The organism is Actinopolyspora alba (assembly GCF_900112765.1).
Lineage (GTDB): Bacteria > Actinomycetota > Actinomycetes > Mycobacteriales > Pseudonocardiaceae > Actinopolyspora > Actinopolyspora alba.
In genome coordinates this window covers 286,586-329,370 of the sequence record NZ_FOMZ01000005.1, presented here as the reverse complement: position 1 = coordinate 329,370, position 42,785 = coordinate 286,586, and the positions used below count along the sequence as shown (strand labels likewise).

Here is a 42,785-nt window from a genome sequence, read left to right as displayed (position 1 = left end):
ACCACCGAGCCGATCAGGGCGAACGGCACGTTGCGCTGCGGGTTGTCGGTCTCGCCCGCGAACTCGACACCGTTGCGGAAGCCCAGGTAGGAGAACGCCACCCCGGCCGCCGGGATGGCGGTGAAGATGGTTCCGGCGCCCTCCGGCATGAACCCGCCGAACTCGGTGAGGTTGCCGGGATTGAACGACACGGCGAAGAAGACCACGATGACCAGCACGATCACCGCGAGCTTCCACCACACCAGGATGTTGTTCAGCCGGGCGAACACACCGACGCCCAACGCGTTGATCGTGCTGTACAGCGCCATCAGCGCGATCGCGATCAACCAGCCGTAGCCGCTGACCAGGTACTCTCCCTCCACCGGAGTCATCAACCAGCCCGCGTAGGGGTAGGCGTACTGCATGGTGGCCAGCACCTCGATGGGGGTGACCGCGGCGGCGGCCAGCCAGCTGATCCAGCCCGCGCTGTAACTCGCGAAGGAGCCGAAGGAGTAGTGCGGGAAGCGGATGATCCCGCCGACGACCGGGAACATCACCGACAGCTCGGCGTAGACGAAGCCGATGAACAGCACCATGATCGCGCCGATGATCCAGGACAGGATCGCTGCCGGACCGGCGATCTGGGAGGCGTAGAGGGCGCCGAACAGCCATCCGGAACCGATGATCGCGCCGACCCCGGTGAACAGCAGGCTGATTCGGTTCACGTCCCTGCGGACCCCGTGATCGAGCTGCACTGTGGCACGGGTCGGTGAACCAGCCGGTGTGCCCATAATCGGCCCCATTCGAGTGATAGGGATCACTTCGGTGTTCCCATAGCACTCTCAGGCAGACACGGGAGTTCGGCAACACGAACACGCCTGTGGCCCGAACACGGTCCGCGCAGCGAGGGCCGATCGAGTCCCGCCGCCCGGTCCGCCGCATGGCTCGGCGGCGTCGATTTCTCGCGAAATCGCCGCGCCGGTGTGGCCAGGGTGGTGTCGATTTCTCGCGAAATCGCCGGTCCTGCGGCGCTCCCAACGCCGAACTCCCACCACTCCCGCAGGCCGAGCTCCTGCCACTCATGCAGTCGGCACCGCCGCGAGAGGTTCCGCCACCCGCACCGCCACGCAACCCGTGCCGTGCGCAGTAGTCATTCGTGACGCTTGAGCCCCTCGAAGGCGATCGTTGTGACCGCCTCGGCGATCTCCTCCTTGGTCAACCCCTGCCTGGGGCGGTACCACTCGATCACCGAGTTCACCATCCCGAACAGCAGCCTGCTGGTCAGTGCCGGGTCCAGGTCCAGCCGCAGGCTGCCCGCCCGCTCCGCCTCGGCGACGAGCTCGCCCACCAGGTGGTCGAACTCCCGGCGCCGGGCGAGTGCCTGGCGCTCCACCTTGCTGTTGCCGCGCACCCGCAGCAGCAGGGTCACGAACGGCAGCTCGTCGACCAGCACCTCGACGCTGCGCCGCACCACGTGGTGCAGCCGGTCGATGGCGGGCCCTTCCAGCGACTCGGGTTCGTCCAGCACCGCGAACAGCGCGTCCAGCGCCCGGTCCACGCTCATCCGCAGCAGTTCCTGCTTGCTGGAGACGTGGTAGTAGATGGCCGATTTGGTGATGCCGAGCCGCTTGGCCAGGTCCTCCATGCTCGTGCCGTCGTAGCCGCGCTCGTGGAAGACCTTGACGGCGGTGCGCAGCAGCGAATCGAGGTCGTAGCCCGGTCTGCCCCGCCCCGCACCGTTGTTCGTAGCCGCACCCGCCATGGTCCTCAGTCTTGCAGTATCAGCCGGGGAGCGCGGTCACCGGCCCGCGCGGCCCCGGCGAGGGTGTCCACCGGGTATCACCGCCTCCGGTGAGGATTTCCCGGGCGATCCGGTCGGGACGGTTCGATCAGCTCTCGCGCAGGTCGACGATCCGGCGCAGTTTGCCGACCGAACGCGGCAGCGTGTCGGGCTCGACGATCTCCACGCCCGCGCTCACCCCTACCGCGTCCTTGATCGCCGCGGCCAGCGCGCCCGGCGCCTCCGAACGCTGCGCGTCGGTGGTGGTCTCGTCCGCCTCGATCCTGACGCGCATCTCGTCGAGTCGTCCCCGCGTGGTGAGTTCGAGCTGGAAGTGCGGCGAGAGGCCGTCCTGCCGCAGCACGAGCTCCTCGATCTGGCTGGGGAAGACGTTCACGCCGCGCAGGATGATCATGTCGTCGCTGCGTCCGGTGATCTTCTCCATCCTGCGCATCCCCGGTCGTGCGGTGCCGGGCAGCAGCCTGGTTAGGTCCCGGGTGCGGTAGCGGATCACCGGCATGGCCTCCTTGGTCAGCGAGGTGAACACCAGTTCGCCGTGCTCGCCGTCTGGCAGCGGCTCCTCGGTGACCGGGTCGATGATCTCCGGGTAGAAGTGGTCCTCACAGATGTGCGGGCCGTCCTTGGTGGTCACGCACTCGTTCGCCACGCCGGGGCCCATCACCTCGGAGAGCCCGTAGATGTCCACCGCGTCGATCCCGGCCGCTTCCTCGATCTCGCGGCGCATCTCGGCCGTCCAGGGTTCGGCGCCGAAGATGCCGATCCGCAGCGAGCTTTCCCTGGGGTCGAGGCCCTGCCTGCGGAACTCGTCGAGCAGCGTGAGCATGTAGGAGGGCGTGATCATTATGATCTCGGGTTCGAGGTCGTGGATGAGCTTCACCTGCCGCTCGGTCATCCCCCCGGAGGCGGGGATCACGGTGCAGCCGAGCCGTTCGGCGCCGTAGTGCGCGCCGAGCCCGCCGGTGAACAGCCCGTAGCCGTAGGCCACGTGCACCTTCTGGCCGGGGCGGCCGCCCGCCGCTCGGATGGATCGCGCGACCACATCGGCCCAGGTGTCCAGGTCCCGCTGGGTGTAGCCGACCACGGTGGGTGTGCCGGTGGTGCCGCTGGAGGCGTGCACCCGCCGCAGCTGGTCCTGCCCGACCGCGAACATGCCGAACGGGTAGTTCTCCCGCAGGTCGTTCTTGGTGGTGGTGGGGAACTTCGCCAGGTCGGCGAGGCTCTCGCAGTCCTCGGGCCGCACCCCGGCCTCGTCGAACTTCCTCCGGTAGCAGGGCACGTTCTCGTAGGCGTGCCGCAGGGTTTCGCGGAGCCGTCGCAGTTGCAGTTCGGCCAGCTCGGCGCGGCTCGCGTGTTCCGCGGCGTCCGGTTCGGTCGCCGGAGTGTCGTGGGACGGGGTGCCGGAGGGGGCCGGTTCGGTGTGCGCGGCGAGTTCGGTCATGGTCGTGATCCCTTCAGCTCTTGATGCTGCGGCTGTGCCCGCGGAACTCGGCGATGGTTTCCCCACCGGCGTCGTCGCGGAACACCGTGGTGTCGTAGATGCCGCTGCGTCCCCTGGTGTGGCGTTCGACCGCTCTGGCGTGCAGCAGCTCCCCCTCGTGCGCGGGAGCCAGGAACGTGATCTGCGCGCTCGCGGCGACGGTGACCGGCCCGTGGCTGTTGCAGGCACAGGCGAAGGCCGTGTCCGCCAGCAGGAACACGTAACCGCCGTGGGCGATGGCGTGTCCGTTGACCATTTCCGGGGTCACGCGCATCCGCACGTGTGCGTGCCCCTCCGAGGCCTCGAGCAGCTCTATGCCGAGCGCTTTCGAGGCGTGGTCCTCGTCGAACATGGCCGCGGTGGGAGCGGCTATCGGCGGGTGCTCGGCGTCCAAATCGGTTTCACCACCTCGGAATACTGACCGAACAGTCGGTTGCCTAGCCGGGATCGCCGTGGTTGCCTCGCGTGCCGCGCTGCCGGTCTTCGATGGTTTTTTCGTGGGCAACTGTCGGTCAGGTGATTGTGCACGAGCTTGTTCTGCGTCACAATGCTTTACCGACCGATTGGTCAGTAATAAGTGAACTCGGTTGCCTGGCCGTGCCACGACGGGCGGTACGGGAACTCGGACAGCAGGCGGACTACCCCAGGGAGATCGCGACGATGGAGCCATTGCGCAGCTACCTCGCGGGACGGTGGCAGCGACCCGACGCGGCCGGAACGCCGTTGCACGACGCCGCGACCGGGCAGGAGGTCGCGCGGATCTCCACCTCCGGGCTGGACCCCGCCGCCGCACTCGCTCACGGCCGGGAGAGCGTCGGTCCCGCGTTGCGCGAGCTCACCTTCCACCAGCGTGCCGCGCTGCTCAAGACGCTGGCCTCGCACCTGCGCGAACACCGCCACGAGCTCTACTCGCTCTCGGCCCGGACCGGCGCCACCAAGGGCGACTCCAAGTTCGACATCGACGGCGGCATCGGCGTGCTGTTCAGCTACTCCAGCAAGGGCAGGCGCGAGATGCCCGACGACACCGTCTACGTGGACGGTGCCACGGAACCGCTGAGCAAGCAGGGGACCTTCCTCGGCCAGCACATCGCCACCCCGCTGCACGGGGTGGCGGTGCAGATCAACGCGTTCAACTTCCCGGTCTGGGGACCGCTGGAGAAGCTCGCCCCCGCGTTCGTCGCCGGGATGCCGACCCTGATCAAACCCGCTCCGCAGACCGCCTACCTGACCCACCGCCTGGTGGAGCTGATCGTCGAGTCCGGCATCCTGCCGGAGGGATCGGTCCAGCTGCTGTGCGGCGATCCCGGCGATCTGCTCGACCACCTGACGGAGCAGGACACGCTCTCGTTCACCGGATCGGCCGCCACGGCACGGCGCCTCCGCGCGCACGAGAACGTGGTGCGGCGCGGCGTGCGGTTCAACGCCGAGGCCGACTCGCTGAACTGCTCGATACTCGGCCCGGACGCCACCCCGGACACCCCGGAGTTCGAGCTGTTCGTGCGCGAGCTGGTCACCGAGATGACCGTCAAGGCGGGCCAGAAGTGCACCGCCGTTCGCAGGGCGTTCGTCCCGGCGGAGCTCGCCGACGAGGTGACCGAGGCCGTCCGGCGACGACTCGCCGACATCAGGGTCGGCGATCCCTCCTCCGGCGAGGTCGACATGGGGGCGCTGGCGGATCCGGAACAGCGCGAGGAGGTCCGCCGCTCGCTGAAGGCGTTGTTGGAGTCGTGCCGACTGGTGCACGGGGACCCGAACACGCCGTTCGAACTCGTCGACGCCGACTACGAAAAGGGCGCTTTCGTGCCCCCCATGCTGCTGCGCTGCGACGATCCCGAACTGCCGCAGCCGCACGAGGTGGAGGCGTTCGGCCCGGTGAGCACGATCATGCCCTACCGCGACGCCGAGCACGCCGTGGACCTGGCACGCCGTGGTCACGGCAGCCTGGTGGGATCGGTCGTCTCCGCCGACCCCGACTTCGTCCGCACCGTCGTCACCGGTGCCGCTTCGCAGCACGGCCGGATGCTGGTGCTCAACCGCAACGACTCGGCCGAGTCCACCGGTCACGGTTCACCGCTGCCGCAGCTGGCACACGGCGGTCCCGGCCGGGCCGGTGGTGGTGAGGAGATGGCCGGGTTGCGCGGCGTGCTGCACCACATGCAGCGCACCGCCGTGCAGGCGGACCCGGACACCCTCACCTCCCTGACCCGGCAGTGGATGCCGGGCAGCGCCCGCGAGACCACGGCGGTTCACCCGTTCCGCAAGCACCTGGAGCGGCTGCGCGTCGGGGACAGCGTGGTCGGCGGCCCCCGCACCGTCACCCGGGAGGACGTGCGGCGCTTCGCCGAGTTCACCGGGGACGAGTTCTACGCGCACACCGACGAGGAGGCAGCCGCCGCCAACCCGTTCTTCGGGGGACTGGTCGCGCACGGCTACCTCGTCGTCTCGTTCGCCGCCGGGTTGTTCGTCGCCCCCGAGTCCGGGCCGGTGCTGGCCAACTACGGCCTGGAGAACCTGCGCTTCCTGACGCCCACCTATCCGGGCGACGAGATCACGGTCACGCTGACCGCCAAGCGCATCACGCCTCGGTACAACGCCGACTACGGCGAGGTGCGCTGGGACGCGGACGTGACCAACCAGGACGGTGAGTCCGTCGCCAAGTACGACGTCCTCACGCTCGTGGCGAAGGAGAACCCACCGGAATGAGGCGTCGTCCACCGGATGCGGGGCCTGCCGGGGTGAGAGTCCCCGGGAGGTTCCGCCTGGCGAGCGTCCCGGCAGAGCGAAACGGAAGAATTCGGGGAGGAGGTGAGTGGCGTGAGCACCGATGAAGCCACGATCACCGACGAGGAGCGGTTATACGAGCGGTTCGAGGCGACCGTCGAGCACGACCAGCGCGTCGAGCCGAGGGACTGGATGCCCGAGGGCTACCGCAAGACCCTGGTGCGCCAGATCGCCCAGCACGCGCACTCCGAGATCATCGGAATGCAGCCGGAGGGCAACTGGTTGACCCGCGCCCCGAGCCTGCGCCGCAAGGCGATCCTGCTCGCCAAGGTGCAGGACGAGGCCGGGCACGGGCTCTACCTGTACTCGGCGGCCGAGACGCTCGGCGTCGAGCGCTCCGACCTGACCGAGAAACTCGTCGCACGACGCCAAAAGTACTCCTCCATCTTCAACTACCCGGCGCTGACCTTCGCCGACATCGGGGTGATCGGTTGGCTGGTGGACGGAGCCGCGATCGTGAACCAGGTGCCGCTGTGCCGGTGCTCCTACGGGCCCTACGCCCGGGCGATGATCCGCATCTGCAAGGAGGAGTCCTTCCACCAGCGGCAGGGCTACGAACTGCTGCTGACCATGATGAACGGTTCCGAGCGGCAGCGGCGGGACGTGCGGGACGCCGTCGACCGCTGGTGGTGGCCCTCGCTGATGATGTTCGGGCCGCCGGACGGGGACTCGCCCAACACCCAGCAGTCGATGGCTTGGGGAATCAAGCGGCACACCAACGACCAGCTGCGGCAGAAGTTCGTGGACATGACCGTGCCGCAGGCGGAGGCACTGGGAGTAACGCTCCCCGACTCCGGGCTGAGCTACAACGCCGAGCGCGAGCACTACGACTTCTCCGAGCCGGACTGGGAGGAGTTCCACCGGGTGTTGGCGGGCGAGGGGCCGTGCAACACGCAACGCGTCGAACGGCGGCGCGCCGCGCACGAGGGCGGCTCCTGGGTACGCGAGGCCGCGGCTGCGCACGCGGCGAAGCAGGCGGAACGCGGGAGGGCCGCGGTATGAGCACACCATCCGGAACCGGCGAGACCGGCCGGGACGCGACGGGCGGGGTGGAACGGCCCAGCACGGCATGGCCGCTGTTCGAGGTCTTCGTCAGGGGAAAGCGGGGACTCAACCACGTGCACGTGGGGTCGCTGCACGCCGCCGACGAGGAGATGGCGCTGCACAACGCGCGCAACCTCTACACCCGGCGCAACGAGGGAGTGAGCATCTGGGTGGTGCGCGCGGCCGACATCACCGCCTCCAGCCCGGACGAGAAGGACCCGTTCTTCGCGCCGAACGGGGACAAGGTCTATCGGCACCCCACGTTCTACGAGATTCCCGACGATGTCCCCCATATTTAGTGAGATGACGTCGGACAGCTTGCTGGGGTGGTCCGGTGGCGGAACCTCTGGCACGGCTCTCGCTCCGGGAGGCCCGACATCGGGTAGTTACTACACAACGTCGGGCCTTCCTCACGAGAGCCGCACCAGAGAACCCGCGGCGGTACCGACTGCCGGAGCGGTGGGGTTCGGCCCGGCTCTTGCCTCGGTCCCGCACTCGACAAGTCGTGCCGCGGCGGTTCGGCGGCCACATTCGCAACCGGTGAGGTAATTCCCCATGTCGTTCGACAACGCCTACGAGGCAATCGCCGAGACACATCCCGAGGGGGACGCGCGCTGGGCGTTCGGCACCGGATTCGACGATCCGCTGTCCGGAGTGGACACCACAGTGCCCGCCGGTGTCGACACCGCCGACCTCGCGGCCTACTGCCTGATGCTCGGCGACGACGCGCTGATCCTCTCGCAACGGCTCACCGAGTGGGTGACGTGCGCTCACGAGCTGGAGGACGAGGTGGCGCTGGCCAACATCGCCCTGGACCTGCTCGGGCAGGCGAGGATGCTGCTCTCCCGCGCGGGTTCGGTCGAGGGTCTCGACCGCGACGAGGACGCGCTGGCCTACTTCCGCTCCGAACCGGAGTTCCGCAACGTGCGGCTGGTCGAGCTGCCCGGCGGTGACTTCGGCAGGACCATCGCCGCGCTGCTGGTGTTGTCCACCTGGCGGCTGGCGCTGCTCAACCGGCTGGTCACCTCGGCGGATCCGGTGCTCTCCGCGATCGCCGCGAAAGCGGTCAAGGAGGTCACCTACCACCGAGAGTACGCCGCACGCTGGGCCGTCCGGCTCGGTGACGGCACCGACTACTCCGCCGAGCGGCTGCGGAGCGGGTTCGCCGACGTGCTGCCACTGGTCGACGAACTGTTCACCGGGCACGCCGTGGAGCGGCGACTGGTCGCTGCGGGAGTGGCCGTGGACAGCACCGAGCTGCGGGAGGAGTTCGACGACGTGCTGGCCCGAGTCGCCGAGCAGGCGCTGCTGCGGCTGCCCGAGGTGAACCGGGTGGGCTCGGTCGGCGGTCTCGCGGGTCGCGACGGCGTCCACACCGAACACTTCGGCTACCTGCTCGCGGAGATGCAGAGCCTGGCGCGCGCTGATCCGGAGGCGACATGGTGACCCGTACCGAACGCGATCGGACCGTGGCCGCCGAGGTCGCGGAGTCGGTGACCGATCCGGAACTTCCCATGCTCACCCTCGCCGACCTCGGGGTGCTGCGCGAGGTGACCGTCACCGATACCGGCGGCGTGGTCGTCACGATCACGCCCACCTACTCCGGCTGCCCGGCGCTGACCGAGATGCGTACCGATCTGCACCGCGGGCTGACCGAGGCGGGATACACCGATGTGCGGATCCGCACCGAGCTCTCCCCGCCGTGGAGCAGTTCGTGGATCACCGAACGCGGCAGGCGCAAACTCGCCGAACACGGCATACACCCACCGGACGAGCGGTCGAACGCTCCGGCCGCGCGCGATACCGGCGGCGGTCCGGTCCCGCTGACCCTGGAACCGCCGCGACGGGAGATCCGCTGCCCGCGGTGCGATTCCAACGCCACCGAACGGACCTCCGAGTTCAGCGCCACCGCGTGCAAGGCGTTGTATCGCTGCCTGGACTGCCGGGAGCCCTTCGAGTACTTCAAGGAGATCTGACGTGTCCACCCCGACGGCTACCGCGCCGAGGCGCCGCGCGGACAACTCCTTCCACACCCTCCGGGTGGCCGAGGTCGAGCGGCTGTGCGACGACGCGGTCGCGGTGACTCTCGACGTCCCCTCGGAGCTGGCCGCCGAGTTCGACTTCCTGCCCGGCCAGTCGCTGACCCTGCGGCGGCGCGAGGACGACGGTGAGCACCGGCGTTCCTACTCGATCTGTTCCGCGCGGGGAACTCCGCCCCGCATCGGGGTGCGGCTGGTGCCGGAGGGGTTGTTCTCCGGGTGGCTGACCGGGGGGATCGAGGTCGGTGACGAGATCGAGGTGATGCCGCCCACCGGACGGTTCACCCCGGATCTGACGGTCGGGGGCAGGCACGTGCTCGTCGCGGCGGGCTCGGGGATCACCCCGGTGCTGTCCATCGCGGCCACGCTGCTGGCCGAGACGGATTCGGCGGTCACGGTGATCTACGGCAACCGGCGCAGCGACACCGTGATGTTCGCCGACGAGCTCGCCGACCTCAAGGACCGTCATCCGAGCCGCTTCGAACTGGTGCACGTGCTCTCCAGGGAACCCCGCGAGTCCGAACTGGTCAGCGGGCGGTTGGACGCCGAGCGGCTGCGCGGTCTGCTGGGCACGCTGGTGCCGCTCGACGGTTCGGAGCAGTGGTGGCTGTGCGGCCCTTACGGCATGGTCGAGGACGCCGGGGCGGTGCTGACCGAACTCGGTGTGCCGGGTGAGCGGGTGCACCGTGAGCTGTTCTACGTCGACGACGTTCCTCCCGAGCCGGTGCGGCACGAGGAGGGCGACTACGAGGGCGAGGTGACTCGGGGACGGGTGACGCTGGACGGCCGCACCACCGAGGTCGCGCTGCCCACCGACACCCCGGTGCTCGACGCTGCCCAGCGGGTTCGTTCGGATCTGCCGTTCGCCTGCAAGGGCGGGGTCTGCGGCACCTGTCGTGCCAGGATCACCGAGGGGCAGGTGCGGATGCGCCGCAATTTCGCGCTGGAGGACTCCGAGGTGGAGTCCGGGTTCGTGCTCACCTGCCAGTCGATCCCGGTCACCGAGGAGGTCGCGGTGGACTACGACGTCTGAGCTCTCTTCCCTGGTCGTCGATTTCTCGCGAAATGTACGAGAGGGGTGGGCGGGAGAGCCGCCGCCTCCACGGCGAACCCCTTCACGACCGTGACCAACAGCACCTCGCCCGGCCGAGGTGGGGCGGTGTGCGGCCGGGGGGGCGACCGGGTGCATCCCTCCGGCCGCCCCGCGGCAACGATCCGAACCGGTTCGGGCGGTGCGTCCGACCGGTCAGCGCTGTGTGACTGGCCACGAGCTGTGTGGCTGGCCACGAACACCGTCCCCGCGCCACGGTAGTTCTTCGGAACCGGCCCGGGAGTACCGAGTACGCAGCGGGAGGGATCAGCCTTCCTCTTCTTCCTCGCCCTCTTCCTCACCCTCCAGCATCTCGCCGAGCATCATGCCGCCGAGAACGCCTGCCGCGGCGCCCGCCACTCCACCGGCGACGGCACCACCCAGTCCGGAACCGGAGTGCCCCGAGTCGTGACCGTGGTGACCGTGCCCACCGCCGAAGAATCCGCCCGAGGACTGCGACACCGCCTGCAACCAGTTCTGGATCTCTGAGGTCCAGTCGGTGTGCAGCGCTTCCTCGTGGCTGCGGTGGATGCGCCCCAACGCGTCGCCGCCGGAGGTGAACAGACCGCCCCGCTTGTCCGCCTCCAGCACCACGTCCAGGCTGTCGGGACGCGCCACGAAGGTCAGCTCGACCTCGTTGATACCACCCGCGAACTGCGGTGGCGCGAAGAACTCGATCTCCTGGTAGAAGGGGTACTGCTGTGCGATGCCGTGCAGCACGCCGTGCTCGACATCGGCGCTTTTCAGCGGTGCGCCCATGTTCAGCAGCGCCTCGATCACCGGTTGCTGCGACGGCAGTGGTTCGACGTGCAGCGGGTCCATGTCACCGGTGTCCACCGCCTTGGCCACCGCGACCTCGGTGCGAACGCCGAGCCGCATACCGTGCAGTGGCTGGCCGCGCAGTGCCGTGATCGGTAGCTCCCACGGCAGCGGCAGTTCGAACGGGATCGTGGAGTACTGCTCGGCCTCCAGCGTGAACTCCCCGCTCACCGTGTGACGCTGGAACTCCAACGCCCCTTTCTGGTCGTCGGAGGTTTCCACCTCGGCCACCAGGATCAGGTCGATCCGCTGGATCTCGGCGGTCCCGCTCGCTCCTCCGATGCGGACCTCCCCCGAGACCTGACCACCCGGTTGGCAGGCTTCCTCGTGCAGCACCGTGTCCACCGAGGGGCCACCGATTCCCACTGCCTGCAACATGCGTTTGAACACTGCGCGATCCCTTCATCGCCGACCGTTTCCGTGACTCCCGCCGATTCGGGTGTGCCACGTGCTTTCGCCCGTGCGACGATGCTGCCGCCGGTGTGGTTTCCGTGTTGGCGTTGTCCGGTTCGATCGTTACCGCATTTTGACCGGAAAATCCCGGAAGTCCGGAGTCGCCGACGGCGAGCCGAGTGTCGATTTCTCGCGGAATCGTCGCGGGATGGGGGCGAACGCGCTTCGAAGGCCCCGGGGCGAGCCGGTTCCCGGTGGGCATGGCGAGGAGGCAGCTGAACCCCCGAACGGGGCTCCCGGAACGCGCCGGGAGCCCCGTGTCGTCACGACACTGTCCACAGTGTTCGCGGCAGTGGAGTCCGGTGAACTCCGAATCACTCGGCGAGCTGGTTGATCGCCTGCGCCCAGCGGAAGTACTTGTTGTTGCCCAGGTCCTTGATCGTGCGGATGCCGAAGGCCTTCTCCAGCTGTTCGGCGTCGCTTTCGCTGACTCCCTGCAGTGCCGCCACGGGAGCGTCGGGAAGCTCGCTGAGCGGCTTGCCTTCGTAGGCCTTGTCGAGCTTGTCCGCGATGTCGGTCATCCGGTTCCTTTCGGCGCGTCGTGTTGCGTGTGCCAACTCCCCTCAGGGGCGTGCTTATCACGCAGCGAAGCCGGTTGAACACGGCAATGTTGATCTTCTCACTGGTGCTTTCGTCCGATATGGGGTTTTCGCTATGCTCTCCCGGAGGTCGCTGGGATCGTCACTCCGCCACTTCCAGGAAGGTTCGTTCCCCTGGGCTGACGCGGGCGTTGCCGCCCGCCGCTTCGCCGATCCAGTGCTCGAAGGCAGCGGTGTCCGGTTCCGGCACCGCCACGTCGAACTCCACGAAACCCCCGTAACGCGTGTCCGAGGGTTCGTACCCGGCAGCGCGCAGCTCGTTGTCCAGTCTTCCCGCGGTGGAGTGATCCACGGCGATCGAAACCATCCGGGCGGGCTCCCGCCGGACCAGCCCGACCTCTTCCAGCGCTCGGCCGGTGGCCGTGCCGTACGCTCGGATCAGGCCCCCCGACCCCAGCAGCACGCCGCCGAAATAGCGCACCACCACGGCCGCGGTGTTGGTCAGCTCGTTGTGGTGCAGCGCCCGCAGGATCGGCATCCCGGCGGTTCCGGACGGTTCCCCGTCGTCGTTGGACTTCTGCACCTCGGCGTCGTCGCCCACCACGTAGGCGTAGCAGTGGTGCCTGGCGTCCGGGTGCTCCTTGCGGCATCGCGCCACGAACTCGCGCGCCCGCGACTCGGAATCGACGCGTTCCAACACGCACAGAAAGCGGGACTTCTTCTCCACGAGCTCTGCCGAACCCGCCTGTCGGATCGTGCGCATGCCCTCCTTCCTACCGGAGACGGGGTGGCGGGGCCCTCCCGCGCCCGAAGTGCCGTGCGTGCCGTCACCGTGAGCTCCGGCAGTGGCGAACCGACTCCGCACGGTGACCCCGGTCCCGGCGGCAGTGGTGACAACGCTCACCCGAAAACCGGTGTGATCTCGGGCACGCCCGGTAACCGGCGTTGATAGCACCTGCACACGCCTTCGTGGGCGGACACCGGTGGGAGTGATTTTTCGTGCCGCCAGCCGGGCACGTACCGTCCACTCTCATGGAGCAGTCATCGAGTCCGTTGGAACCAGGCACAAGGGTGCGCGCTTCCTTCGGCCGTTTTCAGGATCAGACGGGAACCGTGGTCGAGGCCGCGACCGGTCTGCCGGACGTCTTCGACGGTCCCGTGCTGTGGGTCCGTTTCGACGGAGACGAGGAGCCCGGCCTGGTCGCGGGCCGCTTCCTCGAGCGCGCGGCCTGACCGTGGTGGCGGTCGGCCCGCGCGTTCCGGGGCTTTCGGTCGATGATCGTGCTGGTCAACGGATGATCCCGATGTGAGTAATCGTAAGTCCCGTTCCGGTCGAGTTCCGGATAAAATGCACCCGAGGTGCAGCGTTGTAGCGAGGACGGTTCTGCTGGTCGCGCTCCCGCACGCGGGGCGCCGGTGACGAAACGGACGGAGACATGCGGGTTCTGGTCATCGGGGGAGGCTTGGGAGGACTCGCCGTGGCCAAGGGCCTGCTCGACAACGGTCACCGGGTGAGGATCTACGAGCACGCCGAACGACTTCGGGACGGTGGTGCCGGGGTCACGGTGTGGAGCAACGGAACCGCCGCGTTGCGCGGGCTGGGGATCCCGCTGCAAGGCGTCGGACGTCAGCTGCACAGCCTCCGTGCGATGACCGCGACCGGCAGGCTGCTCTGGGAAGCGGATCTGGACGAGGTGACGGAACGCCTCGGATCTCCCACGGTCGAGATTCCCCGGCGGGAGCTGCTGTATCGCATGGCCGAAGCACTGCCGAGCGACATCTTCCGGTTCGGTAAGCGGTGCGTCGGTGTCCGGGAGTTCGCCGATCACGCCGTGGCCGACTTCGCCGACGGCAGCTCGGAAACCGGTGATGTCGTCGTCGGAGCGGACGGGCAGCGGTCGATGGTGCGCCGCACGGTGCTGGGGGGCGAACCGGCGCGGCCGACCGGCTGGGCGAGCTGGCAGGGGCTGACCCGCAGCGATCTGCCGATCGCCTACGGGTACCAGACGCTCAACATCGCGGGACGTGACGGCCACTGCGGGCTCATACCGGCAGGTGAAGGGCTGCTGCACTGGTGGTTCGACATGCCGTGGCGGGACGACCAGGCCGAGTTGACCGTGGCGGATCTGCGGTCCGTCTTCACCGGCTGGCCGGACCCCGTCGAGGAGCTGCTGGCATCGGTGTCCGATGAGGACCTGGGATTCTTCCCGCACATCCGTCATCAGGTGCCGAAGGTCTGGGGCGGGCCGCGAACCACCCTGATCGGTGACGCGGCGCACGCGATGCCGCCGGCGGTGGCGCAGGCCGCCAACCAGACGATGGAGGATGCCTGGCTGCTCTCCTGCTCACTCGCCCACGACGACGGAAGACACCCCGAAGCGATGTTGCGGGACTACGAACAGCAGCGCAGACCTCGCGTCGCCAAGGTGTCGCGCACCGCGGCGCTGACTTCGGCGCAGCGTCGTACCCCGTTGCAGCGCATCGGCAAGTTCCCGCGCTGGATCGCCACTCGCAGCCAGGTGATCTCGCTGCGCTCCGGCAGCAACATACTACGTGGGCTTACCCCACCCTCGGTCTCCGTCGGAGTCGCCTGATCGTTGTCGGCCGCGTGGGTTGCGTGGACGGTCGATTGGCGGAACCTCCGGCACGGCTCTCGCTGCGGGTGCCCCGACATCGGGTAGGTACTACACAACGTCGGGGCCGTCCTCGCGAGAGCCGCACCGGAGAACCCGCGGCAGCGTGGGCTGCGAGGGCGGTGGGAGGCACACCGGTGCCTCCCACGGCGGCAGCGCCTCAACCAGGGTGAGCGGTGACTCACCGCTCGGTCACGCGCCGAAGACGTCCGGGTCGGGCCCGACCCGGCCACCGTTGTCCAGCTCGCCGATGGACTTCATGTCGTCCTCGCTGAGTTCGAAGTCGAACAGTTCGAGGTTCTCCCGAACGCGCGACGGCGTGGCCGACTTCGGGATGGTCACGTTGCCCAGCTGGATGTGCCAGCGCAGCACCACCTGTGCCGGGGACTTGCCGTACTTCTCGGCCAGTCCCCGCAGCCGGGAGTCCTCCAGCAGTCCCTTGCCCTGCCCGATCGGGCTCCACGCCTCGGTGGCGATGCCGTGCTCGGCGTGGAACGCCCGCAGCTCGGCCTGGGGCAGGTTGGGGTGCAGTTCGATCTGGTTCACCGCGGGGACCACGTTGGTCTCCTCGAACAGCCTGCGCAGGTGCGCGGTGTGGAAGTTCGACACCCCGATGGACTTGGCCCTGCCCTCGGAGTGGAGCTTCTCGAACGCCTGCCAGGTCTGCACGTAGGTGTCCTGGCCGGGCATCGGCCAGTGGATCAGGTAGAGATCCACGTAGTCCAGCCCCAGCTTGTTGAGGCTCTCGTCGAACGCGCGGAACGTCTCGTCGTAGCCCTGCCTGTCGTTCCACAGCTTGGTGGTGACGAACAGTTCCTCACGGGGGATGCCCGACTCCGCGATCGCCTTGCCGACGCCTTCCTCGTTGCCGTACACGGCCGCGGTGTCGATGCTGCGATAGCCCGCTTCCAGGGCGGCCCTGACCGGCGCGACGACCTCCTCGGAGGGGATCTGGAAGACGCCGAAACCCAGCTGCGGCATCTTCGCACCGGTGTTGAGCGTGATGTTCGGAACCTGGCTCATCTGGTGTTCCCTTCACGAATGTCGACTCGTAACACGGCCACCAATCGGACGGCGCTTCATCCCCTGTTCAGGGGAAGCACGCCGTTCCGTGCAACCAGTGGAATCGATCAAGCATTCCCGACCGCGGAGATTGCATCACGAGCGGGGCGGGCTCGCCAGGCGCGGCCTCGGCACCTGGCGAGGTGTCCTCGGATCAGTGCGCGTGCGCGGCCCTCGAGCTCGTCGAGTCCGCCACTCCCGCGGGGGCGGTTTCTCCGGTGGCGGTCCCTGGGTCACCGGAACGATCACTGCCACCGGAACCACGACGGTCGAGCCTGCCGGAGAGCACCGCGAAGCCCAGCCCCACCAGGGCCAGCACCGCTCCGACCCAGCTCGGCGAGATCAGGCCGAATCCGGCGGCGATGACCAGCCCACCCAGGTAGGCGCCCAGGGAGTTGGCGATGTTGAAAGTGGACTGGATGCTGGCCGAGCCCAGCGAGGGCGCCTCCTTGGCCTGATCCAGGATCCTGGCCTGGATGCTCGGGATGGCGGCGAAACCGGTGACGCCGACCAGGAACACGTTGACCGCCACCAGCACCGTGTTGTGCGCGGTGAAGGTGAACATCGTCAGGACCACGGCCAGCGCGGTCAGGAAGACGTAGAGCGTACGCATCGGGGAGCGGTCCGCCAGCCTCCCGCCGATCACGGTGCCCAGGGTCATGCCGGTGCCGAACAGCGCGAGCAGCACGGTGGCGGCCAGCGGCGTGTAGCCGCTCACCTGGACGAGCAGCGGCTTGATGTAGCTGTAGAACGAGAACGTGGCCGCGAAGCCGAACACCACCACCGCGAAGGCCAGCCACACCTGCGGGCGCCGGAAGGCCGACAGCTCGCCCCGCACGCTGACCTCGGTCGGTTTGGCCTGGCGCGGGACCAGCGCGCTCACCGCGGCCAGCGCCACCGCTCCGATCAGCGCCACCAGCCCGAAGGTCCAGCGCCAGTCGATCGCCTGGCCGAGCAGCGTGCCCACCGGAACACCGACGATGTTGGCCACGGTCAGCCCCACGAACATCATCGAGATCGCCCGGCCGCGCTTGTCCCGGCTCACCAGGCTCGCGGCCACGACGGCACCGATGCCGAAGAACGTTCCGTGCGGCAGCCCCGCCACGAACCGGGCCGCCAGCAGCGACTCGTGTGTCGGCGCGATCGCGGACAGCAGGTTGCCCGCGATGAACAACCCCAGCATGCTCAGCAGCATGGTTTTTCTGCGCACGCGCATTCCCGCGATCGTCAGCAGCGGTGCACCGATGACGACCCCCAGTGCGTACAGCGAGATGTAGCCGCCCGCGGCCGAGATCGACACGTTCATGTCGGTGGCGACCTCGGGCAGCAGCCCCATCATCACGAATTCCGTGGTACCGATTCCGAATGCCGCGATGGCGAGTGCCAACAGGGCAACAGGCAACGCTTTCTCCTTGCGGTGTAGCGCGGACACGCCGTCAAGTTTCCGGTGGACGCGAGCCGGTGTTCCGGCTTCGCGGACGGTCAAGAGTTCGGGAACGGTCGATTGATGCGTGGGCTTCGTTGCCCGGTCGGGTGGCGCCTGTTCAAGCGACCCGCACCGCACAACGCTACAGTTCGCGGGGGCTGTTCCTGCATCGATTATGAAAGGCGCCACTTCGGGGCGACGATGGTTCCACCCGGAAAGAGCAGGCGGGCCACCCGGTGTGTCCGCAACCCTCCCGAAACGACGCTCACTTGACCGGTTCGACGGTTCCGCGCGGGCGCGGCGCACGCTGTCCGGGTGCGCCGCCGGGCGGTATAGCCTTGTCCGGGCACGGCGTGTGACACCGATGGAGGAGTCGTTCGATGGATGGTGCGCTGTCTGCCGGCTGGGACGGGTGGATAGCGGTCCCGGCCGAACTGGCTCAGGACAACTCCATGAGCCTGCAGGCCAGAGCGGCCTTCACACTCATCCAGGCCAAGGGACGGGTGCGGTTGAGTGACCTGGCCTCCGCGGGGGCCTCGGATCCCATCGAGATGATCGCCGAGCTGGAGCGCTACGGCTGGTTGACCGGTTCCTCGGCTGAGACCGGGGTGCAGTGGACCCTGCACGCCCGTGCCGTCGCCCCCGCCGAACGGACCGCGTTGGCGAAGGAGGCCACGGCCCCGGTGGCCAGGTCGACGGCCTCGCGGGAAACCGAACGCCCCTCGGGGGCCAACGCGGGGTCCGGCTCCAACAACGGATCGGGGGGCAACAACGGATCGGGCTCCGGCAGCGGGTCCGGTTCGAACAGCGGGTCCGGCAACACCATGAGCACGGAAACCCTGGTTCGGCAGTGGGCCGAGCAGCAGAAGAACCCGATACCCGACCGGATCCTGGAGCGACTGGCAGGCGAGATCAGGGCCAAGCGCGAGATGTCGCCGCTGGCCAACACCGGAGACCTCATCGCGGCGCTCAACATCTGGCGTGACAAGAAGACCTCACCGAGCAGGTTCTCCGAGTGCTACGGGGAAGCGCTGCAGCGTTCGGCGCGGGACGTCTACGACGGTTCCTCGCCGAACACCGCCGTCGCCAAGGAACCACCGGCCGAGCGCGCGAGCCCGCGACCACGGCACCTCTCGCTGCCGGAGTCCAAGGAGAAGGCCGTCGGCGCGTCCACCCGACCCCTGCCGGGGCACTGTGGTAACGCCGGGTGCGACAGCGGTTACGTCGAGCAGAGCGACGGGAAGCTGCGCAAGTGCCCCGACTGTCTGCCGGAACCGGCCTTCGGTCGGCGAGCCTTCGACCTGCCCAGGCAGGCGCACTACGTCGCCGCCCAGAACAAGCGGCGGATGCGCGAGAAGGTCGAGCACGACCAACCCGAGAACGGCTCGGTCATCGACATCGACGGCCCGCAGGACGAGGAGGAAGCCTGATGGAAACCTACGAACTCCCCGAACTGTTCCAACTCGCCGCGAGTTACGACAGGTCGTTCGAGGGGTTCGCCTACCCCAAGACCGAGCAGCAGCAGGGCAAGGCCGATCTGACCGCGGAGTCGTGGGCGGCGGCGCTGGGAGACGTCCCCGCCGACTTCGCCAAGTCCGTCGTGGTGGAGCACTACCGCAGGAACTCGGTGTCGATTTCCACCAGCGTGATCCACCGGGAGTGGGTGGAGTACCGCAACCAGCAGATCCAGAAGGCCGAGAGCGCGGAGATCAAGTCCAAGCCCCGTCCCTCCGCGGCCGAGTCGCTGCGCGGTTGGGAACGGGCCACCGCCGCGCTGCTGGAGGCCAAGGGGCAGGATCCCGACGAGGCGATTCAGGACATCAAGGCCCGGCGGCAGGTGCTGCAGGTCAAGTGCCCGGTGTGCCGGGCCTCGCCCGGTAAGGGCTGTGTCTCCAGCACCGGCAACAAGGTGCAGCCGTTGTCCAACAACAGGTCGCACCCCTCCCGCTTCGAGGAAGCCGGGGTGGAGATGCCGACGCCGAGCGCGGTGGCTGAGGAGCAGGACCCCGAGGGGACGGCACCGGAACGCGGTTGACCACCGGGAGCGGCGGACGCGGAAACGCCTCGTGGTTCGAAGTGTTCACTCCTCGCGGCGCTCGGGCCTGGGGCCGGTGACGTGGGCCTCCAGCTCCATGCGCTCCGACATGTGCGGGTAGTGCAGTTCGAAGGCGGGCCGGTTGGAGCGGATCCGGGGCAGCTCGTAGAAGTTGTGCCGCGGCGGCGGGCAGGAGGTCGCCCACTCCAGCGAGTTGCCGTGCCCCCAGGGGTCGTCCACGTGGACCCGCGCGCCGTACCGGTAGCTCTTGAACACGTTGTACAGGAACGGCAGCATCGAGGCCCCCAGCAGGAACGCCCCGGCGCTGGAGATCACGTTGAGCGTGGTGAAGCCGTCGGTCGGCAGGTAGTCGGCGTAGCGCCGGGGCATCCCCTCGTTGCCCAGCCAGTGCTGCACCAGGAACGTGGTGTGGAAGCCGATGAAGGTCAGCCAGAAGTGCCCCTTCGCCAGCCGTTCGTCCATCATCCGGCCGGTCATCTTGGGGAACCAGAAGTAGATGCCCGCGAACACCGCGAACACGATCGTGCCGAACAGCACGTAGTGGAAGTGCGCCACCACGAAATAGGTGTCCGAGACGTGGAAGTCCAGTGGTGGCGAGGCCAGCAGCACACCGGTCAGCCCGCCGAACAGGAAAGTGATCAGGAAGCCGACGCTGAAAAGCATCGGTGACTCGAAGGTCAGCTGCCCGCGCCACATGGTGCCGATCCAGTTGAAGAACTTGATTCCGGTGGGCACCGCGATCAGGAACGTGGTGAAGGAGAAGAACGGCAGCAGCACCGCGCCGGTGACGAACATGTGGTGGGCCCAGACGACCACGGACAGGAACCCGATGGTCCAGGTGGCGTACACCAGCCCGGTGTAGCCGAACAGCGGCTTGCGGGAGAACACCGGCAGGATCTCGGTGATGATCCCGAAGAACGGCAGCGCGACGATGTAGACCTCGGGGTGACCGAAGAACCAGAACAGGTGCTGCCACAGCACCGCGCCGCCGTTGGCCGGGTCGAACACGTGGGCACCGAGGTGCCGGTCGGCCAGCAGCCCGAACAACGCGGCGGTCAGGATCGGGAACGCCATCAGGATCAGCACGCTGGTGACCAGGATGTTCCACGTGAAGATCGGCATCCGCCACATCGTCATGCCGGGCGCGCGCATGCAGACCACCGAAGTGATCATGTTGACCGCGCCGAGGATCGTTCCCAGGCCGGAGACGATCAGCCCGGTGATCCACAGGTTGCCCCCGATTCCCGCGTTGAACTCCGACAGCGGTGGGTAGCCGGTCCAGCCGAAGTCGGCCGCGCCGTCCGGGGAGACGAATCCGGCGATCACGGTTATCCCGCCGAACAGGAACAACCAGTAGGACAGCGCGTTCAACCTGGGAAAGGCCACGTCGGGCGCGCCGATCTGCAGCGGCAGTATCACGTTGGCGAACCCGAACAGGATCGGTGTGGCGAACAGCAGCAGCATGATCGTGCCGTGCATGGTGAACAGCTGGTTGTACTGCTCCTGCGAGATCACCTGGATACCGGGTGCGGCGAGTTCGGCGCGGATGAACATCGCCATCAGCCCGCCGATCAGGAAGAACGCGAAGGCCGTGGCGAGGTAGAGCACGCCGATTTGTTTCGGATCGGTGGTGTGGGTCAGCGCGACCAGCACCGACCCCTTCCTGGCCCGCTGTCGGCCGGATGCGCGCGTCGGGACGGGTGTGGGCTGTGTCTCGGGCGTAGCCATCCTGCCTGCCTCTCTCGGCTCGGCGGCCGAACCCGTCCAGTCTTGCGCCGCTGTCGTCACCTCGCAAAACGTGTTCTTAACCCGATGGGTTGATGTTGGTGCGCTCCGGGAGCATGCTGCGGGTGGGGAGTGTTGCCACCGGTGCGGGAGACACGGGTTCACGCCGCGGGCCACCGGAAGTGGCGGATCGGCGAACGGGGTCGTGGCTCGACTCGGCGGTGTCCTGCTCCGACGAGGCGATGCTCGTGTGAGGCCGGGTTCCACACGGGTCCGGGTTCAGCACGGGTCCGGGCACCGGTTACGAGAAGAATTCCGAGAAAGGGCGAGGTTATCGCAGTGGCTCTGACCCTGGGCGACGGTCCGCTCACCAGCAGGCCGCCGGAAACGGTGAACTACCGCATCGACGGTCCCGCGCACCGACTGCTCTGGCAGGACTTCCCGCGCCGCGTGCGGGCGCGGTTCGCGGGCGAGACCGTGCTGGACAGCTCGCGGGGCAAGTTGCTGCACGAGAGCAACCTGCTGCCGCGGCTCTACGTGCCGGTCGAGGACGTCCGCGCGGAGCTGCTCGAACCGAGCACGCGGCACACGCACTGCCCGTTCAAGGGCGATGCCGAGTACCACTCGGTGCGGGTGGGCGACCGGGTCGCGGAGAGCGCGGTGTGGCGGTATCCCGATCCCGTAGCGGAGGCGTCCTGGCTGGCCGGGCACCTGTCCGTCAGCTGGGAGGCGATGGACCAGTGGCTGGACGAGGAAGAGGAGGTCCTCGGACACCTCCGCGATCCCTACCACCGGGTGGACGTCCGGGACACCGCACGTCGCGTCCGGGTGAGCAGTGGCGGTGTGGTGCTGGCCGAGAGCGGCCGGGCCAAGCTGCTGTCCGAGACGGGGCTGCCCAACCGGTTCTACCTGCCCGCCGAGGACGTGCGCACCGAGCTGCTGGAGACCAGCGCCACGACCACGGTCTGCCCCTACAAGGGGACCGCCACTTATCGGTCGGTGCGTGGCGAGGGCCTGGAACTGCCGGACGCGGTGTTCCGCTACGAGGATCCGCTGCCGGAGTCGGCCGGGATAGCGGGACGGTACTGCTTCCTGGCGGACGATGTGACGACCACGGTGGACGGTTCCCCGGTGCCCTGAGATCCGATCTCCCGAAGTCCGCTCCCCGAGGCCGGGTCCATCGGGATCCGGTCAACCGGGCTCCGGTCGACCGGGAGCCCGGAGCGCCGCCGTCACGCCCCGTCGGCTTCGTCACCTTCCCGCCGCTCGACCAGCAGCGCGTTCATCGCCATCCGGTGCAGCAGTTCCGACATCCTCGTGGGGTCGAGTCGCGCGCTGTGCGGGGTGGAGTTGATCAGTCCGAGCACCGCGTGGGCGGATGCGCGCGCGGTGTGCTCGGAGAGGTCGGGGCGGCACTGCAGCAGGGTCTCGACCCAGACCTCCACATAGCCGCGCTGCAACTCCCGGACCCGGTGGCGGTCGGGCTCGGCGAGGCTGTCCAGGTCGCGCAGGTGCACCGTGATCAGTGCCGAGTTCGTCAGCGCGAACTCCACGTGCCAGGCGACCAGGGCTTCGAGCGCGGTGATCGGGTCGGGGGTGTTCACCGTTCTGGCCCGCCCGCCGTGGAGCAGCCGTTCGCTGATGCCGGTCAGCATCTCGCCGAGCATCGCGTCCTTGCCCCGGAAGTGCCGGTACAGCGCGGGTCCGGAGATTCCGACAGCCGCGCCGATGTCGTCTATGCCGACCCCGTGGAACCCGTATCTGGCGAACAGTTCCGCGGCCGCGCTCAGGAGCTGTTCGCGTCTGGACGTGGCACCGCCACGTCCGGTTCCGTCGGGGGCCTCGTTCGTCATCGGCTCCGATACTAGACGAATCTGGTTAGTCAGCGTTAACATCGCTACGTTAACGATCATTAACTATATTGGTCGTGCCGGTGGTGCCGATCGGCGCTCCCCGGCGCGGCCGCGCCCGAACGGAAGGTACGGGTAGCGAGATGGATGCACCGGTGCTGTCCACCAACGTGGACCCCGCGGCCGAGTCCTACGAGCGTTACGCCTCGGAACACAACGCACTCGTGGCTGACCTCAACACCCGCCTCGAACAGGTCCGGGCGGGCGGTCCGGAGAAGACCAGGCGCCGCCACGTCGAACGCGGCAAACTGCTGCCGCGCGACCGGGTGGAAACGCTGCTGGACCGCGGCTCCCCGTTGCTGGAGCTGTCCCCGATGGCCGCGCACGGGCTCTACGACGACGAGGCTCCCGCGGCGGGAATCATCACCGGCATCGGAAGAGTATCCGGCCGGGAGTGCGTGATCGTCGCCAACGACGCCACGGTCAAGGGCGGTACCTACTACCCGATCACCGTCAAGAAGCACCTGCGTGCCCAGGAAGTGGCACTGCACAACAACCTGCCCTGCGTCTACCTCGTCGACTCCGGCGGTGCCTTCCTGCCGAAGCAGGACGAGGTCTTCCCGGACCGGGAGCACTTCGGCCGGATCTTCTACAACCAGGCGACCATGTCCGCACGCGGCATCCCCCAGATCGCGGCGGTGCTCGGCTCCTGCACCGCCGGTGGCGCCTACGTTCCCGCCATGAGCGACGAGGCCGTGATCGTCCGCGAGCAGGGAACCATCTTCCTGGGCGGCCCCCCGCTGGTGAAGGCCGCTACCGGTGCCGAGGTGACCGCCGAGGAGCTCGGCGGCGGCAGGCTGCACGCCCAGACCTCCGGCGTCACCGACCACCTCGCGGCCGACGACGCCGACGCGCTGCGCATGGTGCGCTCCATCGTCAGCACCCTGCCGCCCGCGCCCGAACGGCCGTGGCGGGTCGCCGAGGTGGAGGCACCCGCCGCCGATCCCGAGCAGCTCTACGGCGTGGTGCCCACCGACAGCCGCACCCCGTACGACGTGCGCGAGGTCATCGCCCGCGTGGTCGACGGCAGCAGGTTCTCGGAGTTCAAGGCCGAGTACGGCACGACGCTGGTGACCGGCTTCGCCCGGATCCACGGCCACCCCGTGGGGATCGTGGCCAACAACGGCATCCTGTTCGGCGAGTCGGCCCTCAAGGGCGCCCACTTCGTGCAGCTCTGCGACCGGCGCCGGATACCGCTGGTCTTCCTGCAGAACATCTCCGGGTTCATGGTGGGCAAGGAGTACGAGGCCGGTGGCATCGCCAAGCACGGCGCCAAGATGGTCACCGCCGTGGCCTGCGCCCGCGTCCCCAAGCTGACCGTGGTCATCGGTGGGTCGTTCGGTGCGGGCAACTACTCCATGTGCGGCCGGGCCTACTCGCCGCGGTTCCTGTGGATGTGGCCGAACGCCCGGATCTCGGTGATGGGTGGCGAGCAGGCCGCCTCGGTGCTGGCCACCGTCCGCCGCGACCAGTTCGAGGAACGCGGCGAGCACTGGTCGGCGGCCGACGAGGAGGAGTTCAAGCAGCCGGTGCGGGAGCAGTACGAGCATCAGGGGCACCCCTACTACTCCACGGCCAGGCTGTGGGACGACGGCGTGATCGACCCGAAGCAGACCAGGGACGTGCTCGGGCTTTCGCTGTCGGTGGCGGCGAACGCGCCGCTGGAGCAGGTGGACAACGGCGTGTTCCGCATGTGACCGCGAGCACCCGGAAGGCGTGCCGACCGGCGGAGATCCCGCCGACACGACCCCGGCCACCCGAACCCCGGTGGCCCCTCGGAGGCAAGGACATGGCCGACAACCAGCCGTCACCAACCCGGCGGGCAGTGAACTCACAGGCAGCGAACCCACAGGCAGCGACGAACCAGCAGGCAGCGAACCCACCGGTACGGTCCGGGTGGTCGGAGAGCGAGCCGTCGGGGGTGCGGCGCTTCGACACCGTGCTGGTCGCCAACCGGGGCGAGATCGCGGTGCGCGTCATCCGCACCCTGCGCGAACTGGGCATCCGCGCGGTCGCGGTCCACAGCGACGCCGACACCACCGCCAGGCACGTCGCCGAGGCCGACGTCGCCGTGCGCATCGGTCCACGGGCGGCGACCGAGAGCTACCTGAACGTCGACCGCGTCATCGAGGCGGCCGTCTCCTGCGGTGCCCAGGCCGTTCACCCCGGCTACGGGTTCCTGTCCGAGAGCGCGGCCTTCGCCGCCGCCTGCGCCGAGGCGGGACTGGCGTTCATCGGCCCCTCCGCCGGCGCCATCGAGTCCATGGGCGACAAGATCCGTGCCAAGCGCACGGTCGCCGACGCCGGTGTTCCGCTGGTACCGGGCAGCGCCGAAGAAGGGGCCACGGACGAGGAGCTCCGCCGCGCGGCGCTGGAGACCGGGCTGCCGGTGCTGTTCAAGCCCTCGGCCGGGGGCGGCGGCAAGGGGATGCGGCTGGTGCACCACGAGCACGAGCTCGACCAGGCCATCACCGCCGCCCGCAGGGAGTCCCGCGCCGCCTTCGGCGACGACACCATGTTCGTGGAGCGGTTCGTGACGCGCCCCCGCCACATCGAGGTGCAGATCCTGGGGGATTCCCACGGCCACGTGGTGCACCTCGGCGAGCGGGAGTGCAGCCTGCAGCGCCGCCACCAGAAGATCATCGAGGAGGCCCCGTCCCCGCTGCTGGACGCCGCGACCAGAGCGCGCATCGGCGGCGCGGCCGTGGACGCCGCCAAAGCGGTCGGATACGTGGGCGCGGGCACGGTGGAGTTCATCGTCTCCGCCGATCGCCCGGACGAGTTCTTCTTCATGGAGATGAACACCCGGCTGCAGGTGGAGCACCCGGTCACCGAACTGGTCACCGTGCTGCCCGAGCGCTCCGGAATCCGACCGGCCGAGGACGGGGCGGGAATCGACCTGGTGGCGTGGCAGGTCCGCATCGCCGAGGGCGAGCCGTTCCCCTACGACCAGCACGAGCTGGGCATGACCGGGCACGCCGTCGAGGCCCGTGTCTACGCCGAGGACCCGGCACGCGGCTTCCTACCCACCGGTGGCGAGATCCTGCACCTCCGCGAACCGGGCGGCACCGGTGTCCGGGTGGACTCCGGCATCGCCACGGGCAGCGTGGTCGGCTCCGACTACGACCCGATGCTGGCCAAGGTGATAGCCCACGCCTCGAACAGGTCCGAGGCGTTGCGCCGACTCGACGGCGCGCTGGCCGGGACCTCGCTGCTGGGGCCGGTCAGCAACCTGGTCTTCCTGCGCGCCCTGCTGAACCGACCCGAGGTGCGCTCCGGCGAGCTGGACACCGGGCTGGTCGACCGGGAACTGGCGAACCTCGTCGGCACCGAGGGGACGCGCGAACGCCCACCGGAAGACGTGCTGATCGCCGCCGCCGCGGCTCTGCTGCTGGCTGAGGAGACCGCGGCCGAGTCCGGCGACCCCTGGGACACGCTGGCCGGTTGGCGGCTCGGCGGACCGGGCTGGATGAACTGGCGGTTCGCGGTGGACGGTGACCGCACCACGGTGTGGATCCGGGGCGGCTCCGGCGCGGCCGAGGTGGTGGTCGATCCCGGCGGGGAGCTCTCGACCCGCCACCGGCTGCGCGCCGACCGCAACGGGCGGGTCCTCACGGTCACGCTGGACGACCGAACCCGCCGCTACGACCACGTGGTGCACGAGGACACCGTGCACCTGGCCGAGGGCGGCGCCTACTGGGCGCTGACCGAGCACACCCTGCTGGCCGACGCGGCCCGCGACACCGGCGCCGCCGACGGCGCGGTGGTCAGCCCGATGCCGGGAACCGTGCTGGTCAGCAACGTCGAACCGGAGCAGCGGGTGGCGAGCGGGCAGCCGCTGTTCGTGGTCGAGGCGATGAAGATGGAGCACACCGTCGTTTCCCCGGTCGACGGCACCGTCACCGAGGTGCGCGTCACGGCCGGACAGACCGTCGATCTGGAACAGTCGCTCGCGGTGGTGACCGCGGACGAGGACACCTCGCGCGGGGAGTGATCCTCCCCCGCGAGTCGAATCGACACGGCACTACCTGCCGTGTCCCGCCCTCAGGAGGTCGGCATGGTGGACTATCGACTCAACGACGAGCACGAACAGCTGCGGCTGGCCGCGCGCTCCTTCGCCCAGAAGGAAGTGGCACCGGTCATCGGTGAGCACTACGAACGCGAGGAGTTCCCCTACTCCATCGTGGCCGGTATGGGGCAAATGGGGCTGTTCGGGCTGCCCGTGCCCGAGGAGTACGGCGGCATGGGCGGCGACTACCTCGCGCTGTGCGTCGTGCTGGAGGAACTGGCCCGCGTGGACTCCTCGGTGGCGGTGACCCTGGAAGCCGGGGTCTCGCTCGGGGTGATGCCGATCTACCGGTTCGGCGACCAGCGGCAGCGGGAGCGGTGGTTGCCCCGGCTGGCCTCCGGCGAGATCCTCGGCGCGTTCGGGCTCACCGAACCGGGCGGCGGTTCCGACGCGGGGGCCACCCGCACCACCGCCGAACTGCGGGACTCGGAATGGGTGATCAACGGCTCCAAGGCGTTCATCACCAACTCGGGCACCGACATAACCGGACTCATCACCGTCACCGCCGTCACCGGCACCAAACCCGACGGCCGCAACGAGATCTCCACCATCATCGTCCCCGCCGGAACCCCGGGACTGACCGTGGCGCCCAAGTACTCCAAGGTGGGCTGGAACGCCTCGGACACCCACGAGCTCGCGTTCGACGACTGCCGGGTCCCGGCGGAGAACCTGCTGGGGGAGCGCGGTCGCGGCTACGCGCAGTTCCTGGCCACGCTGACCGAGGGGCGCGTCGCCATCGCCGCGCTCGGCGTGGGGCTGGCGCAGGGCTGCGTGGACGAGTGCCTGCGCTACGTCGAGGAGCGCAGCGCCTTCGGCCGCAAGATCGGTGAGAACCAGGCGATCCAGTTCAAGCTCGCCGACATGGAGCTGCGCGCCCACACCGCCAGGCTGGCCTACTACGACGCCGCCGCCCGGATGCTGCGCGGCGAGCCGTACCAGAAACAGGCGGCGATCGCGAAGCTCGCCTCGTCCAACGCGGCCATGGACAACTCCCGCGACGCGACTCAGATCTTCGGCGGGTACGGCTTCATGAACGAGAGCCCGGTCGGCCGGTTCTACCGGGACGCCAAGATCCTGGAGATCGGGGAGGGAACCAGCGAGGTGCAGCGGATGCTGATCGCGCGGGAACTCGGGCTGCCCGCCGAGTGAGCCCGGCATGGTGGGAAACCAGACGCCACGACCCCCGGTCGTCGGAGCCGTCCGCTGTTTTCGGGTAGACCCGCCGCGTCCGACAGACAGGGACCCCCGGCGCGTACCACTCGGGTGCTGCCTGATCGGAGACTCCGCCTAGCTGTACTGCCTCGGCAGGTTGTCCACGGTGGCATCTCGTGTGATGTCTCCGGCACTGTGCTTTTGGTACGGGCAGTTGTGTGGCGCGGCCGATCGCGATGACGGACCTGTCCGGTGATGTTGTCGTCCGGACGGGATCTGACTAGCGGCCGAACGGGAACCGGGGTTTGAAGAATCGTCGGAACGACAGGTCACGGGCCTGCCGGTGTCTTCGGCGATGTGGGGTCGTGGGCGGGTGGTAGCCGGGGTCGCCGCCGCTGAGCACGACCAGCGGGTCGTGCGCCGCGCGCTAGGCGCGCACCGATTCGGACACGTCCAGCGGTCGAACGTGGCACTCGACGTGTGAACTCCGCCGCGAGTGGGTATCACCGGAGCAATACCGGGTGTGCGATGCCAGGACCCGCTTCGTCCCTCGGCCTCGGCGGCAGTACGCGAAGCACACCCCGAAACGACCCTGTCGCCGGGTTCGAGTTCGGACGTTCCAATGCCACCAGGACACCCGTGCGATGTGAGGGGGGGAGCTGTCATCTTTCGGCCTCACGGCGTCGACGACCTCGGCAACACGAGCGGGGAGACCACAACAGGGCCCCGTGCTTCTGCGGCGTGTCGGCCTGACACGAGCACACCTGCTGTTGTGAGTCGGGCCGATACCAGCGGCGCGATGGCGTTCACCTCGGTGCTCGGGCGGGCCGCGTTGGTCGTCCCGAGTCCGCTCAGTCCTTGTGCGACAGCAGTCCAACAACCTCATCGGCTAGTTCCCAACAGCGGCGTAGCCGCACCGGAGTGACACCGGCCGCCGGGACCGACCGGCCCGCTATCACGAAAGAGCTTTTCTCACCATGACCGCATCCCCAGCACACCCTTCGGACGACAAACTCGGCAGCGACTTCGCGAAACTGGCCCGGTCGGCCAAACGTGCCGGGCTGCTCCAACGGCGCTACACCTACTACGCGGTGCGCATCACGGTCAACGTTCTGCTGCTCGCCGCGGGAGCCGTCGCATTCGTGCTCCTCGGCGACTCCTGGTGGCAGCTGTTCACCGCCGTGTTCCTCGCCGTGATGTTCACCCAGTTCGCGTTCATCGGTCACGACGCCGGACACCGGCAGATCCTCAACAGTCGGCGTGGCAACAATCTCGTCGGGCAGGCGCACAGCGCCATCACCGGGATCAGCTACGAGTGGTGGGTCGGCAAGCACAACCGGCACCACGCCAACCCCAACCACGAGGAGGAGGACCCCGACATCGAGATCGCCGCGCTCGCGTTCAGTCACGAGCAGTCCCACACCAAGCGCGGACTGTTCCGGTACGTGGCCAAGTATCAGGCGTTCCTGTTCTTCCCGATGCTGCTGGTCGAGGGGGTGCTGCTGCGTGTCCGCAGCGTCCAGGCCGTACTGCGACGCGAGATCGATTCCGTCAAGCTGGAAGCGGGGCTGCTCACCGCCCACATCCTCGGATACCTGATCGCGGTCTTCCTCGTGCTCTCCCCGGGCAAAGCGGTGGTGTTCATCGTCGTGCACCAGGGGCTGATGGGCGTGTACCTGGGATGTTCCTTCGCGCCCAATCACAAGGGCATGCCCATTCTGGCGGAGGGCGAAAAACTGGACTACCTGCGCAAACAGGTGCTCACCTCCCGCAACGTGACCGGAGGACGCGGGGTGGACTTCCTGCTCGGAGGCCTGAACTACCAGATCGAACACCACCTGTTCCCCGGTATGCCGCGTCCCAACCTGCGCCGCGCCCAACCGCTCATCCGCGAGTTCTGCACCCAACGAGGCATCTCCTACAGCCAGTGCGGCCTGCTGCACTCCTACGCCGAGGTCCTGCGCCACCTGCACGCCGTCGGCGCACCACTTCGACACTCCCGCTGAACGGGTATCGGCGCTCCTGACACCCACGTGGGCGAGTGAGGGGCGAGGGGCGACCGCCGCTCTACCCCGAGCGCGTCATGGAGCGCCACAGTGCGGATATCCGCGAAGCGCTGGGTTTCCGTGAGTGCTCGGTGGGCCGATGCCGACGAACTCACCGAGCGGTTCGTCCCGACCTCACGGGACGGAACAGCCGGCAGGCCTATCGTTTCCGATACGTCAGGTGCAGCACGCCGCTGTCGTAGCGTTGCGTTTCCGACAGCGTGAATCGCCGCGGGGAGAACTCACCGTCGAACAGGGGAATCCCCGCTCCGGCCACCACGGGGTGGAGCTTCACGATCAGTTCGTCGATTTCCGGACGCAGGGTGGCGGCGAGTCGCGCTCCACCGCACAGCCAGATCCTCTTCCCGTCCTCGCGTTTGAGTTCGCGGACCGTCTCGACCGGATCGGTCGAGACGATCTCCACGCCCGGGTCGGGAGCTTGGGTCATGGTGCGGGAGAAGACGTAGTGCCGCAGGTGGGGATAGGCATTCGTGACTCCGGCTCGCAGACCGACCTCGTAGGAGCCGCGGCCTTCGACGACGGTATCGAACACCTTGTTCGCGGGATGCGTGTTCAGGGCGGTGCGGACAGGTGCCGGGATGATGTCCGGGTAGTCGGCGAAGATCGCCTCCATGTGGCCGCCCTCGGCCACGAAGAAGCCGTCCGGGCCCGACGGATCCGACCCGTCCGGGCCGGCGATGAACCCGTCGATCGTTGCCGCCACGAAATAGGTCAGCTGACGCAACCGCACCTTCCCCGGAACATCGTGGACTCGGGCCGACCCTGCGATCACGGCCGCTGCGATCGCCTGTCGCACCCGGCCACCACGAGGCGACCCTACACCCCACAGCCACGTGCGAAAGTGCTTTTTACCGCCGGTGGGTTTTTGGATTCAGCTGTTGGAGGATGGTGGTTACGTTGGGCGCAAGCCATTCCGGCGTCGCCGTTATCACGATGCGCCACTGTGGCGGCCGGCGCTGCGCCATGCGTTCCCGAAATCGACGGGCATCCGTGGCGACGTGCATGCGGTCGCGCAACGAATCTAAGCGTTGCGCGACCGAGTCTCGCATCGCGGCCCATTATTGGTGGAGTACGCGTGCCGGAAAACATCATGCCGAAAAGATTCGAAATGTGATAATATCATTCCTGAATTGACTTGGAAATAATCCTCGAACGGTGAACAGTGAACGGGATGCCGCGCGGCGAGTCATCGGCGATATGAGGAACGCGTTGGAAGGAATGTGATATTGATTTCGCGGCTGTGGGCCGAACTGCCCGGTATCAGCCCCGAGCTGGCCGCCGCGGACAGGGCGGCCGTGGACGCCTGGCACGCGGATGAAGCGGACGGTGCTTCGGATGAGGCCGAGGCGGGGGACGACTACCCGGTGCTGTTGCGGCTGGCGGAGTTGGGGTCCTCGTTCGCCGCTCGGGTGGACCGGATGAGCGCCTGGCAGCGGGAGCGGTTGCTCGGTTTTCTGGAGGAGGTGCTCGTTTCCGGCACCGAAGACGAGCAGGACGCTGTGGCCACCGGTTTTCTCGAAGCCCTTGTCACTGCCTACGATCACGGTGACTTCGACCTGGCGCCCGTCTGGCACGAGCTCGGCGAGGAGTCGCGGCACTACATCAAGATCTGGAACACGCGAACGAGAGCGGCGGTCCCCTACTGGATGACGTTACGGGATCCTCCCGAGCCACAACCCGCGGGTGCCGCCGTGGCGCTGCTGCGGGAATCCTGCGATCGCCTGGCGAACGCCGACGACAGGCTGCTGGGCACATCAACGGAAACGAGGAGTGCCGAACCCGACTACGACCTGCAGCACCGGGTCGAGAACATGGCCGCCGAGTTCGTCCGCGACTTCCGCGAGATCGACCGATCGAGCCGGGCGAAGGTCTTCGAGGCGCTGGAGAAAGTCGTCCTCGGCGCTCCGGAGGACGACGTCACGGCCGTCGCGGAGCGGTTCGTTCCCGCGCTCGTCACGGGCTGCCGATTGGGAGTTTTCCACCCCATGCTGATCCTGAGTGGGCTGGGGGCGCACACGGCTCACTACTTCAACAAAGTCAATGAAGAAATGGAATGGGAGCTGGAGTGACCAGCTGATTTCCACGCAGTGGCCCTTGTTGGTTTCACTGCTCGGGGGCGTCCTCGCGAGAGCACGGCGCGGGAGAGCCCGCGTGCGCTCGTGCGGGGGACGTGGAGTCGACGCTTCCAGTGCCGGAAGCCCCGGCCGAAAACCCCCGCAGCGGTCCCCGCTGCCGGTTCCGAACCTGACGGGCGGGACCGGACGGCGGCTCGCGTCCGGGGGCGGCAGCGGCTGTCGGGGGTTGCCGTCCGGAGCTCAGTAGTAGCGGTACTGTCCGTGCGGGATGGTGATCTCGGTCTCGGTTTCCGAGGTGTTGCCGTCCCCGCCACCGTGCTTCGGGCCTTCGGAGAAGGCCGTGGTGGGGTACTCGTCCGGCGTGGGTGGGCCGTCCTGGAACTCGGTGGGAAAGCCCTCGTCGCCGTACTCGGTGCCGTACAGCTCACCCCCGTAGAGCCCCGGGTCCCGCACGTCGTCGGTCTCCTCCTCGGGGCGGGCGTGCGCGGGCCGTTGTTCCTCGCCGCTCGGCCACTCCGGCCGCGGTGATTCCGCGGGTCGCGGCGGTTCCTCCGGGATCTCCTGCAGGTGTTGCAGCACCCAGTCCCGCGCCAGCGCGCTCGGCGACGTGCCCTGCTCGGCCGCCAGCTCCTTGAGCCGTTCGTTGGCCATCAGCGGCAGCCGCAGTTGATGGACCTCGGAACCGCCGAAGCTGCGTCCGGTGCCCGTCGTCTCCGGATCCGCGTCCGGTGAGAGCGCCGCCAGGTAGGAGTCCAGTTCCTGGTCCGACTCGGCCGACCGCTGTTCCGCGTCGTCCGTACGTTGCCTGCGTCCGCTCTTCGCCCGTCCTAGCACCACCCGGACACGATAACGGTTCCATGCCGCCGTGGCGGTGGATGTGGGGGCGATCACGGCGTGCCGGAGCCGGTCGGGGAGCGACGGGCCCCGTCGCACGGCTGGTGGAGAGTTCGTGGCGCCTCGGCGGTTTCCCTTCGCGGGGCCGGTTCTCGGCGGGCCGAACGAACACCGCGACGGACTCCGGGGGAGGGATTCCAAGAGTCGGCCCCCGCGTCGGGGGAAGAGCGCGGGGGCCAACGCAATGCCGATCTCCACAGCTGCTGACCGGGGGTGTGTCAGCGATTCGATTGTGGCACGCCGAGGTGCCCGTTGGGGAGTGTCGCGAGGATTTTTCGTTTTTGTCCGTTAGGTCCGGGACCACTCGGCCACGGTGTAGCCTGCCTCCTGCACGGCGGCGTCGGCGGCTTCCTTGCTGATCCCGTTCTCCGAGGTGACGGTCACGTCCCCGCTGTCCAGGGATACCTCGACGTTCGTCACCTCGGGCAGCTCCCCCAGCTCCTCCTGAACCGAGGCGACGCAGTGCTGGCAGGTCATTCCGGCGACCTTGAAGGTTTGCGTGGACATCGCGGCTCCTTCGTGGCGAGTGTCGTTGTCCTCGACCCCGAAAATACCCCAGGGGGGTAAGTGCTCGGGGATGAGCCGGGTCACTGTTGCCCGATTTCGGGTTGCCGCTGTCCGCGATCGGGAATCCGGCGGGTGTGTCCGGAGTTGTGTCGGATGTGTTTTCCCTCGGTTGTATAGCAAACACTCTTCGTGTTCGCGAATCACTCCGCAGGGGGCTATGTTTGAAGCCGATGGGTGGATAACCTGCGGCGACACCCTAGTCGGGGAGGGGTTATGGACGGGTCACTCGACGTACGCAAGTTCCTGGCGTTGCAGGACAGAGCTTCCCCCAGGTCCGCGGCCGCCGCGGTTCCGGCGCAGCGCGACGGCGACTCCGGCAGGCTCTCTCCCGAGCAGCTGCACCGGGCGCGTCTCGCGGTCGCACGTGGCGCGCGGGATCGTGAGGACTGCCGGATGCTGCTGGCGATGCTCGGACTCACCGACGACAACGAGGAATCCACGCGGGAGGACTGACCACCGCGCTGATCCACTCGGACACGATCGGAACGCGCTGCTCGTTCCGGTGAGGAGCGTGCGTTCCGGCGCGCGGAGATCACGCCGTTCTCTCTCCCCGGAATTCCGCCGAACGTGCCCCGGCTCTCGTGAACCCGACCCCGCGAGACGCACACCCCCCGGTGGAGCGTCTCGCGGGGCATCGGCGGGCGGCCGTGCGGCCACACCGAAAACCTACCCGCGAGTCTCTTTTGGGTGTTCACCAGGTCTCCCCTGTCGTTCGGCCGGCCACCGGGTTCGGTGCGGGTTGGGCCGATGGGATGAAATTTGCCCACGCGCGGTAACTTCAACTCGCAAAGTTGATCATCCGTTCGTGGGTGGCAGCTGTTCGCTCTGTTACTGAGCGTGCTGACTGTTCGTCCGCCGGCACCCGTTGGAGCCGCGTACACATGCCTCAGCAACGTCGTGCCCAACTGACTCGTCACGCGATCGTGGTCGCGGCAGCCGAGGAGTTCGACAGAACGGGTTATGACGCCACCCCGTTGAGCGCGATCCTGCGTCGCGGCGGAATCACCAAGGGGGCGTTCTACTTCCACTTCGCATCCAAGGAGGAGCTGGCCCTGGCGCTCGTCGAATCGCAGGCGCGGCGCTGGCCCAGGGTGCGTGGCGACTGGCTGCGGCGCGAGCTCGACCCGCTGTCGATCGCGGTGGGGATGCTCAACGAGGCGGCGCGGCTGCTCGAGCACGACGTCGTGCTCCGCGCCGGGACGGGGCTCGCTCGGCACCGGATCGCCAAGGGCGAGCACATCGATTCCGAACCGGACTGGGAGTCCCTGCTGCTCGATCTGCTCCGCAGGGCCTCGGCGGGCGGGATGCTGCGGCCCGGAGTGGATCCGGAGGCGGTCGCCCGCGTCGCCTACGCCGCGCTGGTCGGTGCGCGGGTGCTCGGTTCCGGGGCGGGGCCGGGGGCTGCCGTGCGGATGGAGGAGACCTGGCGGATCACCTTGCAGGGGGTCGCCAGTCCCGAGTGGTTGAGCAACCGAAAGGCTCGCTGAGCCTTTCGGGATTCCCCGCGGAGTGGCACGCCCGATTTCCGGTCGATGTTGAGACCGGCGTCACAAAATCACCTCGGGTGGGTGATCGGGGGTTCGATGGGGGTGTTCGGCACTGGTGCGGGGTGGCCCCGGCGTGTCGGACGTCGTGACTTCGTCGGTCGAAGCAGCAGCTCAGCGGTGTAACGTCGGTGTGGGTGGCCGGGTTCGCCCGGCCGCGTGGGGAGGGTTCGTGTCGATAGGGGACCCCCCGTTTACAACTCCCCGAAGGCATGACGTAAGCTTTTAATCGTTCCCAACGGGGCATCCGACAACGGAAAGCCGGTTGGAGGCAAGGCCGAGCAGGCATCTGGTCGACCAAGCCCCCATCGTCTAGAGGCCTAGGACGCCGCCCTTTCAAGGCGGTAACGCGGGTTCGAATCCCGTTGGGGGTACCACCGGACTCGTCCGGTGACAACAACACATGGCCCAGTGGCGCAGTTGGTTAGCGCGCCGCCCTGTCACGGCGGAGGTCGCGGGTTCGAGTCCCGTCTGGGTCGCCAGCGCGATCGGCCATGAGCCGGGTTGCACGGCCAGGTAGCTCAGTTGGTACGAGCGTCCGCCTGAAAAGCGGAAGGTCGGCGGTTCGACCCCGCCCCTGGCCACGCGGAACGACCAGCGAGAACGGCCCTCACCGGAAACGGTGGGGGCCGTTCTCGTGCGTGGTTAGTCTCAGTTCTAGTCTCGGTTGTTGGTCCGGTGGCTTCCGGCTCCGCCTCGCTGTGGGGGTGATCACTGAGACGGTCGTGGGCCAAGCAAGTCCCAGCGGTTGCCCGCGACGTCGAGGAAGACCGCGACCTCGCCGTAGGGTTCCCGGCGCGGCTCGGTGACGAACTCGACCCCCGCCGCACGCATCCGGTCGTAGGACGCCTGGAAGTCGTCGACGCGCAGGAACAGGCCGACCCGAGCCGCGAACTGTTCGCCCACCACTCGCTCCTGCCGCTCACCGTCAGCTCGTGCGAGCAGTAGGCCCGTGGCGACGCCGGGCGGTCGTACGACGACCCACCGCTTCTCGCGCCCGTCGTTGGTCAAGGACGGCGAATCCTCGACGAGTTCGAACTCCAGTGCGTCCAGGAAGAACCGGATCGCCTCGTCGTAGTCGTCGACGATCAGAGTCAGCTGCTCAAGACGCACAACGCCAGGCAACCATGAGGACCAGCGTTTGTCTGGAAGTGCGGTCGCTTCGGAATCCCCAGCTCATGTGTGATCTCCTCGATCGACGCACCGTGCGGCCCCCGATTCGCGCAGCCATAGCCGCTAAGTTGCTGGTTACAAACTGGATACCGTGGGGCGATGGATGGGAACACGTGGGAAGGCACCGACCTGGCCGACCACTATGCCGAAGATGCCTTCGCCTCGGCGAAGGGCTACGTGCGTAGTTACGTGCTGCATCAGCAACTGCTGGATCACCTACCACCGGCTCCGGCGACGGTTCTCGACGTCAGCGGTGGTGCGGGGCATCACTCGTTCCCGCTGGTCCGAGCCGGTTACGAAGTTACGTTGCTCGAGCCTTCGCAGGCGATGTTGGACAAGGCGGAGCAGCGACTCGAGCGGTTGACCGAGCAGGAGCGGCGGCGGGTGACGTTCGTGCGGGCCGATGGTGAGCGCGCGCACGAGGCGGTGAACGGCGGACGATTCGCCGCTGTGTTGTGCCACGGCGTACTCGGATACCTGGAGCGGCCGGAGCCGCTCGTCGATCAGCTGTGCCGGTGCACTGCCGCCGACGGCGTGCTTTCGATCATGACCGGCAACGCCGGGGCTATGGCGGTACGCCCCGCGTTGGAACGTCGGTGGGATGACGCCCTGGCGGCGTTCGACGACCGGACCGAGACGAACGTGCTGGGAGTGCGGAGCCGAGCAGACACAGTGGAGGAGCTCAGCGAGCTCGTGCGGAACCGCAGCTTGGAACCACTGTGCTGGTACGGGGTGTGGCTGTTCGTCGATTGGTTGGAATTCAGTGGAGTCGAGCTGGATCCCAACGACTCGCGGGAGATGGCAAAGGCGGTTGCGGTCGAACTCGAAGCCAGTCGACGAGACCCCTACTGTCAACTCAGTCGCGCCTTTCATCTCGTGGCGCACAAAGATCCGAGCTGACGGGAAAGCAGCAGTAATGGTCGCGCGGTGAAAAGTACGGTCGACTTTCCGCGATGTCCTGGATATCGACTCGCACCGCTCGTACTCTCCGGAGCCGTAACGACCATGTTTGCCTCGGTGCGGGCAGCAGAACCGGGAAGGGAGCGATCTCTTGGGGTACCGCCATCGTCTCGCCACGCGTGCGGATCTGCCCGCTATTGTGGACATCTACAACGCCGCGATCCTGGAGAAGGCGAGCACCTGCGACCTGGAACCCGTCAGCGTCGCTTCCCGCGAGGGGTGGTTCGAGTCCTCGGGGCCGGATTTTCGCCCGATCTGGGTCGGCTACGAGGCGGACGAGCCGCGTGCCGTGACCGGCTATCTGAGCTTCGACCCCTTTCTGAACGGTCGGCCGGGATACGACGTGACCTCGGACGTGGCGCTGTACCTGCATCCCGAGCACCGTGGTCGGGGGCAGGGAACTTACCTGCTGGGTGAGGCCGTGGCCCATGCTCCGAAGCTCGGCGTGCGCACGCTGGCCACCACGATCTTCGGCAGCAACCGGGCCAGTCTGCGCCTGTTCCGCTCGCACGGCTTCCAGGAGTGGGGTCGGTTGCCCGCCGTGGCCGATCTGGGTGGCGGCGTGGTTCAGGACGTGGTGTTCGTCGGGCGCAAAGTGGACGGTTCCGCGGGGTAGGGATGCCCGGTTCTCCGGGCTCCGAGAAGTGGTCGTTCGGCCGTGTGGGGCGAAGGGTGTCGGTGACGTGCTGTTGGTGTCGTTTCATGGGGGTCCGGGGTCGCCTCACGATCTTCGGACGGCGCTCGGATGCGGTACCGGCGAGCAGAACCGCGACTTGAAATCCGGTGTGTTCCGAGTGCGGAGTCCACGTTCAGAGGACGAGGTATCCCTGCTGCCACCGCACGGTGGTGGGGCGTGTGCCGGTCTCGGCGTATTCGCACAGGGCACGGCGTATCCGTTCGAGTGGAAGGGACGCGGAGTTGGGGAGGTAGCTGGGCTCGTCGGCGGCGAACACCAGGGCGGGGCGGTCGTCCGGCCCGGCCGGGTCGAAGGTGTCGAGCACCCCGCCCGCAGTGAGGTCGATCCAGGTCATCGCGCCCCAACCCGTGTCGGGATCGACGGCGACGCGGAGGTAGGCGGGTGGGTACTCGGGTTGACCATCGTCGTGATGGGAGTGGGCCGGTCGGTCCCACACGGTGACCAGCGTGGTGCGGTTTCCCTCGGTGGATTCGGTGACCACGTGGTCGAGAAGAGTAGCGATTTCCTCAGCTGTGTAGGCGTGATGTGACCGGCGGTACTGGTCGAACATGATCGTGAGCACGGTCGTGGTGTCGATCGTTGTCATGCCTGTCCCTCGATTCGTACTGGTCGTGTTTCCGCCGGTTCCCAAACCTCGAGCACGTAACTTTTCGGAAGAATCACGGCTACAGCGGTCCGGCAGCCGAGTGGGCCGTCACAAACGTGGTTGTTGATGGTGATCGCCGCATAGGTGATCCCGGACTCGCGCATCCGCATCGCCACCTTCGTTTCCACGTGGGTCGAGGTCTCCGGCATCGCCAGATCTGGACGTGGGATGGGGAACCGCTGACCAACCGTGACGAGGAGGGTGTCGATTCTGTCGATCAGCTGACGTTCCTGCCTGGCTTTGGGCGTCTCGTCCTGCTCACTCTCGGGCTGACGTTCCCATCTTTCGGTGCCAGGCTTCCACACTCGGCGGCCGGAACCACCGCTTGTTACCTCCACATCACCGGATCCGGCGAATCCACGCACGATTCCTGTGGTTGAGCCCTTGCCCGCGGGACGTTCGGGTAGCTTGTCGCGGGCTTGGCTGACCCATTGATCGACCGTGGCTGGGTTATCGCTGACCGGAGGTCGATAGGTCGACGGGTGTGGCAGAGCAGGAGGGGACGCATCGTTCGTCCCGAGTCCGGCGAGGTAGTCGACCAGACGTGTGTGGCTGTTGTCGCACAGAGCGAGTGCGTCTTCGACCAACTCACGTGTGTGTTGGAACAACTCTATGGCTTCGGACAGCTGTGCGTTGTTGGTTCCCTCGGTGGTCTCGTTCAACGTGGGCAGGGCGTATTCCTCCAGCCACACTTTGATTCGACGCAGCCGATTGGTGGGGGAACGTCGGATGATGCCGGTAATGCTGTTGGCCAGCTCTTCTACCTCGGACATCACAGACTCCTACAGCGCGGCAGCGTATTCACGGACGTGCTCGCTGGCACGCATCGCCGTCTGTGTGGCTTCATCCGTTTTCTCGTGAGCTGCGCCGAACAATCGTATCGCTTGTTGTACGTCGTTGTCATTGCTGGTTCCGGCCACTTGGTTCAGTTTCCCGCGTAGCTCGTCAAGTTCGGTTCGCACGATCTGTAGTTCATCGGTGGGTGCGGTGTCGGTGATCTGCTGTAGTTGGGCACGTATTTCGTCGAGCATTGGGAGCTCTCTTTATTGGACAAACGGAAGTGGATGGATACCGCCCGGACGAACGAGTGGGATAGGTGCTCAGCCGGACAGCGGACGGCCCGACGCCGAGTGTCGGGAGTTCGACGGTGCACCTGTTACGAGGAAGAACAATGGTAGCGGTCCTCACCGAAGCGGTGGAGGTTTGACTGGGTACCAGTTGCCTATCCGATAACTACCGTGTCTGGCCCTGGTGAAGGAGAAGTGAGAGCGATCAGAGGCAGCCGTGGCGGAGATCGGGTGCGACTCTGTGGCAGTTCTTAAAGCGAGTAGACGAGGGTGAGGACCTCTCGCTGAACCTCCTCCGCGTGGCCCGAGATGTTCGTGAGCTCTCCGGTGCCGGAAGTCGGGACGATATTGCCGTAGCTGTTCTGGTCGGCTCCTTCGGCCAGGCCGCCGTGTTGAATGACGAAGGTGCCCTGGCGGCCGTCGATCGTGCCTTCGACCCGCTCGGAAGCGACGTAACCCGCACCGGCGGCTCCTTGCGCGGTGAGCACCTCGACTACCCCGGAGCCTTCGATCGCGCCGTGGTAGCGCTTCCGGATCGTGATCCGGGTCAGCTTGGGGCCTTCGGTCGGCTCACCGTAGACAGTCTCGTTCCAATCCGTGATCTCGAAAGGGGCTTCGAGTTCGTGGGCAACCTGTTGCTCGGTCATGCCGGGAAAACTAGCGCTCACGTCCGACATCGAGCGTGGAAATCGTTCCGCCCCGAGTGGTGCCACTCGTCCTCGGCGTCTTGGCGGTGCCGTAGAGCAGGGTGGTGATCGTGCGCAGTGCGTGGGTGGTGCGAGCTTCGTGCGTGCCGGGTTTCTGGTGGTGCATCTCGTCGCGGGCGGTGGCTATGGCGTTTCCGCCTTCGGCGAGTAGTTTTTCCAGCACCATCTCGTGGACGAGGTGTTCGTCGTCCAGTGCGGAGAGTTCGAGCCCGTCGCGTAGCGCGAGCCAGAGGGCGGCTGTGGCGTCTTCGAGGCTGATTTCCAGTCGCATCGACAGGTCCGTGGTGGCTGGTTGTTCGGCGTCCTCACGCAGCGTCGGGATGAACTCCACGGGACCGGAATCGCCGATCTCGCCGGTGGCGGTGACTGTGGGAGTGAGCATGATCAAACCACCCCTTCTGGAGTGTCGTCCCCGATCGGGGAGGTGTTTCCGGTCACGTATGTCTTCCACCTCAGCCGGATCCGGGGCTCCGCGTGGGACTCGGTTTCTCTCATACCTCAATGCCATCAAGCGAGCGGTGTTCTAACGACGACATCGAATGACCGAAGATGAGCCATTCCGGGGACATTGAGGGGACATTCCAGTCCGAATGGGGATTGAGTACCTAGGGTTGGGGACATGGCCAGGGCTTCCGCACCACGTACCCAGAACTCCGCTCTGATCGGGCTTCGCGAGGACGCTGGGCTCTCGCAGGACGATCTGGCTGAAGCGCTCAACGCGTTGGCCGCGAAGAGACACGGGAAGTACCCGAACGTGACCAAGAAGACCGTGGGTCGTTGGGAGCGTGGCGAAGTCGCGTGGCCGCAGCCGTTCTACCGCCGGTTGTTGGCGGAGTTCTTCGACTGCGCTTCCGATGAGTTGGGGTTCCAACGACCGCGTAGGACTACCGACAACGCTCCCACCAGTGACGGGGAACTGCTGCCCCTGGTGGCCTCACCTGGCACGGTCGATCCGCGCGTGGACAAGGACCAGCAGGAGTGGAAGGACACTCGTGCGGTGCTGGGCACGTTCCGGCGGGGTTTGGCCGTCGTCGCCGAGCGGCTCTATCCGGATTCGACGGTGCCCGGCTCCGAGGGGAGCGGCGTGATTGCCGGAACGGATTGGCTCCCGAGCGTCCCGGTGCCGTTGTCGGAGCTGGGGCTCGAACTCGACACGGACGACTCCGCGGTTCCGGCTGTCGATGGTTCGGAGCGGCAGAGCGCGGGCGTACGCCCATTGGCGTCAGCCGAGCAGCGCTACCACCGCTACAGCCACGCGGTGCGGGATCTGGCCGCGCCACGCCTGTTCGAGAACCGGCTGTGCTTCCGCCTGACCGCCCTGGACCTGTCGCAGCCGAACCCGCGATTGCGGTTCGGCACGATGGGGTTTTTCGACTCGATCGACACGAACGAAGCCCTGGGGCACGAGATGGCCGCGCATCATCTCGTCCGCGACCGGCACGGTGACCTCGGTGTCGGTCGTGCGTCGTGGCGGCGGCTGGCGTTTCGCAAGCACGTCGGTGATCCGTTCGACCTGTCCCGGCGGCCGTTGCTGGGCGCGATCGGCACGTTGACGATTCGGGCGGGGGAGAGCCCGAGCATGGTGCTGCACCAGCGGGACGGCGGTCGGGTGGCCGGTGGTGGCGGGATGGCGCACCTGTTGCCCGCGGGCATCTTCCAGCCGTCGAGCGTCATTCCCGACGCGGTGCGCAACGACTTCTCGATCTGGCGGAACACGCAGCGCGAGTTCGCCGAGGAGCTGCTCGGGCACGTCGAGTACGACGGCAGCGGCAGGCCGATCGACTACGCGAACCGCGAACCGTTCGCGGGGATGGATCGCGCTCGTGGCGAGGGGCGGATTCGGGTCTACTACCTCGGCGTCACGCTCGACGCGCTCACGCTGTCCGGTGACATCCTCACCGTGGCGGTGATCGAGCCCGACACCTACGACGAGCTGTTCGGTGCGGCCGTCACCACCAACGACGAGGGCCGCATTCCCGCCCGGCACCTGCCGTTCGAGGCCAACACCATCAGCCGTCTTCACGAGCTGGGCCAACTCTCGCCCGGAGCCTCGGCCGCGATGAACCTGGCCTGGCAGCACCGAAGGGCATTGCTCGACCGGAACTGAATTGTTCGCCTCGTCGAGGTGTTCGGACGGGTTCGTCGTGGTTTCATGGCAGGCTGGGGTTGACGCGGTGTGGCTGCGTCTTTATCACGGTGGCCCTGTCGTCTCCACGGTTCCTCCCGGCTCGGTCATACGCGAGCGTTCAAACGCGCTTTTTTCGTGAATCACCCGGTTGGACAGTGGTAGCGAGATTCATATTGAATGGCGGGGTGGTTTCGTGCTAAATGTCG

At 67.6% G+C, this 42,785-nt stretch carries 42 protein-coding genes and 3 tRNA genes (1 of these 45 cut by a window edge); 25 read left to right on the top strand and 20 right to left on the bottom strand.

Translation table 11 applies throughout. The features are described from left to right. The 4 genes from BM150_RS09740 to paaI form a co-directional block, all read right to left on the bottom strand. Positions 1-704, bottom strand: a 704-nt coding sequence (locus tag BM150_RS09740) for an APC family permease (RefSeq protein WP_245755390.1), incomplete at its 3' end; no start/stop codon positions are given. A 425-nt stretch (positions 705-1,129) separates the two neighbouring features. Continuing rightward, entirely contained in the window at positions 1,130-1,741 is a 612-nt protein-coding gene (locus BM150_RS09735; RefSeq protein WP_092926213.1) for a TetR/AcrR family transcriptional regulator, read from the bottom strand. A gap of 127 nt (positions 1,742-1,868) precedes the next feature. Next, on the bottom strand, positions 1,869-3,218 hold the full coding sequence (gene paaK / locus BM150_RS09730) for a phenylacetate--CoA ligase PaaK (protein ID WP_092926211.1): 1,350 nt from the start codon (positions 3,216-3,218) through the stop codon (positions 1,869-1,871). 13 nt (positions 3,219-3,231) lie between these two features. Further along, the gene (paaI, locus tag BM150_RS09725; protein WP_092926339.1) at positions 3,232-3,609 is read right to left on the bottom strand and encodes a hydroxyphenylacetyl-CoA thioesterase PaaI; all 378 of its coding nucleotides are present in this window, start codon (positions 3,607-3,609) and stop codon (positions 3,232-3,234) included. Between the two features lie 308 nt (positions 3,610-3,917). Between paaI and paaZ the strand changes: the two genes are divergently transcribed. The 6 genes from paaZ (at position 3,918) to paaE (ending at position 10,154) form a co-directional block, all read left to right on the top strand. After that, positions 3,918-5,960: a phenylacetic acid degradation bifunctional protein PaaZ gene (gene paaZ / locus BM150_RS09720; protein WP_092926337.1), complete on the top strand. Its 2,043-nt coding sequence runs from the start codon at positions 3,918-3,920 to the stop codon at positions 5,958-5,960. Between the two features lie 111 nt (positions 5,961-6,071). Beyond that, the gene (paaA, locus tag BM150_RS09715; protein ID WP_175496755.1) at positions 6,072-7,040 is read left to right on the top strand and encodes a 1,2-phenylacetyl-CoA epoxidase subunit PaaA; all 969 of its coding nucleotides are present in this window, start codon (positions 6,072-6,074) and stop codon (positions 7,038-7,040) included. Further along, positions 7,037-7,381: a 1,2-phenylacetyl-CoA epoxidase subunit PaaB gene (gene paaB / locus BM150_RS09710; RefSeq protein WP_245755388.1), complete on the top strand. Its 345-nt coding sequence runs from the start codon at positions 7,037-7,039 to the stop codon at positions 7,379-7,381. Before paaA ends, paaB begins: the two co-directional genes overlap by 4 nt. A 256-nt stretch (positions 7,382-7,637) precedes the next feature. After that, positions 7,638-8,528: a 1,2-phenylacetyl-CoA epoxidase subunit PaaC gene (gene paaC, locus BM150_RS09705; protein ID WP_092926209.1), complete on the top strand. Its 891-nt coding sequence runs from the start codon at positions 7,638-7,640 to the stop codon at positions 8,526-8,528. Continuing rightward, complete coding sequence (paaD, locus tag BM150_RS09700) at positions 8,522-9,058, top strand: 1,2-phenylacetyl-CoA epoxidase subunit PaaD (RefSeq protein ID WP_092926207.1); 537 nt, start codon at positions 8,522-8,524, stop codon at positions 9,056-9,058. The genes paaC and paaD overlap by 7 nt, the downstream gene beginning before the upstream one ends. A 1-nt stretch (position 9,059) precedes the next feature. After that, positions 9,060-10,154, top strand: coding sequence for a 1,2-phenylacetyl-CoA epoxidase subunit PaaE (gene paaE, locus BM150_RS09695; RefSeq protein ID WP_092926205.1), 1,095 nt, complete (start codon positions 9,060-9,062; stop codon positions 10,152-10,154). Positions 10,155-10,478: 324 nt separating this feature from the next. On the opposite strand, the gene BM150_RS09690 is transcribed toward paaE, so the two are convergent. The 3 genes from BM150_RS09690 to BM150_RS09680 form a co-directional block, all read right to left on the bottom strand. Next, a complete protein-coding gene (locus tag BM150_RS09690; protein ID WP_092926203.1) occupies positions 10,479-11,420 on the bottom strand; it encodes a sporulation protein in 942 nt (313 codons plus the stop codon). A gap of 377 nt (positions 11,421-11,797) precedes the next feature. After that, positions 11,798-12,004: a hypothetical protein gene (locus BM150_RS09685; RefSeq protein ID WP_092926201.1), complete on the bottom strand. Its 207-nt coding sequence runs from the start codon at positions 12,002-12,004 to the stop codon at positions 11,798-11,800. Positions 12,005-12,164: 160 nt separating this feature from the next. Further along, complete coding sequence (locus BM150_RS09680; RefSeq protein WP_092926199.1) at positions 12,165-12,785, bottom strand: YigZ family protein; 621 nt, start codon at positions 12,783-12,785, stop codon at positions 12,165-12,167. Positions 12,786-13,054: 269 nt separating this feature from the next. Between BM150_RS09680 and BM150_RS09675 the strand changes: the two genes are divergently transcribed. Together BM150_RS09675 and BM150_RS09670 are read left to right on the top strand one after the other, a co-directional pair. Next, entirely contained in the window at positions 13,055-13,255 is a 201-nt protein-coding gene (locus tag BM150_RS09675) for a hypothetical protein (RefSeq protein WP_092602537.1), read from the top strand. Positions 13,256-13,458: 203 nt separating this feature from the next. Beyond that, complete coding sequence (locus tag BM150_RS09670; protein WP_092926197.1) at positions 13,459-14,616, top strand: FAD-dependent oxidoreductase; 1,158 nt, start codon at positions 13,459-13,461, stop codon at positions 14,614-14,616. Positions 14,617-14,847: 231 nt separating this feature from the next. Here the strand turns inward: BM150_RS09670 and BM150_RS09665 are convergent, their stop codons facing one another. Then, entirely contained in the window at positions 14,848-15,678 is an 831-nt protein-coding gene (locus BM150_RS09665) for an aldo/keto reductase (protein ID WP_092926195.1), read from the bottom strand. 193 nt (positions 15,679-15,871) lie between these two features. After that, positions 15,872-17,119 carry an MFS transporter gene (locus BM150_RS09660; RefSeq protein ID WP_092926333.1) on the bottom strand — a complete coding sequence of 416 codons (1,248 nt, stop codon included), beginning with the start codon at positions 17,117-17,119 and terminating at the stop codon, positions 15,872-15,874. A 404-nt stretch (positions 17,120-17,523) separates the two neighbouring features. Here BM150_RS09660 and BM150_RS09655 point away from each other — a divergent pair, with 404 nt between their 5' ends. Beyond that, positions 17,524-18,573 carry a hypothetical protein gene (locus tag BM150_RS09655; protein WP_092926193.1) on the top strand — a complete coding sequence of 350 codons (1,050 nt, stop codon included), beginning with the start codon at positions 17,524-17,526 and terminating at the stop codon, positions 18,571-18,573. Then, the gene (locus BM150_RS09650) at positions 18,573-19,178 is read left to right on the top strand and encodes a zinc finger domain-containing protein (protein WP_245755386.1); all 606 of its coding nucleotides are present in this window, start codon (positions 18,573-18,575) and stop codon (positions 19,176-19,178) included. The genes BM150_RS09655 and BM150_RS09650 overlap by 1 nt, the downstream gene beginning before the upstream one ends. A 45-nt stretch (positions 19,179-19,223) precedes the next feature. On the opposite strand, the gene ctaD is transcribed toward BM150_RS09650, so the two are convergent. Beyond that, positions 19,224-20,927: an aa3-type cytochrome oxidase subunit I gene (gene ctaD / locus BM150_RS09645; RefSeq protein ID WP_092926191.1), complete on the bottom strand. Its 1,704-nt coding sequence runs from the start codon at positions 20,925-20,927 to the stop codon at positions 19,224-19,226. A gap of 336 nt (positions 20,928-21,263) precedes the next feature. On the opposite strand from ctaD, the gene BM150_RS09640 reads away from it, so the two are divergent. Next, entirely contained in the window at positions 21,264-22,064 is an 801-nt protein-coding gene (locus BM150_RS09640; RefSeq protein WP_092926189.1) for a DUF427 domain-containing protein, read from the top strand. Between the two features lie 92 nt (positions 22,065-22,156). Here BM150_RS09640 and BM150_RS09635 read toward each other — a convergent pair whose 3' ends face one another. Next, entirely contained in the window at positions 22,157-22,777 is a 621-nt protein-coding gene (locus BM150_RS09635; RefSeq protein WP_092926187.1) for an SACE_7040 family transcriptional regulator, read from the bottom strand. Positions 22,778-22,917: 140 nt separating this feature from the next. On the opposite strand from BM150_RS09635, the gene BM150_RS09630 reads away from it, so the two are divergent. The 4 genes from BM150_RS09630 to BM150_RS09615 all read left to right on the top strand — a co-directional run bounded on the left by BM150_RS09630 (position 22,918) and on the right by BM150_RS09615 (position 30,061). Next, positions 22,918-24,531 carry a carboxyl transferase domain-containing protein gene (locus tag BM150_RS09630; protein ID WP_092926331.1) on the top strand — a complete coding sequence of 538 codons (1,614 nt, stop codon included), beginning with the start codon at positions 22,918-22,920 and terminating at the stop codon, positions 24,529-24,531. 92 nt (positions 24,532-24,623) lie between these two features. After that, entirely contained in the window at positions 24,624-26,828 is a 2,205-nt protein-coding gene (locus BM150_RS09625) for an ATP-binding protein (protein ID WP_092926185.1), read from the top strand. A gap of 63 nt (positions 26,829-26,891) precedes the next feature. Then, on the top strand, positions 26,892-28,052 hold the full coding sequence (locus BM150_RS09620) for an acyl-CoA dehydrogenase family protein (protein ID WP_092926183.1): 1,161 nt from the start codon (positions 26,892-26,894) through the stop codon (positions 28,050-28,052). Between the two features lie 980 nt (positions 28,053-29,032). Beyond that, positions 29,033-30,061, top strand: coding sequence for a fatty acid desaturase family protein (locus BM150_RS09615; RefSeq protein ID WP_092926181.1), 1,029 nt, complete (start codon positions 29,033-29,035; stop codon positions 30,059-30,061). A gap of 199 nt (positions 30,062-30,260) precedes the next feature. Here BM150_RS09615 and BM150_RS09610 read toward each other — a convergent pair whose 3' ends face one another. Then, on the bottom strand, positions 30,261-30,845 hold the full coding sequence (locus tag BM150_RS09610) for a dihydrofolate reductase family protein (RefSeq protein WP_092926329.1): 585 nt from the start codon (positions 30,843-30,845) through the stop codon (positions 30,261-30,263). A 502-nt stretch (positions 30,846-31,347) separates the two neighbouring features. Here BM150_RS09610 and BM150_RS09605 point away from each other — a divergent pair. Then, positions 31,348-32,190, top strand: coding sequence for a hypothetical protein (locus BM150_RS09605; protein WP_092926179.1), 843 nt, complete (start codon positions 31,348-31,350; stop codon positions 32,188-32,190). A gap of 246 nt (positions 32,191-32,436) precedes the next feature. Here BM150_RS09605 and BM150_RS09600 read toward each other — a convergent pair whose 3' ends face one another. Then, positions 32,437-33,033 carry a hypothetical protein gene (locus tag BM150_RS09600; protein WP_092926327.1) on the bottom strand — a complete coding sequence of 199 codons (597 nt, stop codon included), beginning with the start codon at positions 33,031-33,033 and terminating at the stop codon, positions 32,437-32,439. A gap of 345 nt (positions 33,034-33,378) precedes the next feature. Beyond that, complete coding sequence (locus tag BM150_RS09595) at positions 33,379-33,597, bottom strand: heavy-metal-associated domain-containing protein (protein WP_092926325.1); 219 nt, start codon at positions 33,595-33,597, stop codon at positions 33,379-33,381. A 273-nt stretch (positions 33,598-33,870) separates the two neighbouring features. On the opposite strand from BM150_RS09595, the gene BM150_RS09590 reads away from it, so the two are divergent. The 5 genes from BM150_RS09590 (at position 33,871) to BM150_RS09570 (ending at position 35,785) form a co-directional block, all read left to right on the top strand. After that, positions 33,871-34,110 carry a hypothetical protein gene (locus tag BM150_RS09590; protein ID WP_092926177.1) on the top strand — a complete coding sequence of 80 codons (240 nt, stop codon included), beginning with the start codon at positions 33,871-33,873 and terminating at the stop codon, positions 34,108-34,110. A 428-nt stretch (positions 34,111-34,538) separates the two neighbouring features. Beyond that, entirely contained in the window at positions 34,539-35,144 is a 606-nt protein-coding gene (locus tag BM150_RS09585) for a ScbR family autoregulator-binding transcription factor (protein WP_092926175.1), read from the top strand. 358 nt (positions 35,145-35,502) lie between these two features. Continuing rightward, positions 35,503-35,578 (top strand) — tRNA-Glu (locus BM150_RS09580). Between the two features lie 28 nt (positions 35,579-35,606). Continuing rightward, positions 35,607-35,683, top strand: a tRNA-Asp gene (locus BM150_RS09575). Positions 35,684-35,711: 28 nt separating this feature from the next. After that, positions 35,712-35,785, top strand: a tRNA-Phe gene (locus BM150_RS09570). 127 nt (positions 35,786-35,912) lie between these two features. Here the strand turns inward: BM150_RS09570 and BM150_RS09565 are convergent. Further along, positions 35,913-36,314: a VOC family protein gene (locus BM150_RS09565; RefSeq protein ID WP_092926173.1), complete on the bottom strand. Its 402-nt coding sequence runs from the start codon at positions 36,312-36,314 to the stop codon at positions 35,913-35,915. A gap of 159 nt (positions 36,315-36,473) precedes the next feature. Between BM150_RS09565 and BM150_RS09560 the strand changes: the two genes are divergently transcribed. Both BM150_RS09560 and BM150_RS09555 read left to right on the top strand, forming a co-directional pair. Beyond that, positions 36,474-37,274 carry a methyltransferase gene (locus BM150_RS09560; RefSeq protein ID WP_092926171.1) on the top strand — a complete coding sequence of 267 codons (801 nt, stop codon included), beginning with the start codon at positions 36,474-36,476 and terminating at the stop codon, positions 37,272-37,274. Between the two features lie 151 nt (positions 37,275-37,425). Then, positions 37,426-37,950, top strand: a complete 525-nt coding sequence (locus BM150_RS09555) for a GNAT family N-acetyltransferase (RefSeq protein ID WP_092926170.1) — start codon at positions 37,426-37,428, stop codon at positions 37,948-37,950. A 193-nt stretch (positions 37,951-38,143) separates the two neighbouring features. Here the strand turns inward: BM150_RS09555 and BM150_RS09550 are convergent, their stop codons facing one another. The 5 genes from BM150_RS09550 to BM150_RS09530 all read right to left on the bottom strand — a co-directional run bounded on the left by BM150_RS09550 (position 38,144) and on the right by BM150_RS09530 (position 40,833). Next, entirely contained in the window at positions 38,144-38,617 is a 474-nt protein-coding gene (locus BM150_RS09550) for an Imm1 family immunity protein (RefSeq protein WP_092926168.1), read from the bottom strand. Next, positions 38,614-39,450 (bottom strand): DddA-like double-stranded DNA deaminase toxin, encoded by an 837-nt coding sequence (locus BM150_RS09545; RefSeq protein WP_092926166.1) that lies wholly within the window; start codon positions 39,448-39,450, stop codon positions 38,614-38,616. Before BM150_RS09545 ends, BM150_RS09550 begins: the two co-directional genes overlap by 4 nt. A 9-nt stretch (positions 39,451-39,459) precedes the next feature. Beyond that, on the bottom strand, positions 39,460-39,708 hold the full coding sequence (locus BM150_RS09540) for a hypothetical protein (protein ID WP_092926164.1): 249 nt from the start codon (positions 39,706-39,708) through the stop codon (positions 39,460-39,462). 287 nt (positions 39,709-39,995) lie between these two features. Continuing rightward, on the bottom strand, positions 39,996-40,391 hold the full coding sequence (locus tag BM150_RS09535; RefSeq protein WP_092926162.1) for a DUF3224 domain-containing protein: 396 nt from the start codon (positions 40,389-40,391) through the stop codon (positions 39,996-39,998). Between the two features lie 10 nt (positions 40,392-40,401). Continuing rightward, on the bottom strand, positions 40,402-40,833 hold the full coding sequence (locus tag BM150_RS09530; RefSeq protein ID WP_139219495.1) for a hypothetical protein: 432 nt from the start codon (positions 40,831-40,833) through the stop codon (positions 40,402-40,404). A gap of 237 nt (positions 40,834-41,070) precedes the next feature. Here BM150_RS09530 and BM150_RS09525 point away from each other — a divergent pair, with 237 nt between their 5' ends. Together BM150_RS09525 and BM150_RS23690 are read left to right on the top strand one after the other, a co-directional pair. Next, positions 41,071-42,558 carry a transcriptional regulator gene (locus BM150_RS09525; RefSeq protein ID WP_092926158.1) on the top strand — a complete coding sequence of 496 codons (1,488 nt, stop codon included), beginning with the start codon at positions 41,071-41,073 and terminating at the stop codon, positions 42,556-42,558. 169 nt (positions 42,559-42,727) lie between these two features. Beyond that, positions 42,728-42,785: the start of a hypothetical protein gene (locus BM150_RS23690; RefSeq protein ID WP_139219494.1), read on the top strand. The gene runs 320 nt beyond the window's last position; the window shows 58 of its 378 coding nt (coding positions 1-58); the start codon lies at positions 42,728-42,730; its stop codon lies beyond the right edge, outside the window.

What these genes read in the sequence shown, in the direction of transcription:
- BM150_RS09735 (WP_092926213.1), bottom strand. Translation starts at nt 1,741, where the DNA reads ATGGCGGGTGCGGCTACGAACAACGGTGCGGGGCGGGGCAGACCGGGC.
- paaK (WP_092926211.1), bottom strand. Translation starts at nt 3,218, where the DNA reads ATGACCGAACTCGCCGCGCACACCGAACCGGCCCCCTCCGGCACCCCG.
- paaI (WP_092926339.1), bottom strand. Translation starts at nt 3,609, where the DNA reads ATGTTCGACGAGGACCACGCCTCGAAAGCGCTCGGCATAGAGCTGCTC.
- paaZ (WP_092926337.1), top strand. Translation starts at nt 3,918, where the DNA reads ATGGAGCCATTGCGCAGCTACCTCGCGGGACGGTGGCAGCGACCCGAC.
- paaB (WP_245755388.1), top strand. Translation starts at nt 7,037, where the DNA reads ATGAGCACACCATCCGGAACCGGCGAGACCGGCCGGGACGCGACGGGC.
- paaC (WP_092926209.1), top strand. Translation starts at nt 7,638, where the DNA reads ATGTCGTTCGACAACGCCTACGAGGCAATCGCCGAGACACATCCCGAG.
- paaD (WP_092926207.1), top strand. Translation starts at nt 8,522, where the DNA reads ATGGTGACCCGTACCGAACGCGATCGGACCGTGGCCGCCGAGGTCGCG.
- BM150_RS09685 (WP_092926201.1), bottom strand. Translation starts at nt 12,004, where the DNA reads ATGACCGACATCGCGGACAAGCTCGACAAGGCCTACGAAGGCAAGCCG.
- BM150_RS09680 (WP_092926199.1), bottom strand. Translation starts at nt 12,785, where the DNA reads ATGCGCACGATCCGACAGGCGGGTTCGGCAGAGCTCGTGGAGAAGAAG.
- BM150_RS09675 (WP_092602537.1), top strand. Translation starts at nt 13,055, where the DNA reads ATGGAGCAGTCATCGAGTCCGTTGGAACCAGGCACAAGGGTGCGCGCT.
- BM150_RS09670 (WP_092926197.1), top strand. Translation starts at nt 13,459, where the DNA reads ATGCGGGTTCTGGTCATCGGGGGAGGCTTGGGAGGACTCGCCGTGGCC.
- BM150_RS09665 (WP_092926195.1), bottom strand. Translation starts at nt 15,678, where the DNA reads ATGAGCCAGGTTCCGAACATCACGCTCAACACCGGTGCGAAGATGCCG.
- BM150_RS09655 (WP_092926193.1), top strand. Translation starts at nt 17,524, where the DNA reads ATGGATGGTGCGCTGTCTGCCGGCTGGGACGGGTGGATAGCGGTCCCG.
- BM150_RS09650 (WP_245755386.1), top strand. Translation starts at nt 18,573, where the DNA reads ATGGAAACCTACGAACTCCCCGAACTGTTCCAACTCGCCGCGAGTTAC.
- ctaD (WP_092926191.1), bottom strand. Translation starts at nt 20,927, where the DNA reads ATGGCTACGCCCGAGACACAGCCCACACCCGTCCCGACGCGCGCATCC.
- BM150_RS09635 (WP_092926187.1), bottom strand. Translation starts at nt 22,777, where the DNA reads ATGACGAACGAGGCCCCCGACGGAACCGGACGTGGCGGTGCCACGTCC.
- BM150_RS09630 (WP_092926331.1), top strand. Translation starts at nt 22,918, where the DNA reads ATGGATGCACCGGTGCTGTCCACCAACGTGGACCCCGCGGCCGAGTCC.
- BM150_RS09625 (WP_092926185.1), top strand. Translation starts at nt 24,624, where the DNA reads ATGGCCGACAACCAGCCGTCACCAACCCGGCGGGCAGTGAACTCACAG.
- BM150_RS09620 (WP_092926183.1), top strand. Translation starts at nt 26,892, where the DNA reads ATGGTGGACTATCGACTCAACGACGAGCACGAACAGCTGCGGCTGGCC.
- BM150_RS09615 (WP_092926181.1), top strand. Translation starts at nt 29,033, where the DNA reads ATGACCGCATCCCCAGCACACCCTTCGGACGACAAACTCGGCAGCGAC.
- BM150_RS09595 (WP_092926325.1), bottom strand. Translation starts at nt 33,597, where the DNA reads ATGTCCACGCAAACCTTCAAGGTCGCCGGAATGACCTGCCAGCACTGC.
- BM150_RS09590 (WP_092926177.1), top strand. Translation starts at nt 33,871, where the DNA reads ATGGACGGGTCACTCGACGTACGCAAGTTCCTGGCGTTGCAGGACAGA.
- BM150_RS09585 (WP_092926175.1), top strand. Translation starts at nt 34,539, where the DNA reads ATGCCTCAGCAACGTCGTGCCCAACTGACTCGTCACGCGATCGTGGTC.
- BM150_RS09560 (WP_092926171.1), top strand. Translation starts at nt 36,474, where the DNA reads ATGGATGGGAACACGTGGGAAGGCACCGACCTGGCCGACCACTATGCC.
- BM150_RS09550 (WP_092926168.1), bottom strand. Translation starts at nt 38,617, where the DNA reads ATGACAACGATCGACACCACGACCGTGCTCACGATCATGTTCGACCAG.
- BM150_RS09545 (WP_092926166.1), bottom strand. Translation starts at nt 39,450, where the DNA reads ATGTCCGAGGTAGAAGAGCTGGCCAACAGCATTACCGGCATCATCCGA.
- BM150_RS09540 (WP_092926164.1), bottom strand. Translation starts at nt 39,708, where the DNA reads ATGCTCGACGAAATACGTGCCCAACTACAGCAGATCACCGACACCGCA.
- BM150_RS09535 (WP_092926162.1), bottom strand. Translation starts at nt 40,391, where the DNA reads ATGACCGAGCAACAGGTTGCCCACGAACTCGAAGCCCCTTTCGAGATC.
- BM150_RS09530 (WP_139219495.1), bottom strand. Translation starts at nt 40,833, where the DNA reads ATGCTCACTCCCACAGTCACCGCCACCGGCGAGATCGGCGATTCCGGT.
- BM150_RS09525 (WP_092926158.1), top strand. Translation starts at nt 41,071, where the DNA reads ATGGCCAGGGCTTCCGCACCACGTACCCAGAACTCCGCTCTGATCGGG.